The sequence below is a fragment of the Collinsella aerofaciens genome (genome assembly GCF_040910185.1).
Lineage (GTDB): Bacteria > Actinomycetota > Coriobacteriia > Coriobacteriales > Coriobacteriaceae > Collinsella > Collinsella aerofaciens_BF.
The window spans coordinates 99143-156813 of record NZ_JBDGBA010000002.1; the positions used below are offsets into that span (position 1 = coordinate 99143).

Sequence of the window (57671 nt, forward strand, 5' to 3'; positions counted from 1 at the left end):
ACGATACACGGCGCAATATGATACCGCAGGCATATGTTGAGCGCGTAGCGATTGGCTCATGGCGGCCGATGTCGGTGCCGCCGGCGTGGCGTTTGCGCTGCTTGCGTGCGGCGTTGGCGGTGCTGCGGAGCTGTCGTTTGAGCGAGGGGACGGGGGCGCCCGTGGACAACATACAAGAGGAGTTTGGCGGCGAGCCCGTCGCGGCGTTCTCGATGTCGCATCCGGCTGTGCCGGCACTCTATATTGTGCTGACGCTGGGGCTCACCATGTTCTCGATGCAGCCGGTGCTGATCGCGCTGTCGCTCGCGGGCGGGCTGGCATACGGCTTTGCGACCCGCGGGGCTGCTCGCACGCTGAGCGCGCTTCGCTGGCAGCTGCCGGTGATTTTGATTATCTCGCTGGTGAATCCGCTGTTTAGCGCCTCGGGCTCGACGGAGTTGTTCCGCATCGGTATGCGCGCAGTGTATTTGGAGAGCATGGTATACGGCCTGTGTATGGGCGGGCTGTTTGTGGCGAGCGTGCTGTGGTTTGAGGCTGCGGCGTCGATGCTCGAATACGACAAGGTGCTCGCGTTGCTGGGCAACGCCGCGCCGGTGCTCGCGCTCATGATCTCGATGTGTATGCGGCTTATCCCGCAGTTTTTGCGTCGCGGCCGCACGGTGCTGGCGGTACAGGATGCAATCGATGTTCCGGGGCGCGCTCCGGCCGACCCTGTGCGCTCGCGCTTGCGAGCATCGAGCGTGTTGATGGGCTGGAGCATGGAGGATTCGCTGGAGCGCGCCGACGCGATGCGCTCGCGCGGATGGGGTGCCGCGACGCGTCGTACGACGTATGCGCGGTATCGGCTGGGGCGCGGCGATGTTGCCGCACTGGTGGGGCTTGCGCTGTTTGGCGCTGCTGCGGTTACGGTGGCGTGGGCCGCGACGACGCAGTATTCGTTTTACCCTCAGCTTTCGGTGCCGGCGCCGTGGCCTGGCTATATTGTGTACGCGGCTTGGATGGTGCTGCCCTGTGTGCTGTACGCGATTGACGAGAAGAGGTTTGGCTGATGACCCGGTTAGATAGCTGCTCGGTAACGGGCGGGGCGTGCGGTTCCGATGCGCCTGCGATTGAGGTACGGGGCCTGAGCTTTACCTACCCCGGGGCTGAGGCGCCGGTACTCGACGGGCTCGACTGGTCTGTTCCCCAAGGTGCGTTTGCACTGCTGGTAGGTGGTACTGGGTCGGGAAAATCAACGCTGCTCTCGCTGCTCAAGCCCGAGATTTCGCCGACGGGCGCGTGCACTGGCGAGTTGCGCGTGCTGGGGGAGGGCGTCGCCGACATGGATGTCCGGACGTCCGCGGAGCGCGTGGGCTATGTGTTTCAGGATCCCGAGAACCAGATCGTGTGCGAGACCGTGTGGCACGAGATGGCGTTTGGCCTGGAAAACTTGGGGCTAGCGCGCGACGAGATACGCCGCCGCGTGGCCGAGACCAGCTATTTCTTTGGGCTGGAGGACTGGCTCCACCGCGATACCGATACGCTTTCGGGTGGGCGCAAGCAGCTGCTGTCGCTGGCAGCCGTGCTGGCGTTGCGCCCGCGCGTGCTGCTGCTCGACGAGCCCACGTCCCAACTCGATCCCATTGCCGAGAAAAATTTTCTGCATGCGCTGTTTCGCGTGAACCGCGAGCTGGGCTGTACGGTTGTTGTGGCGACGCACCAGCCGCGCCCGATGCTCGAGTATGCGACGTGCGCGTACCGGATTGAAGGCGGTCGCGTGTGCGAGGTGTCTGATGTCGCTTCCTTGGGGCATCGTGAAGGGCTGTTTTCTGGCGAGGTGCCAGGGTGGGGTGCCTCGCGGCGTGCAAAAAACGGAGTTTTCAGCAGTGTCAGTGGCCAGCTGGGTTCTTTGGACTCGCGCGGGGGCGCTCCGGGTGCAAAAAAAGGACTGAAATCGGACAAATCGGGTGAATTTGAGGTGCAAATACTGTCGCAGGACGACTCGAGGGTGCCATTGCGTACCGGTGGACGCAGAATACTCCCAAAAATGCACGCCGGGTCGGCTACCACCCTGTCGGAAGGCTGGTTTCGCTACGACCGTGTGTCCGGTTGGGTGCTGCGCGGGCTCGACGTGGCGTTTTCTGCCGGTGCGGTGCATGCGATTGTGGGCGGTAACGGCTGCGGCAAGTCGACGATACTCTCGGTGCTGGCCAAGACCGCCAAGCTGCAGCGTGGTCGTATGGTGCGCGGGGCGGCCTCGGCTGCGCTGCTGCCGCAGAACCCCAAGGCGTTGCTGGTTGCCGAGACGGTGAGCGACGAGCTGATGGAATGGGCTTCGACCTGCGGATATGACGAGGACGCGGCCCAGGAGCGCGCGGCGCAGCTGGGATTGGACGGCCTGGATGCGCGCCATCCGTACGATCTTTCGGGCGGCCAGCGTCAGCTGCTCGCGTTGGCAAAGCTGCTGTTGATTGGTCCGGAGCTGTTGCTGCTCGATGAGCCCACGAAGGGGCTGGACCTGACGAGCCGCCGCATCATCGCTCGCGCCCTATGCGAGCATGCGCAAGCCGGCGGCACCGTCATCATGGCCACGCACGACTTGGACTTCGCCGAGCAGGTTGCCGACGACATTGCCATGATGTTCGACGGCGAAATTGCCTGCATGGAGCCGCCGGCAGATTTCTTTGCCGACAACGTGTTTTATAGGGCGTGATGGAATGGCGGATTATCGCGGCTTGCGCCTACTTGCAAAACTGGAGATTCCGCTGTTGTTGGCGGTGCCGGTGGTAATGGCCGCAGCATTGCTGGCGGGCATTGAGCAGGCGGCGCTTGCCATGCTTGTTGTGGTGGCGCTCGTGCTTGCACTGTTCTTTGCGGGCTACGAGGCGTCGCGTCCGGGCCTGCGCCAAATTATGCCCACGCTGGTTCTGGCGGCACTGGCCGCGGCGGGCCGCATCTTGTTCGGCCCCATTCCCGACTTTAAACCCGTGAGCGCCATCGCTATTATCGCGGGAGCGACGTTGGGTCGACGCAACGGCTTCATGGTCGGCGCGTTGGCAGCGCTAACCAGCAATTTCTTTTTTGGACAGGGCATGTGGACGCCATGGCAGATGTATGCCTGGGGCCTGGTGGGCTACGTCGGCGGTGTGCTGGCGTACGCGGGTGCTTTTGATCGCGCCGATGGCACCGTGCGCATGCCGGCGCTGATGGCGTACGGTTTTGCGTCGGGCCTGCTCTATGGCGTTGTGATCAACGCCTACGACATTATCGGTTTTGTTCAACCGCTCACGTGGGCGGGTGCCATGGCACGTCTTGCCACGGCAGTGCCGTTCGATATCACACACGGCCTCGCGACCTGCGTGTTCTTGGCTGCCTTGTACAAGCCTTGGTGCCGTCGCATTAACCGTGTCGTCGTGAAATACGGGCTGTAAGGCATTTCGCGTTCCCTCACGAACTTGCGGTGGAATGGTTCTCGTTTTTGGCTATTTGCTGCCCAAACAGGAACTATTCCACCGCACCTTATAGGGGGAGAGGGGTCACATGATCTGTTTTCCTCTGTCCCCTAGAGGAATTACTTGGGGCTAGAGCTCTAGCGTGAGGGTGACGGGGCAGTGGTCGCTGCCAAAGATGTCGCCGCGGATGCCGGTGTCGCGAACGTTGGCGGCGATCGAATCGCTTACCAGAAAGTAATCGATGCGCCAGCCGGCGTTGTTCTTGCGGGCATTAAAGCGATAGCTCCACCAGCTGTAGACGCCCTCGACGTCGGGGTTTGCCGCGCGCCAGGTATCGGTAAAGCCGGCGTTGAGCAGCTCGGTAAACTTACCGCGTTCTTCGTCCGAAAAGCCGGCGTTGCCGCGGTTGGACTTGGGGTTCTTAAGGTCGATCTCCTCGTGCGCCACGTTAAAGTCGCCGCAGGTCACGACGGGTTTGCCACTCTCGCGCTCAAGCGCGCTCAAAAAGCCGCGATAGGCATCATCCCAGGCCATGCGCACGTCGATGCGGGCGAGTTCGTTTTGCGCGTTGGGAGTGTAGACATCCACAAACCAGAACTTGTCGAACTCCAACGCGCAGACGCGGCCCTCGGTCGCGGCTTGGGCGACGAGTTCGGCCGCCTCGCCCTCGCCGGCGTAGGGTAACAGCGCGTCAGCGTGCAGCACGCGCAGCGGTTCCTGGCGGCTAAAGACCGCAGTGCCCGAATAGCCTTTACGCTCGGCGTAGCTCCAGGTTTGGCGATAGCCGGGCAGGTCAATATCAACCTGGCCTTCTTGCAGCTTGGTCTCTTGCAACGCCAGGATATCGACGTCGAGTTCTTGCGCGATCTGGATAAAGCTCGGGTCCTTTTTGAGCACGGCGCGCAGGCCGTTAACGTTCCACGAGGCAAAGGTGTAAGTCTGAGGCATGGTGTCCTTTCGACGGGGTTGGCAGGCTTAAGATTAACGCAACAAGAGCGGGGCGGAGTCCGCGAGTGATAGTGCGAACGCCGCCGTCCCGGAGACACGGACGGAGGACATATATGACGCAGGAAATATCAAACCCCAAACAGGCGTCCGCCGCGCTGGCGGAGCTGTTCGAAACCCATAGTCACGTGGTCTTCTTTGGCGGCGCGGGTGTTTCCACGGCGAGTGGCATCCCCGATTTCCGCAGCGTGGACGGCCTGTATCACCAGCAGTTTGCCTATCCGCCCGAGACCATGCTCTCGCACAGCTTTTACGAGGCGCATCCTGCGGAGTTCTTCGACTTTTACCGCACCAAGATGATCGCGCTTAACGCTAAGCCCAACCGCTGCCACATCAAGCTGGCCGAGCTGGAGCGCGCCGGCAAGCTTGATGCCGTGGTGACGCAAAATATCGACGGCCTGCATCAGATGGCCGGCTCGCAACGCGTGTTCGAGCTGCACGGATCGGTCCATCGCAACATTTGCCAGTCGTGCGGCGCGGTCTATAGCGCCGAGTGGATTTGCTCGCGCGAGCACGAGGACGCCGCGGGTGCGCCTGTGTGTCCTGCGTGCGGCGGGCGCATCAAGCCCGATGTAGTGCTCTACGAGGAGCCGCTCGACGAGCACGTGCTGACCGGTGCCGTTGCCGCCATCGCCGCGGCCGATGCCCTCATTGTGGGCGGGACCTCGCTCGTGGTGTATCCGGCGGCAGGCCTTACGCGTTACTTTACCGGCGATACGCTGGCCATGTGCAACCTTGCTCCCACCGATCAGGATGCAAATGCCGACCTGCTGATTTCTTGCGACATCGCGGCCGCGTTTGCGTTCTAGCCCGCGCGCGCGGATACAATAGAAAGACTGAGTGCAAAGCGACCCCGCCGCCAGCTCCCCAAGCTCGGCGGCGTGGGCATTTTAGGAGGATGTTCATGGCGAACGACAGCAAGACATGGCGGTGCGGAAAGTATGAGCTCAGCTTTGACCGTCCGCGCATCATGGGCGTCCTCAACGTGACGCCCGATTCGTTTAGCGATGACGGGGAGCACTTCGACCCGGATGCCGCCATCGAGTACGGCCTGACGATGCTCGACGCCGGCGCCGACATCATCGACGTGGGCGGCGAGTCCACGCGCCCCGGTTTTACCCCGGTCAACCCCGACGAGGAGGCTCGCCGCGTGCTGCCCGTGGTGCGCGCGCTGGCCAAGGAGGGCGCCATCGTCTCGATCGACACGCGTCATGTGGCGGTTGCCAAGGCGGCCGTGCGCTGCGGCGCCTCGATCGTCAACGACGTGACCGGCTTCACCGATCCCAAGATGGTCGAGTTTGTTAAGACGAGCACCTGCGGCGTCATCGTGATGCATGCCGGCGAGGTCGCCGCGCCCACCCGCACGCACGCAACGGTGCAGCTCGATACCTCGGCAGCGGCGTTTGTTGCCGAGAAGGCGCGCGAGGCGGCTGCCGAGGCCGCGCGTGAGGCCGAGAAGCCGGCTCGCCGCCGTCGCGGCAAGTTGCTGGGCGAGCCTAAGCCGGAGGCCAAGCTTCCGGGCGGCGTGGTGCAGCCCTCGTTGCCGTTTGGCGAACCGGAGCCCACGTCCGAGCCTGCAAGCGAGCAGGAGACGCCGGCCGCCGAGCAGGTTGCTGCCGCCGAGACCGTCGCGCCCGCGCCCGAGGCCGCGCCCGCAGCCACCGAGGTCGCATCGGAGTCCAATGACCACCTGGCAGCCATGATGCGCCGCAGCGCCCGCCGCGAGGAAGCCTACGTGCCCACCTCGCAGCTCCGCCGCTTCACCCTGCCCGATTCGGCGCCCATCATGCGCCGCGTCATGGGCTTTCTGTCCGACCAGGCCCGCACGCTCATCCATGCCGGCGTGTCGCGCGACCGCATCTGCATTGATCCTGGCCCGGGCTTTGGTAAGTCGGCTAACGAGGACATCGTCATCCAGCGCGAGACTGCCAAGATGGCGTCACTGGGCTATCCGCTCATGTGCGCCGTGTCGCGCAAGCGCTTTGTGGGCGCCGTCTCGGGCGTGACCGAGGCCGCCGAGCGCGATGCCGCTACGTTTGGCGTGTGCCTGGGCGCCATCCAGGCCGGTGCCAACATCGTGCGCGTGCACGACGCCGCGGGTTTTGCGCAGTTCCTGAACGGCTACTGGGCGGTTGCCAAGCCACAGCCGCGCCGCGCGTTTGTGGCCGTGGGCTCCAACCTGGGGCATCGTTGCGACAACATCCGCGCCGCGCGCGACATGATCGCCGAGATTCCACTCACCTGCGTGTCCAACTCCTCCAAGATCTACGAGAGCGAGCCGGCCTACGAGACGCGCCAGGACGCGTTTGCCAACGCCGTCATCGAGATCAAGACCGAGCTGGCGCCGTTGGTGCTGCTTGACGAGCTCATGAAGATTGAGGCCGAGCTGGGGCGCGACCGCTCCAAGAAGGCCAAGGCCAACGGCCCGCGCACCATCGACCTGGACCTGCTGTGGATGGACGGCGAGACCCACGGCGGCAAAAAGCTGCGCCTGCCGCATCCGCTGATCGGCGAACGCGATTTTGTGCTGGTGCCGCTCGAGGACCTGATGCACGACCCGGCGCGGTTCTTCCGCTACAACGGCGTCGAGGTCAAGGAGCCCGAGGACCGCGTGGGCCATATCGTGGGCGAATTGGGGCGTATGTAGATGATCGAGATGAATGCTGTTGTCGCTGGCACCGAGCTCGACGCGGCGCGCGACGCGGGCCGCGAGGGCATGTCCGCGGGCTGGTGCGCGTGGAGCGCGGGCGATGCATCGCTGATGTTTTCGCTGGTCGTGCGCCCCGATGTGAACATGCATGCCTTCCACGGCCTGCCGTTTGTGGCGGCTATGGGCATGATGGACGCGCTTGTGGGCACGGCTTCGACGCCGGGGTTGGGCCTTGCCGGTAAGGTGGGTATCCAGTGGCCGAGCGATATCGTGTGCGGTGCGCCTGCGTTTGAGACGTCGCTCGCGCGTGTTGCCGTGAACGGCGGTGCCGGTGCTGCGGGCATGTTCGGTGCCGTGACGGTGGATATTGAGCGTTCGGCGCTGAGCGAGCTTGGTGTGGACGTGGCTGACGAAGCGCTGGTCGAGACGCTGGCCGCCGCCGTGCTGGCCCGCGTGGACGCCTGGGCGGTTGTTGCCAACACGCCGCAAGGCGCCGCAGGGCCGCTGGCTCCCGTGCTGGGCGAGTACTTCGACATGGTGCCGCTGCTGGGCCGCCAGGTTGCGGCGGTGTCTCCCAACGGCTTGCCGCTTGCGGTCGGTGTGTTTGCGGGCCTGGACATCTGGGGCCGCGCGACCATCAAGACCGATGCCGGCGAGCAGGAGTTTCCGCCCGAGGCCGTACGAATTCGCGGGCTGTAACGCGAGGCGCCCGCGCTCAAAGATAACGATGACAACGAAGCCCTCTTCGGCCTGTGCCGGGGAGGGTTTCGCCTGTCTGGGGAATGGGCTTGGCGAACGTTTGCGGGGACTGTGGCATCGGGCGTGCTTGACTTAAGCCCCTGCTCTATCCCAGCTCCTGCATGCGGCGGTAGATTTCGCAGATACCCTTGATGGTGAGCTGTCCGTCGACCACGTCGAAGGCATCGGTCGAATCGGCGACGATGCTGGCGAGACCGCCCGTGGCGATAACGGTGGCATCCTCGCGGCCCAGCTCGCGCTTCATGCGCGCGACCAGGCCCTCGGCCATGGCAGCGGCGCCCGTTACGGCGCCGACCTTGATGCACTCCTCGGTATCGCGGCCGATGGCGTGCTCGGGCGCCTCGAGCGGCACGCTGGCGAGCTTGGCGGCACGGGCGGCAAGCGCGTCCATGGAGATGCGAATGCCCGGCGCGATCGCTCCGCCAATGTAATAACCGTCCTCATCGATGACGTCGATATTGGTCGCGGTGCCAAAGTCCACCACGATTGCCGGCGCGCCGTAGAAAGTTTCGGCCGCAACGGCGTTAGCGACGCGATCGGCGCCTACGGCTTGGGGACGCGCCGCGCGCAGCTTGGTCACCGCGGCCGTCTGCGGCCCGATGACGATGGCGTCCGCGGCAATGCGGTCGGCCACGGCGTGCCATTCGCGCGAGAGCTGCGGCACCACGCCGGCAAAGGCGATCGCGTCGACCGCGCCGAGCGAGAGGTCGTACATCTTAAAGAAGCCCATCAGGCGCACGTGGATCTCGTCGGCGGTATAGGAGCGGTCGGTGGGCATGCGCCACGACTGCACCAGCTCGTCTCCGTCAAACAGGCCCATGGCCGTCTGCGTATTTCCCATATCGATAGCGAGCAGCATGTCTACTCCCAGTGTCGGCATAAAAGGACGCGCACCATTGTATACGTGCCGTCGACGGCGCTCGGCTGCGATTCGTTTACGGTGATAGGGGCTGAGGGGTTTAAATATGAAGGAATTATGCTCTACGAGATTTTCCTTGCCGCTTACCGAACTCCCGCGTAATATTCTTTCTTGCGCACATGAGGCGCCCAGACATTGCGGGGTGGAGCAGTCTGGTAGCTCGCCGGGCTCATAACCCGGAGGTCGTAGGTTCAAATCCTGCCCCCGCGACCAAGAACTTGCAGCTCGTCGGCCTAGCCGGCGAGCTTTTTTGTTATCCCGGGACTGTGTTTTCGGTCCAATTCTCGGCTTCTTAAACAAAATCTCGATCTGTAACATCTAGACCCGATTTGGGCGGCTAAGTGTTACAGATCGAGATGTTTCGGCAGGACGGTCTTCGTTTGTCTAAATCTGTAACACGAGGGACGGATTTTGCCGAGTTGTTGTTATAGATTGAGATTTTCTAGCAGGCGGGTTTGGTTTGTCTCGATCTGTAACAGGTAGGGGTCAAAAGTGGGTCTAGCTGTTACAGATTGAGATTGTTGAGGTTGGGTCGAGGGGAATATCTCGATCTGTAACAGTAAGACCCGGTTTTGTCGCGTAACTGTTACAGATTGAGACAAACCGACGGGCCGCCTCGCCCCATCCACCTGCCGCCACCTGATATTCGCCGATTTCCGTTGTGCCGCCGTGCTCCCATGCCATATCCTCTAGACAACTACGCGGCATCATCGCCGCCGCGCCTACAAGAGAGGAATGTCCATGACCACACCTGCATCCAAGCTGCTCCAGCCCATTACGGTTGGCCCCCTTGAGCTCAAGAACCGCATTATGTTTCCGCCGCTGACCACCGGCTACGAGGAGCGTGACGGCTCCATTGGCGAGCGCAGCCTGGCTTTTTACGAGCGCTTGGCCCGTGGCGGCGTGAGTTACATCGTCATCGGCGACGTTGCTCCCGTCATGACCGCAAGCCCCACGCCCAAGCTGGCGACCGACGCCCAAATCCCCACGTTTAAGGCCCTGGCCGATGCCGTCCACAAGCACGGCGCCAAGGTCGCGCTGCAGCTGTTCCACCCCGAGTACGACGTGCCCGGTGTCGGCCGCATGGTCATGGGATCCATGGCCGCCGCCAAGGCCGCGCAGGAGGCCAAGGCCGCCGGCGACGAGGAGACCTTTGCCGCCAAGATGGCCGAGTCCAACGAGATCCGCAACCAGGCCTACGCCAAGCTGCACCACGACATGCAGCACTTTGTGAACGAGGCGAGTGTGGAGCAGCTCACCCAGATCAAGGAGGCTATCGCCGCCTCGGCCGCTCGCGCGCAGCAGGCCGGGATCGATGCCATCGAGGTCCACGGCGACCGCCTGGTAGGTTCGCTGTGCTCGGCCATCCTCAACCAGCGCACCGACGAGTACGGCGGCTCGTTCGAGAACCGCGTTCGCTACGCGCTGGAGGTCGTCGCTGCCATTAAGGAAGCCGCGCCGCAGCTGATGGTGGAGTACAAGCTCCCCGTGATCATGGAGAACCCCGACGGCACGCCGCGCGGCAAGGGCGGCCTGCAGCCCGACGAGGCCTGCGAGTTTGCCAAACTACTCGAGGGCGCGGGCATCGACATGATCCAGGTTGCACAGGCCAACCACACCGGCAACATGGGCGACACCATTCCGCCCATGGGCGCCATGCCCTACAACTGGACGCTGCCCGTGGCCGAGCGCGTCAAGGCCCTGGTCTCCGTGCCGGTGGCAACCGTCGGCCGCGTTGTCTCGGTCGAGGCCGGCGAGAAGATTCTGGAAGACGGCGCGGCCGATATCATCGCCTACGGCCGCTCGCTCATGTGCGACCCCGACATCGCACTGAAGGCCGCCACGGGTGAGCCCATCCGCGAGTGCCTCAACTGCAACAAGGGCTGCGTCGATGCGATTCAAAACCGCAAGTACATCTCGTGCGTGCTCAATGCCGAGAACGGCGACGAGGCGACCATCGCCATTAAGCCGGGCGAGGGCGACAAGAAGATCGCCGTGGTGGGCGGCGGTATTGCTGGCCTGGAGGCCGCACGCGTGGCGGCCAAGCGCGGCTACGATGTGACCATCTACGAGGCGAGCGATCGTCTGGGCGGCCAGATTGTGCTGGCGGCCGCGCCCCCGCGCAAGGACGAGATCATGCGCTCGGTCGAGTATTACGAGAAGATTCTGCCCGGCCTGGGCGTGAAGGTTGAGCTCAACCACGTCGCTACCGCTGAGGACCTCAACGCCGCCGATGCCGCGATTGTGGCCGTGGGCGCGCACGACGTGGTCATCCCTGTTCCGGGTGCCGATTCGGACAAGGTCGTCTCGAGCTGGGACGTGCTGGCCGGCAAGGTGGAGCTTGCGGGCCGCGTCGCCGTCATTGGCGGTGGCCTGGTGGGCACCGAGACTGCTGAGTACCTGCTGCAGCACGGCTGCGAGGTGGCGATCGTGGAGATGCTCGACAAGATTGCCGCGGGCGAGTCCGAGACCATTCTGCCGCTGATTATGAGCGACTTTGCCGAGCACAACGTGGAGCAGCACGTGAAGACCCGCCTGACCGCCATTACCGACGAGGGCGTGGAGGCTGTTCGTACCACCGAGGACGGCGCCGAGGAGCCGGTGAAGATCGCCTGCGATTACGTGGTGATGGCCGTGGGCTCCAAGGCCAACGCGTTTGACCTTGATGGCGTGACGGTGCCCGTGACCTGCGTGGGCGACTGCTCGGGCGAGCGCACCGCCGATATTGCGAGCGCTATTCGCACGGCATATCACGCGGCCAACGAGCTGTAGTTAACTTCGCGGCCAGGCGGGGCGGTAGCACGGATCTGCCTCGCCCGACTGCGTCCCATCGGGTGTCAACCGGGGCGGGGTCTGCAAGCGCAGCAGGTCCCGTCCTTTTTGTTTTGCTCGGGTGGATGGCAATGCGCGGTAATCATGAGAAGTGAGGCGTCACTGCCCTGCAGGCCGCTCAAAATTATTGGGGGAGGGGTTAATAATTATTCCCTCTAGACCAAAGGACATAAAGAGATGCCAATTTTGTTGACAAGCGAATGACGATTAGCTGCGAGTCAGCTACCAGCGTAAATAATCGATAAAGAAATGTCGTAAATTGGTGCCAAATGTCCAGATAACGCCGCGTCTATTTTAATTAACTGTTTTGAGCAAACAGCAAAATGCTACTATCTAGCGTGCACGTAAGAAAGCAGATTAACGGTTAAGGCTAAGAGGTGGCAGGTATGTCGGAAGCAACTAGGACTCGCACGCATGCGCCCGAGGTTAGGCAGCGCGCCGTCGAGGTCCTCCAAGAGGGGGTCGGTCACCGCGCCCTCGCCGCAAAGCTTGGCATTCCCCAGGCCACGGCTCGTCAGTGGGCCCGCGCATACGCCGTGGGCGGTGCCGACGCCGTGCTCAACGCGGGCGCTCGCCATCACACCTATTCGTACGACGTAAAGCTCGCCGTGGTTAAGGACCGTCTGGAAAACGGCCTGACGGTTCGCGAGGCCATGATCAAGCACAAGATTCCCAGCGAGTCTTCGGTCAAGGCTTGGTGTCGTCAGTATCGCGATGGCGGCGCCGACGCGCTTATCGATAAGCCGCGCGGTCGCAAGCCGCGCGTTAAGCAGGCAGAGTAGCAAGAGGGTGCGCCCACAGGGGCGCATTTTTCTTGCTGCCCCTCCGCTCCAAAGCGGACAGACTCCTTACCCCGTATGCCTAAAACTCCCCAGTTGACCGAAAACCTGCCGCCGCTACTCCTCAATTGAGCTATAACGTTAAACAATTGCAGCGTTTTTGCATGGGGGAGTGATGGTATGACGCTACTGTATTTCCTTACCCTGTTTCCGCTGGTACCGGCGCTGGGCATGCTGCTCGCGCGCGGTGACCGTGCCCGCGATGCGGTGGGGCTCATAGGCTCCGGCATTATTATGGCGGTGACAGTTGTAGTCGCCGTCATGTTTTTTGGCACGGGTCCGCAGAGCTTTGAGATTGCCCCCGGCACCTCACATGTGCTCTCGATCATCAGCTCCGTCATCGACGTCATCCTGTGCGCCGTCATCCTGTACAACGCGTACAAATATAGGAACGCGCTCACCACGGTGCTCGGCATAGTCCAGCTGGTGGGTTCGCTCGCCTTTGCAGCCATGACGCTGCCCGCGGCCGAGGCCGTCACGGCAACGCCTCTCTACCTGGACTACATGAGTGTGATCATGGTCCTCGCCGTCGGTATCGTCGGCAGCCTAATTTGCATGTATGCCCTGGGCTACATGAAGGACTTCCAAGCGCACGATGAGCACGAGGCCGCGCTGCGCGGGCAGACCGCGCCCGACCGTCGCCCGCAGTTCCTGGCGCTCATGTTCCTGTTCCTCTCGGCCATGTTCGTCATCGTGACGAGCGACGACCTTGAGTGGCTGTTCTGCGGCTGGGAAATCACCACCGTGTGCTCGTTCCTCATGATTGGCTACACGCGCACGCCCGAGGCCATCAAGAACGCCTTCACCCAGATCATCCTCAACATGCTGGGCGGCATCGCGTTTTTGGCCGGACTCATGTACCTGCACGTTAACGGCATGCCGCTGACCATCTCGGGCATGATCGAGCTTTCCGGCGCCGGTACCGCGCAGTCCGCGCGGCTGGTGATGCCGGTCATCCTGCTGTCGCTCGCCGCACTCACCAAGGCCGCACAGATGCCGTTCCACACCTGGCTGTTGGGTGCCATGGTTGCCCCCACGCCCACGAGCGCCCTGCTGCACTCGTCAACCATGGTCAAAGCCGGTGTGTTCCTGATGGTCAAGCTGAGCCCGCTCTATGCCATCTATCCCGTGACCGGCTTTATGGTCACGAGTGTGGGTGCCATAACGTTTTTGCTCGCTGCCCTCATGGCCATCTCGCAGAGCAACGCCAAACGCGTGCTTGCGTACTCCACCATTTCCAACCTGGGCCTCATCAGTGCCTGCCTGGGTGTCGGCGCGCCCGAGGCCGTATGGGCTGCCATCTTCCTGATTCTGTTCCACACGGTGGCAAAGTCGCTGCTGTTCCTGTGCGTGGGCACGGCCGAACATCATATCGGCAGCCGCAATATCGAGGACATGGACGGTATGTTCAGCCGCATGCCGCACCTGACGCGCCTGATGATGCTGGGCATCATGGGTATGTTTGTGGCGCCGTTTGGCATGCTCGTGTCCAAGTGGGGCGCCCTGGTGGCGTTCGCGCAGACCGGCAACGTGCTCATGATCATGGTGCTTGCCTTTGGCTCGGCTGCGACGTTCTTCTTCTGGGGCAAGTGGCTTGCCAAGCTTTCGGGCGTCGACCCCACGGCTCAAAACGTTGAGGTCAATGTCCATAAGACCGAATGGATGGCCCTCAACACCATCGCCGCGCTGCTGATTCTGTGCTGCGTGGCGTTCCCGGTTATCTCGAGCGGTCTGGTGTCACCTTACTTGGCCATGGTGTTTGGCCGCGTGCCGTACGTTATCGGCAAGGACGCCATGTATCTGATGGTGGTTATCGTGGCGTTTATCGCCGTAGTGCTGCTGACTTCATTCCGCGTGAGCAACAAGCCGCACGTAAACGTATATCTTTCGGGCGTGGGAACCGACAAATATCGCCATTTCCGCGGTTCGATGGGTCGCGAGGTAAAGGCCGAAAAGCGCAATTGGTACTCGGAGGACGCCCTTGGCGAGAAGCGTATTGGCCCCGCGGGTAGCGTCGTGTGCTGCAGCATTATCTTGTTTGCGCTGCTGTGTTGCGCGTGGATTGGGCCCGAGAGACTTGCCATGAGCGCGCCCTCGGTGCTGCGCGGCAAGTATTTCGAAGGCTCGGGCGTCGTGGGCATATTTATTGGTACCGTGGCGTTTGCCTTGATTGCGCCGCTTGTGGGCGGCCTGATCGACGGCATCGACCGCAAGCTGTCCGCTCGCATGCAGGGCCGCGTGGGTCCGCGCCTGCTCCAGCCTTTCTACGATGTGGCCAAGCTGCTGCGCAAGGCCCCCGCCAGCGTAAACACCATGGACGATACCTATATGGCGTGCGCGCTCATCTTTACCGTGGTGGGCGGCGGCATCTTTGTGTCGGGTTCCAACACGCTGTTGTGCGCTTTTATGGTGACCCTCGCTGCGATCTTTGTGGTGTTGGCGTCCGCCTCGACGCAAAGCCCGTTTGCCCAGGTCGGCGCCGACCGTGAGCTGCTGCAGGTCATGAGTTACGAGCCCGCCGTTTTGCTGATGAGCGTGGGCCTGTACCTTGCCACCGACAGCTTCGATTCCATCGCCGTGACGGGGCAGTCGGCCCCCATCATCGTGTACAGCGCGCCCATTTTCCTCGCGCTGCTCGCGGTGCTCACCATCAAGCTGCGCAAGTCGCCGTTTGACCTTTCGTACTCGCATCACGCGCATCAGGAGATCGTCCAGGGCGTCGCCACCGAGATGAGCGGCGGCACGCTGGCCAAGATGACCCTTATGCACTGGTGCGAGACCGTGCTGTTTTTGATGTGGGTGGGCATGTTCTTTGTCTGGGACAACCCCGTGAGCTGGGTTGTAGCCCTGGTCGTGATGGCCGCGACGTATTTTGTCGAGGTCCTGATCGACAACACCTTCGCACGCAGCACCTGGCGCAGCTGCTTTAGGCTCGGATGGGGCGTGGCGCTGGTGTTTGGCCTGCTCAACCTTATGCCCATCCTCGTCGACGTGTTTATTTAGGAGGCGGCATCCATGGATCATAAAATGTCGCGCTCGCCGTGGGTTATTCATTACGACGGTTCGAGCTGCAACGGATGCGATATCGAGGTGCTGGCCTCGCTCACGCCGCTGTTCGATGCGGAGCGCTTTGGCGTGGTCAACACCGGCAACCCCAAGCATGCGGATATCTTTTTGGTGACGGGGTCGGTCAATGCCCAGAACCTGCCCGTCGTGCGCCAGATCTACAACCAGATGCTCGAGCCCAAGTGCGTGGTGGCGTGCGGCATCTGCGCGTGTTCGGGCGGCGTGTTCCGCGATGCCTACAACGTGATCGGCGGCGTGGACCGCGCGATTCCCGTGGACGTGTACGCGCCCGGGTGCGCCGTTCGCCCCGAGACGGTGATCGATGCCATCGTGGAGGCGTGCGGCATCCTGGATCAGAAGGAGGCCGTGATGCGTGCTGGCGGCGATCCGCTTACCGTGGGCGGCGCCGCTACCTGGGATGGTGGCGTTGAGCTGGGCGAGGGCGGGTTTGTGGCTGCGGGGGCCGGGGCTGACGATGCGCCTGCTGGGACGTCCGCCGCGTCCGTCGCTGACGACGCACCTGTTGAGACGCCCACCGCGTCCGTCGCTGCAAAGGAGGCCGAGTAATGCAAAAGGCTATCTATACAACCGTCGGGATCGATGAGCTCCTGTCGCATGTCCAGGCGCTCAAGGGCGTCGGCGCGCGCTTTGTGCAAATGCACGCCGAGCGCAACGTCGACGACGGCTCGTATCGCCTGCTCTATACGTTTATCAACGTTCGTGCTGCTCAGGAGCATATTGCGCAGGACGGCAGCTATGCGATCGAGAACCTGGTGGTTGAGGGCATCGACCAGTACCAGGAGATTCCGTCCATCAGCTCGTATTATCCGGCGGTGTTCCCGTTTGAGAACGAGGCGCACGACCTATTTGGTCTTGCCATTACCGACATGCAGATCGACTTTAAGGGCTTTTTCTACCAGGTCTCGACTGCCGAGCCCATGAGCGTTATCACGCCCGAGGTTAAGGTCGCGCGCGAGAAGGCCATGAAGGTCCGTGCCGCCGCCGAGGCCAAGGCGCGCAAGGCTGCGGCCGAAAAGGCCGCCGCTGCCGCGGCCGCTGCGGGGGAGAGCGCTGCGAGCGCCGGCGATGCCGCGGGCTCCGATGCTCAGCACGATGAGGCTGCTGCGAAGGCCGCGCTCAAGGCCGCCGAGATGGAGGCAAAGCTCGCCGCCATGGACCCCGAGAAAGCGGCCAAGGTCCGTGCGGCGCTTGCCGCCAAGGCCGCCCGCGACAAGCAGAAAAAGGAGGCGTAAGGTCCATGGCACATCGCTCCGTCATTCCGTTTGGCCCGCAGCACCCGGTGCTGCCCGAGCCGCTTCATCTGGACCTGGTGATCGAGGACGACCGCGTCATCGAGGCAATTCCGCAGATCGGCTTTGTGCACCGCGGACTCGAGAAGCTCACCGAAAAGCGCGATATGCACCAGTTTGGCTACATCGCCGAGCGCATCTGCGGCATTTGCGCCGTGGGCCATAGCTACGGCTACGCCAGCGCCTGCGAGCGCATGCTCGACATCGAGGTGCCCGGCCGCGTGCAGTATATCCGCACCATTTTGCACGAGCTTTCGCGCATCCACTCGCATCTGCTGTGGCTGGGCCTGCTCGCCGATGCCTTTGGCTTCGAGGCGCTGTTCTACCGTTCGTGGACGCTGCGCGAGCGGATTCTCAAGATCTTCGAGAGCACTTGCGGCGGCCGCGTGATTTTGTCGATCAATGAAATCGGCGGCCTTAAGCACGACATCGAGGACTCCGAGCTGGCGGGTATTGTCCAGACGCTCGATGCCATGCGTCCCGACTACGAGACCCTGGTGCATACGTTTTTGGACGACAACAGCTGCGGCGAGCGCCTGCATGGCGTGGGCGTGATCAGCAAGAAAGACGCGCTGGATCTGTCGATGGTCGGTCCGTTCGGTCGCGCCTCGGGCGTGGATTACGACGTGCGCATGTTTGGCGACGGCGCCTATGCGGACCTGGCTGCGTTTGAGCCCATCGTTGCTACCGACGGCGATTGCTATGCCCGCTGCCAGGTGCGTTGTGCCGAAGTCACGCAGGCCATGGACATTATCAAGGAGCTTGTCGGCAAGATTCCGCACGACGGTATCGGCGGACGTACCAAGCTCACGCCGGCCGACGGCGCGCGCGGCGAGGTTGTGATTGAGCAGCCGCGCGGCGAGGCGTACTACTATGTGCGCGGCAACGGCACCAAGAACCTGGACCGTTTTCGCGTGCGCACGCCGACGTCGCAAAACCTGGCGGGTCTGACGCATGCGCTGCAGGGCGTGCTCATTGCCAACGTGCCCATGATTATCCTGACCATCGACCCCTGCATTAGCTGCACGGAAAGGTAGGCGCGGCATGTGTTTACTGACATTTGCCAAGACGGCCTTGGGCTCTATGGTCAAGCGGCCGGTAACGGTGTGCTATCCGCAGGAGAAGCTCGCGGCACCCGAGCGCTTGCGCGGGCATATCGTCAACGACATGGACGTGTGCATCTGCTGCGGCATGTGTGCGCGCCGTTGCCCGGCGGGCGCGCTTGCGGTCAATCGCAAGGGCGGTACCTGGTCGATTGATCCGTACGCTTGCGTGGTGTGTGGCGAGTGCATCGAAAGTTGCCCCAAGCACTGTCTGACTATGGACACCGCCCGCACTCCGGTTGCGGCGGACAAGACTCCCACGGTAGAAGCCAAGCCGGAGTAGCGCTGGAATAGCGCTGGAATAGAGCTGGAATAGGGCCGGTGGGGCAAAAATGCCCCACCGGCCCCGCGCTATAGCGCGGGGCGGAGCCGCCGCAAACAAAACTATGCCGGATTACGGGGCTGGATAGCGAACCTCCGACCATATAGAAAATCGCAAAAACAAAACCGCAGGTAGATAGCCTGCCGTTTTTCAAAAAATGAGGGTATGGATGAGGGTCCCGACTTTAGCCCCGTAATCCGGCATAGTTTTGAAATAGCACCATATCCGTAGCAGCCCTTGATCTCCCGTGGACAGAGGGAAACGGATCATTTTTGCCTTGTGAGGGCTGCCGCGTGACCCGTCTGCCACGAAATAGGCCCATCTACTACGTTTGGGTGGCTACCCTCAACCACGGCGAAAAACGCGAAAAGAAAACCGCAGGTAGAACGCCTGCGATTTTGCATGAAACGCGATTGTGGTCGGGGGTACCGGACTAAACGTAGTAGATAGGCTCATTTCGTGGCGAGCGTCGTCGACTGCTCCCTCGGGGATGGAGGAAAACGGGCCCTTTTGCCCCGTCCATCTTGAGTCGCACCCGTTTTCCTGCGAAAACGCCGTGTCTCAACTTTGGTGAGACATTTGTCTCACGCCAAAAACCGAATCTGGAACATGTGTCACCTGCCCAAATTGTGTCTCATTTCGTAACTTTAGGCTGTTGCAAGGTCTGAGACCGCGAGAAGGGAGACGCGATGAGTAAGTGCACGAGGGGTCTCTTGGCGGTGATACTGGCCGTAGTGCTGGTGTTGCCGGCTGCAGCATTTGCCATGCTGCCCGAGGCCAACGCCAGGTCCAGCACCGGAATGGACGGACCGACAATGGCCGGAAAGGTTGTCGACCCCGATACCAGCGGTCGCTGGGAAATCTGGGCGGCAGGCCACGGTGGCAATAAGGTAACGACCCAAAACGTCGGCCGAATCTGGACCGACAAGACGGTCAAGGCAACCGAGGAAAACGAAGAGTCGGATTTTCTGACTACACTTTCGGCCATGTCCTCGACGTCTAATTCAACCGTGACGGTTACCACGCCGCTCGACATCGTGATGGTGCTGGATGCTTCTGGCTCAATGGATCGCGCTATGGGCGATACCGACAACACTAAGCGCATTACAGCTCTGAAGAACGCTGCCTATAGCTTTATCGATACTATTGCCAAGCAAAACGAGGGTATCGAGGGCGTGGATAGGCAACATAAGGTTGCTATCGTTAAGTTTTCGGGAGATACGACCAAAAAGGTCGGTAATGATACCTATCGCGCTGACGGCTACACCTACAACTACTCGCAGGTGATGTCGGGCCTGACCGATTGCTCCGGCCCCGGCGTGACTGATCTTAAGAAAACAATTAAGGCTATTAAGCCTGCCGGCGCCACGCGTGCCGACTATGGTCTAGAACTGGCCGAGGGCATCACTTCTGGTCGCGCGGACGCCAAGAAGATTGTTGTGTTCTTTACCGACGGCACGCCAACGAAAGTTGACAAGTTTGACCCTGGCGTCGCCAACGATGCTGTGACGGCTGCCAAGAATATGAAGGACAGCGAGGCTGCCGTCTATACCATCGGCATCTTTGACGGTGCGAACCCCAGCGCCAGTATCCAAGATTCGAATACAAGCCAAGAAAACAAGTTCATGCAGGCCGTTTCGAGCAACTATCCCAATGCCACGGCATGGAACGCTCACGGCACGCGTGCGGAAAACTCCGACTACTATAAGTCGGCGACCAATGCCGAAGAGCTCAAGAAGGTCTTCGATGACATCTCTCAGGCCATCACATCGGAGCCGCCTTATCCGACCGAAATCCATAAGGGCTACGACGAGACCAAGTCCGGCTACATCACGTTTACCGACGAGCTAGGCGACTTTATGCAGGTCGACGGATTTGCCGAAGTCGTCATCAACGGCACGCCGTTTACCAAGGCGAGCAAGACGGTCAACAAAGAGACCAATACCGACACCTACGAGTTCGCCGGCAAGGCAAAAGACCTGCTCATTACCGTGCAGCGCGCCGGCGATGACAATCCCCAGAAGGGCGATATCGTAACGGTCAATATTCCTGCGTCGTTGATTCCGCTGAGTCACTTTAAGACCGTAGACGGCAAGCTTTCGGTCGACAGCGTTAAGCCCATTCAGGTGAAGTATGCCTCGAGCGTGAAGAGGGACGCCCTCGATAACCTGTTTACGCCTGAGAAGGTCACGGGACTCAAGGACTACATCGAGAACAATACGACTGTCGTTGACGGCACCAAGACCGTGAGTTTCTACGCGAACAAGTGGAGCGGTGGTGCGTTGGGTGATACGGTCGCGACCTTTGAGCCGGCCGACACCAACCGCTACTACTACTTCCAGAAGCAGACTCCCATTTACACGGACAAGGGCTGCACGCAGCCTGCAAAGAATTCGCTGACAGATACCGGCACCTATTACTACAAGGATGAGTTTGAGGAGCAGGGCTCGAACGGCGAGGCCAAGCCCGCCACCGCCGTCATCGAGTTTATCGGCGGCGACGCTGCGAAGTTTGACGGCGCTATTGTTGCCGACAAGGACGGCAACCTTTCGTTTAGCGTGGGAACCGCGCGTCTGGCCTTTATCGACGAGCTCCACACTACCAAGGGCAGCGTGGGCGGCAACAACACTGGCACTGCGACCGACGTTCTCAACCCCAAGTGGAACAACGTGTCCGCCAAGGCGACCGCGACGCATGTCAATTCCTACCTGGGCAACAACGGCAAGATTAGCTTTGCGTACAACATGACGCCGGCAACGGTAGAAACCGAGGCCGGCTTTGGCCTGACCAAGGTGCTCGAGGGTCGCGACTGGACGAAGGGGGACACGTTTGAGTTTGGGCTGACGTCCGAGAACGGTGCCCCGATACCCGAGTCCGCGACAGCGCCCGTGACCGCGTCTGTGACCAAGGACGATCTGGACGACAATGGTAAGGCTGTTATCGACTTCGGCACGATCAAATACACCGAGCCTGGCACGTACGTCTACAGGGTCAGCGAAAAGAACGCCGGGACCACGGTTGACGGCATTGCCTACAGCAAGAACGTCGCGGAGGTCACCGTGACGGCAACGCCCAACAAGAGGGGCGAGCTCAGCGCCGCTGTGAAGGTGACTTGGAGCGAAGCCGACGAGACCGAGTTCAAGAACGCCTACACTGCGGAGCCTGTTGAGTCCAGCGCTACCGACAAGATTGACGTGACCAAGTCTCTGACCGGGCGCGACCTTACGGCCGGTGAGTTCAGCTTTGAGCTGCGCGAGATTAAGGGTGAGGACTCTGATCTTATCGAGACCGTTAAGAACGCCGCCGACGGCAAGGTGACGTTCAGTGCCATCAAGTACACCGAGATCGGCCGGCACACCTACATGCTGCATGAGGTTAAGGGCAACGCCGGCGGTATTGACTACGATGACGCGTTCTACACCATCGTGACGACCATCAGCGATAACGGCAAGGGCCAGCTGGTGGCCACGCACGAGCTGAAGGGCGCCGAGGACGTCAAGAGTATCGAGTTCAAGAACGCCTACACCACGAATGCTGCCGAGGCATCGCTTGCGGGCATCAAGAACCTGCAGGTCGCCGACGGCTTGACCCCGGCTGACATTGCCGGCAAGTTCACCTTTACCGTGACCGGTGAAGAGGGCGCACCCATGCCCGCGAATGCGAGCGTGACCAATGATGCCAAGGGCAAGGTCGACTTTGGCAAGATTACCTTTACGCTCGACGACCTTAACAAGGCTCTGGGCGAGAAGCCCGAGAAGCGCGAGCACACCTTTACCTATACCGTGACCGAGTCCGGCGAGGTCGCTGGCGTGACCAACGACGCCAAGCTGTCGCGCGAGGTTTCCTTCACCGTGACCGATGACGGCAAGGGCAATCTGAGCGTATCCTGCAAGCCGGACGGCGATGTGGCATTTACGTTCACCAATACCTATAACGTGACGCCTGTCGAGACGAGCGTCACCGACCAGATCACCGCGAACAAGGTCCTGACCGGGCGTGAGCTTGCTGCCGGCGAGTTCTCTTTTGAGCTGGTCGAGGGCGACGAGGTTGTCGCCAAGGGCACCAACGCTGCCGACGGCACGATCGCCATGGACAAGATCGCCTACGACAAGCTTGGTAAGCACACCTACACGCTGCGCGAGGCCAAGGGCGGAACCACCAGCAAGGGCGTCACCTACAGCGACGCCAAGTACACCATCGAGACCACCATCACGGACAACGGCGACGGCACCCTCAAGGCCGAGCATGTCCTGAAGGACGACGTCAAGGCTGCAACTTTCGAGAACGCTTACAGCGTGACCCCGCTCGACGCAGAGCTCGACTTTGACCTGAGCAAGGCCATCGACGGTCGCGACTGGACGGACTCCGACAAGTTCAGCTTTACCATCACCGCCCCCGAGGGCACCCCGCTGCCCGACCCCGCAACCGTGACCGTGAGCAAGAATGACGCGAAGGACGGCATCGCAGCCATCAAGTTCGGCAAGATCCACTACACGGCTGCTGGAACCTACAAGTACGAGATCCGCGAGAACGCGGGCAGCGCGGCAGGCATGACGTATGACGGACATGTCGCGACCGCCGAAGTGACCGTGACTGATAACGGCAAGGGCGTCCTGACCGCCAACGTCACCAAGAAGGAAAGCGGCCGCTTCACCAACACGTACCGCTCTGAGCTCGATTACGCCGCGGCCGGCGGCCTCAAGCTCAGCAAGACCCTCTCCGGACGTCCCATGACCGAGGGTCAGTTCACCTTTACCGTGACGCCTGCCGACGAGGCTTCGGCCATCGCGCTCGGCCTGCACGAGGGCGCCAACGTGTACAAGTCCCCTGCAACGGCAGAGGCAACGGTTGGTCTGATCGACATCCTGGCTGGCCATGAGGTCAAGTTTACGCAGGCTGACGCGGGCAAGACCTTTACATACACCGTTGCCGAGAAGAACGACGGCCAGCCCGGTTACACCTACGACGACGCCGAGCGCACCGTGACGATCGCTATCGCCGACGATGGCGCTGGTACGCTCAGCGCCACGACGACCGTTATTGGCAACCCCGACAAGGGAACGCCGGTAACCGAGTACAAGACTGGTGCCGCTACGGTCGAGAGCGCCGTGGTTCCGTTCGTCAACAGCTACCGTGCATCGACCGATAACCCGGGCGGCGAGCTTGCGCAGATTGTCGCCACCAAGACCCTGACCGGTCGTCCGCTGGCCGACGGCGAGTTCTACTTTGGCATCGCCTATGCGGGCGAGAAGGAAGCCATCGAGGGTACGTGCGTTACCAACGTTAACGGCCAGGTGAGCTTTGGCGCTCTGCATTACACGACCGAGATGCTCGCCGATCTGGTAAACGCCAAGCGCGCCATCCGCACCGACACGGATGCCAAGCTTGCGTGGACCATCAACTACACGGCGTTTGAGTACACGTCCCCGCTCGCAGCAAAGGGTATTACTGCCGCGAAGTCGAGCTTTAGCTTTAAGGTCATCGTCGTCGACAACGGCGACGGTACCCTGACGGCAAAGCCTGACTACGGTGGCGTCGAGCCCGTGTTCGAGAACGTCTACGGCGCCGACGCCGTTGACGCTGCGCTCGCCGGCACCAAGAAGCTCCAGGCTGCCGAGGGCCTGACCCCGGCCGACATCGCGGGCAAGTTCACCTTTGCCGTGACCGCCGATGAGGCGGATGCCCCGATGCCCGAGCGCACGACCGCAACCAACGACGCGGCTGGCAACGTGGACTTTGGCAAGATCCACTTTACGCTCGACGACCTCAACCGCGCCCTGGGCGTGACGACTGATGCTTCTGGCGATGCATCGAGCGACGCTGAATCCAACGCCGACGAGGCCGAGGTTGACGCTGACGCCAGCGGTGACGAGACCAAGGACGAGTCCAAGCCCGAGGCCCCCACCGCTCCGCGCTCGCACACCTTTACCTATACGGTGGCCGAGTCCGGTAGCGCCCCCGGTGTGACCAACGACGCCAACGCTACGCGCAAGGTTTCCTATACCGTGACTGACGACGGTGCCGGGCATCTGAGCGTCAAGCGCGAAGGCGACGACGGTGCGGACTTCACGTTCACCAACACCTACGTCGTGGCGCCCACCGACTCTTCCGTGACCGATCAGGTCAAGACGGTCAAGCGTCTGACCGGACGCGACCTTGCAGATGGCGAGTTCACGTTTGAGCTGCTCGAGGACGGCGTGGTTGTCGCCAGCGGCACCAACGACGCCAACGGCAACGTTGCACTGAGCCCGATCCGCTACGAGTCGCCCGGCACGCACACGTACACGCTGCGCGAGGCTTGCCCCAACGCGCTCGGCCTGTACAAGGGCGTTACCTATGACGGCACGACCTACACCGTCGTGACCACCGTCTCCGACAATGGCGACGGCACGCTGACCGCGACGCACAAGCTCGAGGGAACTACCGAGTCGGCTGGCTTTACCAACAAGTATCACGCCATGCCCACGCAGGTCTCCATCGGCGCCATTAAGGTGCTCGAGGGACGCGAGCTCAAGAAGGACGAGTTTAGCTTTAAGCTCGTTGGCGAGGACATCGAGTCTACGGTTACCAACGATGCCGACGGCAAGATCAACTTCGACAAGCTCGAGTACGACGAGCCCGGTACGTACGTCTACACCGTCAGCGAGGTCAAGGGTGACGAGGCCGGTATGACCTACGACAAGTCCGTCTTTACCGCGACCGTTAACGTGGTCGACGACGGCGAGGGCAACCTCAAGGCGAACGTTGCCTTTACCAAGGGCGACAAGAGCGTCGAGGGTATCGTGTTCAACAACACGTACAAGAAGCCCGAGACGCCCGTGCCGACGCCCGACCCCGGCACGCCCAAGACCGTGACGAACATCGTCAAGACGGTCAAGGGTTTCCTGCCCACCACGGGCGACCAACAGGCTGCCGCTCTGCTTATGGCATTTGTCATCGCCATGGCCGGCGTCGGAGCCCTAGTCTGGGGTATCCGTAAGCGCTAGGCACGTCGACAGCGCCCGGGGCCAAAAGGCCCCGGGCGGCCGGCAGGGCTAAATTCCGACCTACTCCTACCCCCAGCCGCCACGGAGGCATCTCCCTCCTCCGTGGCGGCACTTTTGTGTGCCGGGGGCGCCACGAAACCGGCCCATCTACTACGTTTAGCCCCTTACCCCCAACCATGCCAAAAAAAACGCGAAGACAAAACCGACGCTCCTATAAGTTGTCAAGAGGCAGTTTGCGGGAGCGTTCTCTCCAATTCGCACAGGAGCTCGTAATACCTCCTCTCCAGTTTCGTCGACCGCCGTTTCCCCCGTTCCAAGTGCCCGAGTGTGGCTGCGGACAGGCCGAGCTCCGCGGCGGCTTTCTTCTGAGTCACCCGCATCGCCTTGCGCATCTTCGCGAGCTCGGGGCCTTCCGGCGCGGCGCCGTCGGGGTTCGGGTCCATGAGCACGTGGTACACCTCCCGCGCTATGTAGCGCTTCAGGCAGCGGACCGCCTCCCGCCGGGACTTCCCCTCGGAGGTCCGCCTCGCCACGTACCTCCTCGTCCTCTCGTCGTACGCCATGCGCTTGATCGCGATCTCGTAGAGCGCCCAGTTCGCCTGCCGGTTGCCGCCGCGGTTGAGCCTGTGCCGGTCCGTCTTCCCGCTCGACGCGGGGATCGGGGAGGCGCCGCACATCATCGAGAACGCCGCCTCGCCCTTCAGCCTGCCGGGGTTGTCGCCGGCGGCCACGACCAGGGCGGCGGCGGTCGTGGTGCCGCAGCCCTCGACGCCGAGCAGCGCGGGCGCGTTCGCCTCCAGCAGCGCGCGGATGCGCTCGTCGAGGGACTCGACCTGGCTGCGGGCCTCCTTCCAGACCGCCGCGACGGACCGCAGCGAGGCCAGCACGCTCTCCTCGAGCGCGTCGCCCGCCTTCCTCCCGCGCGCGAGCAGCGGCATGAGGTCCTTCGGCCGCTCGCGGCCCCTGAACCGCTCCCTCAGGGCGCTCGGGGCCGTCGTGAGCATCGACTTCGCGCAGGCCACGCAGGACGTGGACGTCGCGACGGCCAGCCTGCGCGCGACGTAGAGCTGGCGCACCGCCTCGACCCAGCCGTCCTGCGACTTCGGCACGGAGCAGCCCCTCCCGGACGCCGCCTTGCGCGCCGCGCGCTCGGCGTCCAGCGGGTCGCTCTTCCCCTCGCCGGGCCTCACCTTGTCCCTCTAATATGAGAAAGCCATTGTCAATAGGCGTGTTTGTTCGAGCCCGGTTTTAAACCGGGCTTTTTCGTTTCCCGTCGGGAGGGCCCGCGCACGCTGCACGTTTAGTCGACGCTTGCCTGGCAAGCTAATATCCGCGGGCTCTTGCGGGCGCGCTGCCGGCGGTCAGCCCGGTATGTCCGCGCACCCCACCGCATTTCGATTCTCCGTCCGGCGCGCTCGTCCGAAACCAGTCTTGTTCACGGGCGCGGCCCTTGGGCTGCCCAAAAAGGGCTCGTGAACGCGCGCCGGCGATGCGTCGAGGCGCGGGCCCTCCCGGCGGGAGGCTTGTTGTCCGACGGGGTCAGCCGAGGGTCCCCTCCGCCCGGCGCCCGATCTCCCAGACCCAGCAGGCGAGCTCGCGCGCGACGGCGGCGTTTGCCTTGCACGAGCTCTTGCCCGCCGCCGCCAGCGCCTCGCGGCGGCGGCAGAGCCTGGCGGTGCAGTCGTCGGCGCGCGCCCGGATCGCCGCGGGGACGTCCGCGCCGGGCGCCGGGGCCTTCGGGCGGGGCGTGCACGTCAGGTAGTGCCACGCCGACTCCACCAGTGCCGTCCTGGCGAGCCGGTTGCCCGTCTTGGTTATCCCGCCGCGCCGCTCGGTCTCGCCGCTCGAGCGCTCCGACGGGACCAGCCCGCACCAGCTCGCGAAGGCCGGGGCCGTCCGGAACCTCGTGAAGGAGCCCGCCTCGGCTGCGAGCCTGAAGGCCGTCAGGGTGTCGATTCCCTTGATGCAGGAGAGCGCCTCGACGGCCGGGCGCCACCGGTCGGTCCGGGCGAGGGCGAGCACCTTCTTCTCGAGCTGCCGGCGGTCCGACTCCGCGCACCTCGCGGCCGTGACGTAGTACTCGAGCACGTCGCGCTGGGGCCCCTCGAGCCTGATCCCGGATATCCACCTCCAGTGGGCGCGCGTCCAGGATCCCTTCCTCGCCCCGTCGGCGTTGCGCTCGTCCCAGACGTGGCCCAGCCTGATCAGGAACATGTTGAGGCGCTGCCTGGCGCGGCGGTACTCCGCCGTGGCGTCGTCGAGGGCGCGGTCGAGGTCCCGGGCGGCCTCGACGGCCGCATCGGGCAGCGGGACCTCCACGATGTTGTGGGTGGCGAGCATGCGGGCGATGAACTCGGCGTCGCGCCGGTCGTTCTTGCGGCGCGCGTCCGCCGCCGGCCTCTGCATCTTGGAGACGGCTGCCACGGCGCAGTCGAGGCCGAGCGCGCGCAGCTCGCGCGCCATGTGGAAGCCGGTGGGGCCGCTCTCGTAGCAGGCCCTGGGCTCCTCGAACCCGAGGGCCCACTCCGCGATCTCGGCGGCGTCCGTCCCGAAGTCACGGTGCACCACCTCGCCGGTGAAGGGGTTGAACGCCGCGGCGGCGACCGATCGCGCGTGGACGTCCAGGCCGATGGAGGTAACATGGGGCATGGGAAGCCTCCTCCCCGCAGGTGCGGTAAGGGCTACCGCACGGGCCGATACTCAAAGCCCATTGTGGCATCCCGAGCCCGCGGAAAGAAGCTGCGCCGCGGGGGAGGCGACCCCAATGGCTTTCTCATATCGTCTTGGGCCTGAGCACCTCGACGACGTTGTACCCGAGCTCCACGAGCCTCCTCGTCAGCCCGGCCCCGTACGATGCCGTGCCCTCGACGCCGACGACCATGCAGCTCCCCGGGTCGCCTATCGCCTCCGCCAGCCTGTCGTAGCCCTCGGGGTCGGCCCCGAAGCTCCCGCTCCAGATCTTCCTCCCGAGGCCGTCGAGCAGGCACAGGACATGCACGTCCTTGTGCGTGTCGACGCCCGCGATGACCGTTTCGCCTTCCATTTTCGCTCCCCTCGGTCTGCCGCCTGCTCCGCGCCCGGGTCTCCCAGACATTGCACTGACGGGAGCGCTACAATCCAATTGGCTTGTCCGATTGTCCGCGCTCATGCTCCTATTAGGTCATGGCAGGACTCCGGGACGCGGATGCCGGGGCGAGACAGGTCGGATTTGAGGACGGCCGAAGAGGCGTCAGCAGGTCAGTGGGTCATCGTCCCGGCATTCAGCATCAGGGTAGCGCTGCGACGCGGAAATCGCGCGCCGTTGCCGCGCCCCGCAGTGCCCGCTTCCCCCGAGAACAATTATCAGTGCAGGTAGACGAGCCGTCATTTTGCAGAAAACGCGGGTATGGATGGGGGTCCTGAGTTTGGCCCCGTAAACCGGCATAGTTTTGAAATGGCCTTAAATCGGTAGCAGCCATTTTGCTATGCCGGAACGGTCGGTCTTCGGGCAACTACCCTCGCAGGTAGGCGATAGCGATCTGCGTGCGGTTGCGCAGGCCCATCTTTGCCAGGATTGAGCTGATGTGGTTGCGCACGGTGCCTTCGCCCATGTAGGCGGTGGCGGCGATCTCTTTGTTGTCGAGGCCGCGGGCGATGAGTTCGGCGACTTCGAACTCGCGGTCGGTCAGGCTGGCGAAGGCTGCGGGCCGGCGGGGCGTGCCCGCCTCGACGTCCGTTCCGTCAAAATCGATGTCCTCGATCGCCTTGCCCTCGAGCACGCGTTTGCCGTCCATGACCTGCGCCAACGCCGGCGGAATGGCAGCGACATCGGTCTTGATCAGGTAGCCGCGGGCGCCCAGCTTGAGCGCCGACACAATGTACTCGTCATCCGAGAACGTCGTCAGAAACACCACGCGCGCCGCAGGGTCGTGCTCAAGGATCTCGCGCGCGGCCGAAAGGCCGTCGCGTCCCGGCATCTGGATGTCGAGCAGCGCAATATCGGGTGCGTGCTCGGCGTAGAGCGCCACCGCATCGTTGCCGTTGGCACCGGTGCCCACCACTTCGATCTGCGGCTGGGCGCCCAAGATAATCTTGAGCGAATCGACCACCAAGCGGTCGTCGTCGACAACGATGAGCCTCATCGGCCCTCATCTCCTTGCTGTTTGGGAACGGTGGCAAACACACGCCAGCCGCCGGCGCCGGCACGCGGGCCGGCGGTGAAGGTGCCGCCAAGCGCCTCGATGCGCTCGCGCATGGAGGCGAGCCCCATGCCCTCTGCGGTGCCGCGGCCGCTTGCTTGGACCTCACCCACGCCATCGTCGGTAACAATGAGCTGGTAAAACGACGGATGCTCCATGCACCGTACGGTGACGGTCTGGGCGCAAGCGTGGCGCATGGTATTGGAGAGCGCTTCGCGCAGGACCGCTGCAAAGCAGTTGGCGACGTTTGCGGGCGCATGTTCGGCCATAACTTCAAGCTCAATCTGCGGGCCGCCGTCCGAGCGTGTGCCTTCGACAATGCGTTCGAGCTGCACGGAAAGGTCGACGGCGTTGTCGTTGAGCGCGTGGACGCTGGTGCGCACAAGCTGGAGCGCCTCGTCAACCGTGCGTTTAACGTCGGCGAAATCGGCGGCGACGCCAGGCTCGTCGGCGTGGACCACGCGTAGGGCTTCGGCCTGCAGTGAGGCGCGCGTGAGCTGGTGCCCGACGTTATCGTGGATCTCGCGCGCGATGCGGGCGCGTTCGGCGAGCGTCGCGAGCTCGACTTCGTAGTCCTGGCGATCGGCAAGATCGCGGTTGCGCGCCTCGAGCGCGAGGGCTCGTTCCTGCAGCTCGTCGCGGGTGCGGCGCATGCGCCGCTGCTCGCGCTCCAACTGGGCGGTGCGTAGCGATAGCAAGGTGGCGGCAACCGAAAGGATGGCGGTTAACAGCAGCGTTCGGGTGGTGAGCACGCCACCACGAAGGTCCGCGACAAGCGCGCAGACAAACACGGCGCCAATCGCCAGCGCGGGCCAGATTCGTTCACGGCGAACGCGTCGCGCGATGTCATAGAGAGCGAGAGGCGCAAACGGCACAAACGGCGGCACGAAGACAGCCGCGATGATGCAGGCGTAGCTCGCGGCCTCGCTCACACGGCGGGCGCGGTTTCCCTGTACGACCTCGGCCAGCGAGGTGGCAATAACGCCAAGGCAAAACGCCGCGACCAGGCGAGCGTCCACAGCAAGACCCATGGCGGCCGCAATACAGCACGCCAGCACGATCGATTTGTCGAAAAGCCTGTTCATACGGGTATTGTACGCGAAGCCGCGCGTGGTGGAGGGACCGCCTGCGCAACCGTGACATTCCTCCCACGCGGCAAAGCGGGGGCATCGGCAGGTCGTGCGACCAAGCTCCGCACTCGTGACAAAGCTCACTGGTGCGCGCCGCCCGCTCCTGCGATGATGCAATCGTACCGGGCCGCAATCAACAGGAGGGCCGCCTCATGACAGACATCGTCCACGTCGAAAACCTCGTCAAGCGCTATGACGACCTTATCGCGCTCGACCACTTTAGCCTGAGCATCGCCCCCGGCGAGATCTTTGGCCTGCTGGGCCCCAACGGCTCGGGCAAGACCACGTCCATCAACTGCATTCTGCAGCTGCTCGCCTACGACAAAGGCACCATCGAGCTGTTCGGCGAGCCCATGACGCCCACCCGCTACGACCTCAAGCGCCGCATCGGCGTGGTGCCGCAGCGGGTGGCGGTATTCGACGAGCTCACCGTGCGCGAGAACATCGACTATTTCTGCAGCCTTTACGTCAACGATCGAAAGCGTCGCCGCGCACTGGTCGACGAGGCCATCGACTTTGTCGGGCTGGGCGACTTTACCAAGTTTCGCCCCGGTAAGCTTTCGGGCGGCCTGGCGCGTCGCCTCAACATTGCCTGCGGCATCGCGCACAAACCCGAGCTCATCTTTTTTGACGAGCCCACGGTGGCGGTCGACCCGCAGAGCCGCAACGCCATCCTGGAGGGCATCTGCCGTCTGCGCGATGAAGGCGCCACGGTGGTGTATACCAGCCATTACATGGAGGAAGTCGAGCAAATCTGCAGCCGCATCATGATCATGGACGGCGGCCGCGTGCTGGCGCAGGGCACCAACGACGAGCTCAAGCGCATGATTCAGATGGGCGAGCGTGTGACCGTCGAGGTGGGCGCCGTCGAGGCCGCCACGGTCGAGCGGCTGCGCGCCCTCGAGCACGTGCTTTCGGTTGAGTTGTCCGGCGGCGAGCTCGTCTGCACCTGCGAGGCGAGCCCGCACAACCTGGTGGACATCCTCGACACGCTGCGCGCTGCCGACGTTGCGCTCGGCCGCGTGTGGAGCGAACCACCGACCCTCAACGACGTGTTCCTCGAGATCACCGGCCGCGAGCTGCGCGACTAGGGGGCGGCCATGTTCAACACCATTATCATTACGGTCAAGACGCTGCTGCGCCGGCCGAGCACGTGGGTTTGGGGCGCTCTCTTTCCCATCGCGCTTTCCACGATGTTCATGTTTATGTTTGCGAATCTCAGCTCCGACGGCAAGATCGACCCGGTGCCGGTTGCCGTCGTGGCGGACGAGGCTTGGGACGCTTCGACCTTTAAGGGCGTGGCGACGTCGCTTGCCAAGGAAGGCGACGATCAGCTGCTCGAGATCCACGAGCTCGACGACGCAGCCGATGCGAACCGTGCGCTCAAGGCCGGTGAGGTCGCGGGCATCTATACGGTCGACGACGCGGGCACGCCCGAACTCACGCTGCTATCGAGCTACGACAGCTCGCGTGCGTCGTCGGTGCTCACCGATCGCAGCATCCTGGAGACGGTGGCAAGCTCGTATACGCAAAATGCCGAGCTCATGTCCCAGATTGCCCAGGACAACCCGGCGGCACTCGCCGACCCGGAGGCGATTGCACGCGCCCTGTCGCTCGAGGGCGGCACCCGCCGCGTAAGCCTGACACGCAGCACACCCGATGGCACGGTCATCTACTATTACGCGCTCTTTGGCCTGGTGGCGATGATGTCTGCCGAGTTTGCTGCTTTGAGCGTTGTCGATCTGCAGCCCAATCTGTCGGGCCTCGGCGCGCGTCGCTGCGTGGGCGGTCTTTCCAAGACGGCGTCGCTGGCTGGCATCTTTGTCGGCTCGTGGCTGGTCTCCTTCGCCTCGATGACGATCGCGATCGGCTACGTGCGCCTGGTCGTGGGCGTCGACTTTGGCGGGCGTGAGGGACTGTGTTTGGTGGGCGGCGCCGCCTCCGCGCTTGCCGCCACGGGCTTGGGACTCTTTGTGGGCACGCTTCCCGTTAAGGGTGGCAAGGCATCCAAGTCGGGCATCCTCACGGGTTTCGCTACCACGTGCGCCCTGTTCGCCGGGCTTTACGGCGAGCCGGCGATGGCACTTGCCGACGACGTCGCCCGCGCCTGCCCGGCCGAGTGCTGGCTCAACCCTGTCAAGCTCATCTGCGACATGTTCAGCCGCCTATATTTCTTTGAGGACCTGGGTCCCTTTGTCATCCGTGCGGGCGCGCTGGTCCTCATGACGCTGGTGTTTGTTGCCGCTGCCACGCTGATTTTTGGAAGGAGCCGCTATGAACACCTTTAAGACTGCGCTGCGCATGGCGCTCGCGCATCCGTTCTACCTGCTCATCTATACGGTGTTCATATCGCTCATGGGCGTATTCATCGCAGCCTCGGTGAGCTGGAACTCGTCGCAGCTCACCGAGTACAAGCCCTACGACGCCAATGTGATTGTGGTCGACCGCGACGGCAGCGATCTTTCGCGTGCGCTCACCAAGCACTTGGGCTCGCGCTTTGACCTGGTCACGGGTGTTGGCGACGACACGTACGACCTTGCGGACGCGCTCTCCAAGAGCAATAGCGCCAAGGGCAGCGCCGACTGCGTGCTCTTTATCCCGGAGGGGTTTGAGGACGACCTCGTTGCAGCCGCCCGCGTGGGGGAGTCCCTGCCCAAGCTCGATGTGACCTACGGTGCCGGCACCATGGCGGCGGCGCTTTCGTCTGCCGAGGCCTCGCGCTGGATCTCGCTCGCGGGTGCTGCGGCGGCGCTTGAGCCCGCTGCTTCTAACGGCGACGTTGCCAAGGCCGCTGAACATGCGGCCGCGAAGCGCGCCAAGGTCGAGATCGAGCAGGTCAAGGTCGACTCGACGGCTGCCGCCACGCTCGAGTCGTATTTCAACTTTGGCGCGTACGCGATTATCTCGTCGGTCATCGTATCGGTGGGGTTGGTGTTCTCGAGCATGAACGAGCCCGAGCGCGTGCGTCGTATGGATGCCGGCCCAATCTCCGAGCGCCAGCGTTCACTTGCCGTGTTCGCGGCTGCCGCGGTGCTCACCGTCTGCATCTGGCTCGTGTCGAGCATGATGGGCGTCGTGGGCTTTGCCGGTGCGGTTGCCGAGGTCGGCGTGGGTCGTGTGTGCCTGGCGCTGGCGGCAACGTTTGCCCTGGCGTGCACGCCGCTGGCCGTTGGCTTTACGCTGTCGAGCCTGAGCGCGCGCGAGGAGCTGCTCAACGGTGTGGGCAACCTGCTCGGCATGCTCATGACGTTTTTGCGCGGCGCCTGGATGCCGCTGTCGCTCATGGGCTCGGCCGTGCAGACGGTGGCGCACTTTGTGCCGACGTATTGGGTGAACGACGCGATCGGCAAGGCGCTCGCTGCGGACCTGACGTCCACCGTGCTGGGCGACATCGCCTGCGATCTGGGCGTCACGGTGCTCTTTGCCGCGGCCATCGCCGCCGTAGGCCTAGCCCTCGCGCACAACAAATCCCACGCCTAGCCACCTAGTCATTGGGGACGTTCTTAAACGACTGGTCGCTGGGGACAGTCTTTGCCGACTCGCCGGCTCGCCGGCCGGGCTGGCAAGGACTGTCCCTGGCGGTACTCATTGGGGACAGACTTAAATGAGTGGTTTCAGTCATTTAAGTCTGTCCCCAATGAGTACCCAATGACTGGTTTGGAAAAAATCGCGCCTGTCGCTTAAAAATAGTTCGCCTGGGTTTACTATTAGCCTAGAAAAGTAGCAGAAGGCTAACAACGGGGGATAGCATGGCGACAAAGCAGCGTATGTCCAGGTCAAAGGGCTCAAGAAACACTATGGCGACGGTGATGCGCGCCTGACGGTACTCGATGGCATCGACACGTCCATCAACCGCGGCGAGATCTGCGTCATGCTGGGGCCCTCGGGCTCGGGCAAGTCGACCTTTCTCAACCTGATCGGCGGCCTGGAGGATGCCGACGGCGGCTCCATCATGGTGGACGGCTGCGATCTCACCGTGCTCAAGCCTGCCGATCTGGGCGAGTACCGCCGCCGCGAGCTGGGCTTTGTCTTCCAGTTCTACAACCTGGTGCCCGACCTTACCATCAAGGAAAACATTGAGGTCACGGCGCACCTGTCCAAAAAACCGCTCGACGTCGACGATCTGCTGCGTTCGCTGGGCCTCTACGAGCACCGCAACAAGTTTCCGCGCCAGGTCTCAGGCGGCCAGCAGCAGCGCTGCGCCATCGGCCGTGCGCTCGTCAAAAATCCGGGCCTGCTGCTGTGCGATGAGCCCACGGGCGCGCTCGACTACAAGACATCCAAGGAAATCTTGCGGCTCATGGAGGATGTCAACCGCACCTACGGCTGCACCATCATCATTGTCACCCACAATGCGGCCATCGCGCGCATGGCCAATCGCGTGCTGCGCCTGCGCGACGGGCGCATCGTCGAGGATGAGCTCAACGAGTCACCCGTCGCGGCCGCCGAGCTCGATTGGTAGGCGGCGCCATGACACCTCTCGCAAAACGTCTCCCGCGCGAGCTGCGCCGCAATATCGGCAAGTACCTGGGCATCTTTTTGCTTATGTGCGGAAGCATCGCCCTCACGTCGGGCTTTTTGCTCGCGGCGCATTCCATCGGCTGCCTCATTGACGACATGCGCGATGCATACACGATCGAGGACGGCCGCGTGACTACCTCCTTCGAGGCCACCAAAGATCAGCTCAAGGCTGCCGAAGACGCGGCTGAGGACGTCGGCGGCGTTACGTTCTACAAGAACTTCTCTATCGACGCCATCATCAAAAAGGCGGCTGGCGACGACGGCACCAAGCGCACCCTGCGCACCTACGCGCATCGCACCAAGGTCGACATTGCGTCCTACTGCGAAGGCAAGCAGCCAAAGGCGGACAACGAGGTGGCTATCGACCGCGTCTTTGCCACCAATAACGACCTCGCCATCGGCGATAGGGTCGAGCTCGAGGGGCGCACCTACACCATCTGCGGCATCATGACGCAGCCCGATAGCCAGGCGTTGTTCCTCGACAATTCGGACTTTACGGTGAACACCATCACGTATGGTGTCGCCGAGGTCACCGACGCCGGTTTTGCCGCGCTCGAGGATGCCGGCGGCGCGCCCGCCTATACGTACTCCTTTACCTTTAACGACCGTGACCTCTCCACCGCGGACCGCATTGATGCGGAGCAGGATATGGTCGAGGCGCTGACCGACGCCGATGCGCGCGTGGACGATCTGATCGATGCCGATTCCAACCAGGGCATTGGCTATGCGCGCGACGACGTGGACGGCGACTCCATGATGTGGATGACGTTGCTCAACATTATCATCGTGATCATGGCGTTTGTCTTTGTGGTGCTCACCGACGCCACCATCGAGGAGGAGAGCGCCATTATCGGCACGCTGCTCGCCAGCGGCTATCGCCGTCGCGAGATCGTGCTGCACTACCTGGCACTTCCTGCCATCGTGGGCGTGCTCGCGGCACTTTTGGGCACCGCGCTCGGCGTTGCGTTCTTTACCGAGCCCATGCGCGGTCTCTACTACGGCTCGTACAGTCTGCCGCCCTTCCAGGTGTACTGGAGTTGGGGGATCTTTGTGTGAAGTGCGCCGTGGTCCCCGCCGCCGCGCTCATCCTTATCACGCTGGTGGGTCTGCTCCGCAAAATGGGCAAGACGCCGCTGCAGTTCCTTCGTCACGAGGCGAGTGGCAAGTCGGGTACCAAGCGCGGTCTGCAGCTGCCGGAACGCATGGGCTTTGTCTCCCGCTTCCGCCTGCGCGTCTTCCTGCGCAACCTGGGCAACTTCGCCACGCTCTTCGTGGGCATCGCGTTTGGGTCGCTGCTTTTGCTCTTTGGTCTGGCGATCCTGCCCACGATGACGCACTATGCGGACAACCTCGAGACGAGCCTGGTCGCCGAGCATCAGTACACACTCAAGGCGCCGCTGGAGCTCGAGGGCACTACCGAGGAGCGCGAGCAGTGGTCGGCACTCGAGCGCTTGCAGTCGGTTGACGGCGCGCTGCTTTCTGCCGCCCAGGATGCCGATGACGAGCTTGACGGCGCGGCCGATGCGGCGCAGACGGCAGCCGATGCCGCGACCGCATCTCCGTCTGCCGAGAGCCTGACCGCAGCGCAGGATGCGCTTGCCAAGGTCCAGGACAAGAAGGATGCGCTCTACGCGCGCCTTGACGATCTTGCCGATGCCCTTGGCTGCGACCGCGACGAGGCTATCGACCTGATCGACAAGGCCTCTAAGATCGACACTGACAACGACGATATCCACCCGGTCAATACGACCGACAACGGCGCGGGCGCAATCGCGCAGGCCGAGAAATATGCCGTTTACCAGCTGCAGTACGACCGTGGCGACGGTAATGGCGAGGAGACGATTTCTGTCTACGGCATCTCGTCCGATTCGCGCTACTGGAAGGGCCTCAACATCGGCGATGGCCGCGTCGTCTTTGGCGGCGGTCTGCTCGATAAGTTTGGCTGGAGCGAGGGCCAGAAGGTCACGCTCAGCGACAAGTACGAGGGCGAGCATTATTCCTTTGAGTACGCGGGCAAGGACTGTGCCTGGGGCTCCAAGTCGGACATGAACATCTATATGAGCATCGATGACTTTAACGAGCTGTTCGACAACGATGCCGCCTACTTTAACGGCTATGTGAGCAACGAGAAGCTCGACCTCGATGCTCGTTACTTTGCCGGTGACACCACGCCCGACGACATGCGCGCCGTGGGCGACCAGTTCATCGGCATGATGAGCAAAATGATCGGAATGATGATCGGGCTCGCGGTGTTTATCTTCCTGCTGTTTATGTACCTGCTGACCAAAGCGGTGATCGACCACAGCGCCCGTTCGATCAGCTACATGAAAGTCTTTGGCTATCGCGATAGTGAGATCTCGCATCTGTACATCCGCTCGATCACGCTGTGCGTGGCGGCGTCGCTCGTGCTGAGCCTGCCGGTCATTATTGGCTCGCTCACGGCCATCTTCCGCTCGATGCTGCTCGCCTACAACGGCAATATCGAGATCTACGTGCCCGCTTGGTCCATGGCTGCATGCGTCGGCATTGGCTTTGCGACCTACCTGGTCGTGGCGCTGCTACACACGCGCTCTATCAAGCGCGTCGGCCTGGCCGAAGCCCTCAAGGTGCAAGAGTAGCAATTGGGGACGTTCTTAAACGACTAGTCATCGGGGACAGTCTTTGTCGGATTGCCGGCTCGTCGGCCGGGCTGGCAGGGACTGTCCCTGACGGCACTCATTTAAGTCTGTCCCCAATGAGTGGCCGTGCTTGACTTCAACCCCACTTCACCGGGTACCATCCTCTATGTCTGTAACGCCATATAGACCGAGGGGATAGATCTATGACCGCAACCGCACCCGCAGCACCGGCAAAGGTGTACTTCACCAACCTGCGCACGCATGCTCGCGAGAGCCAGCTCGACAAACTTAAGCGCCTCATTCGCCGCGCCGGCATTGAGCAGATCGACTTCGAGAACAAGTTTGTCGCCATCAAGATTCACTTTGGCGAGCTGGGCAACCTGAGCTTTTTGCGCCCCAACTACGCCCGCGCCGTCGCAGACGTCGTGAAGGAGCTGGGCGGCAAGCCCTTCCTCACCGACTGCAACACGCTCTACGTCGGTAGCCGCAAAAACGCGCTCGAGCACATCGATACCGCCTACCAGAACGGCTTTACCCCGTATGCCACGGGTTGCCAGATCATCATCGCCGACGGCCTCAAAGGTACCGACGAGGCGCTCGTCCCGGTCGAGGGTGGCGAGTACGTGCGCGAGGCCAAGATCGGTCAGGCGCTCATGGATGCCGATATCGTGATCAGCCTCACCCACTTTAAGGGTCATGAGCAGGCCGGCTTTGGCGGTGCCATGAAGAACCTGGGCATGGGAGGCGGCAGCCGTGCCGGCAAGATGGAGCAGCATGCCGCCGGCAAGCCGAACGTCGCGACCGAGCACTGCGTTGGCTGCCATGCCTGCGAAAAGATCTGCGCGCACAACGCTATCTCGTTCGATGGCACCCGCGAGCGCGAGCTTGCCGGCGGCGCTACTCGCACGGTGCACGTGGCCGCTATCGACCACGATCGCTGCGTGGGCTGCGGCCGCTGCATCGGCGTGTGCAACCAGGATTGCATCAAGCCCGGCTATGAGGCCGCGGCCGACGTGCTCAACTGCAAGATCGCCGAGTACACCAAGGCCGTCGTCGACGGCCGCCCGAGCTTTCACATCTCGCTTGCCATGGATATCAGCCCCAACTGCGATTGCCATCCCGAAAACGATACGCCTATCGTCAACGATATCGGCATGTTCGCGAGCTTCGACCCGGTCGCCATTGACCAGGCCTGCGCCGATGCCGTCATGGCATCCGAGCCGCTGCCCAACACCGAGCTCACCGATAGCGCGGCCAAGATGGAGCACAACCACGAGCATCTGGAGGGCGAGCAGGCCAAGGATCCCTTCTGCATCACGCATCCCGACACCGACTGGCGCGTGTGCATCGCGCACGCCGAGAAGATTGGCCTGGGCACGAGCGAGTATGAGCTCATCGAGGTCAAGTAGCGCCTAGCTATTGGACAAAATAAGCGCCTTTGTAGCGTTAGTTGAGCAAAAGCCGCCCGTGAGCACAGCGCTCACGGGCGGCTTTTTGGAAGTGCGGCGAAAAATCGAATCCCGCCGACCACAAACCGTTTTTTGGAAACAAAACCCCAGACGTTGCTTTTTGCCTAAAAATACTCGTCGAGGAAGTTGTCGACCGTATTCCAGTAGAGCTCGGGGTCGACCTGCGCGCTCTTGGCGTGGGTGGCACCATGGATGGTGAGCTTTTGCTTGACCTTGCTGGCGCATGCGTCGTAGTTTTGGTCGAGCATGTCGTACGGCACAAAGGTGTCCTGGTCGCCGTGGATAAACAGCATGGGAACCGTCGCGTGTTTGAGTTGCTCCACACTGCTCGCCTTATGAAAGTCGTAGCCCGCGCGCACGTTGCACACCAAGTTTGCTACATCGAGCAAGGGAAAGCTGGGCAGGCCGAACACGTCCTTGAGCTGCAGAGAAAACTCGTCCCAAACACTCGTATAGCCGCAGTCCTCGATAATGCACTTCACGTTTGCGGGCAGAGATTCCCCCGCGACGTTCATGGCGGTTGCCGCACCCATCGACTCGCCAAAGACAAGAATGCGCGCCTCGGGGTCGGCTGCAACGATCCGTCCAATCCATGCAACGACATCGAGGCGCTCGGGCCAGCCCATGCCGATATAGTCGCCGCCGGAGCGCTCGTGGGCGCGGGCGGCGGGTGCGAGTACGTTCATGCCGCGGTCGTGGAATCGCTTGACGTATCGAGCCATGCCGATGGGCTCGTTGGTATATCCATGCAGGCAGACGGCGTAGTCGTGTGCGCTCTCCGACGCAGCAAAATACCAGGCGGCAAGCTCGGTCCCGTCGTCCGCGGTGAGGTTGCTGCTCTCGCGATTCTCTTTAAACCATGCCCGCGCCTCGGTATCCTCGGCATCCGGCTGCTCACCTTCTTTGTCGTTCTTGCTATCCTGCATCATCTTCATGGTGTATGGCGCGCGGGGATTCAGCGCGAAGTCAAACAAAAAGTTGCCGGCAAATCCGAGCAGCGCAACGACAACCACCAGTGCAACGATGCCGGCTATCTTGAGCTTTCGATGGGAACGTGCGTTTTGAGCCATGCGGTATTCTCCTATAAGATGTTAATACATCAACATTTAATGCAAGCGCATTATGGACGTTCGCCGTTGATGCGTCAACAGGCAAAGAATGGGTAAACAAAGAGTCACGTATGGTGCAAATTTCGCACGTACCTAGACGCTTTGATATAGTGTTGAGAACTCTTTACGTTGGAGGATGTAACCGGCATGTCCGATTCGAGCGACAGTTCTAAGCCGCGACCCAAGACCGCGGCCGTTCCACACTACACAGTGGGCGAGGAGATCATGAACTCCGTCACCCATGGTGTCGGCTGCCTGCTGGGTATCGCGGGCCTGGTGCTCCTGATCGTATTCGCCGCCCTGCGCGGCGGAGGCCCGGCCCATATGGCCGCGGCGATTGTCTATGGTGTCAGCATTATCCTCGAATACCTAGCCTCCACGCTCTACCACGCGATTCAGCCCGCGCGCGCCAAGCGCGTGTTTCGCATCATCGACCACAGCTGCATCTACCTGCTCATAGCCGGCAGCTATACGCCGTTTTGCCTCATCACGCTCGCAAACGACGGCGGCGCTGTGCTGTTCTTTGCCGTATGGGCCATCGCCATCATCGGCATCGCCCTCGAGTGCTTCCTACGCGAGCGCCAGCCGCATTGGGTAAGCGGCCTGGTCTACCTGCTGATGGGCTGGCTCGTTGTCTTTAAGCTGCCCGAACTTGTTGCGCTGCTCAACCCCGTGGCACTTGCCCTGCTCGCCGTCGGCGGCGTGTGCTACACCGCGGGCGTGCCGTTCTATATCGCCAAAAACGTGCGCTATCTGCACAGCGTGTTTCACCTGTGGGTGCTCGCCGGCAGCATCTTCCAGTTCATGGCGGTGATCCTCTTCGTAATCTAGCGACCACGCCTGCGCGCCCGCGTTCTCGTTTGGGCGCCGGTGCAATTGCCGTATCCGCCATCAACGTTTTAACCTGACGTCCCGAATCTTGGAGGTTCGAGAAACTCCCGATGGACATAACCATCTCCCTTATCACCACCCTCGTTTTGACCCTCATCAACGGCTACTTCTCTATGTCCGAGATGGCGCTCACCACGGCCAAGCGCGCCGTGTTGGAGCACGAGGCCGAGGAAGGCGACAAGCGCGCCGAGCGTGCCATTAAGCTGGCTGCCGACTCCGACCAGCTGCTCGCCACCATCCAGGTTGCCATTACGCTCGTGGGCTTCGCCTCGTCCGCCGTCGCCTCGACGAGTCTGTCCGACCCGCTCGCCACGTGGCTCATGAGCTTTGGCATCGCGCCGCTCTCCGCCATCGCGCGCGGCCTGGCGCCGGTCATCATCACCGTCGCGGTCGCCTTCGTGTCCATCGTGATCGGCGAGCTCGTCCCCAAGCGCATCGGCCTGGCCAATGCCGAGGGCGTGTCCAAGCAGGTCGTGGGACCGTTGTCGTTTTTCCAAAAGATCGCCCGTCCGCTCGTGTGGCTGACCGGCGCCTGCTCCGATGGCCTGGCCCGCATCCTGCGCATCAAGAGCGCCGACGACCGCCAAAACGTCTCGGAAGAAGAGATCAAGTACATGGTCTCGGAGCAGGACGACCTGCTCGACGAGGAAAAGCGTATGATCCACGAGATCTTTGACTTGGGCGATACCGTTGCCCGCGAGGTCATGGTGCCGCGCGTGGACACCACCATGTGCGAGGACGACGAGACGGTCGCCGACGTGCTGTCCACCATGCGCCAGACCGGCTTCAGCCGCATCCCCGTCTATCACGAGGATCCCGACAACGTCGCCGGCATTGCGCACATCAAGGACCTGATCCAACCCGCGCTCGACGGCAAGGGTGACCAGCCCATCGCCGGCTTTTTGCGCGACGCCACCTTTGTGCCCGACACCAAGGACATCCTGCCGCTACTGTCCGAGATGCAGACCTCGCACGACCAGATCGTGGTGGTCGTGGACGAGTACGGCGGCACGGCCGGCATTATCACCATCGAGGATATCGTCGAGGAGATCGTCGGCGAGATCGAGGACGAGTTCGACCCCGACAACAAGTATCTCACGCGCCTTTCGCGCCGCGAGTGGCTCGTTGATGGGCGTTTTTCGTGCGATGACGCGATTGAGCTTGGTTGGCCGCTCGAGGAAAGCGATGATTATGAGACCATCGCCGGCTGGATTTTGGAGCTTTGCGACTCGGTGCCCGACATCGGAGAGGTGTTTGAGGTCGCGGGGTACAAGTTTAAAGTTCAGTCGATGCGTGGCCAGCGCATCTCGCTCATTCGCGTGATCGCTCCGGCCGAAACCGATAAGAAGGATTCCGAGTCTTCGGCAGAGAAGCCGGCGGCGTCGGGTGCGGGCTCTGTGGATCCGCACGATGGCGACGAGTAGGGCAAGGAAGAGTAGGGGAGAGTTATGGCAGGCCTGTTCAACATCCTTAAGGTCACCGTCAGCGAGGACAAGATCTGCGCGCATGTGCTGGTGAACCCCGGCATGCCGCTCATGACCTCGGAGGATATCGAGGCCACGGCGCGCGTGTATTACCTGGTGCCGGCGATTGCCAAGCACCTGTGCCTGGGTGATTCCGGTCGCGAGTTCCAGGACTGCATGGGCCAGACCGAGCTCTGCCACCTGCTGGAGCACGTGACGGTTGAGCTCATGAACGAGACCGGTCTTGCCGGTAGCATCTCGTGCGGCCGCACGCGCGTAAGCGAGCACGACGAGCGCGTCTTTGAGGTTGAGCTTTCGTGCCCCGACGACGCGCTGGCCATCGGTGCGCTGTCTTCGGCCACCTTTATGATGGACTGGGCCTATCTGCACGCCGACCAGCCTGCCCCTGACGTGGAAGGCACGGTCGCGGGCCTGCGCAACCTGGTGCTGGGCATGCGCGCCGAGGCCGAGGGCAAGGATCCTCACGAGGCCGTCGCCGCTGCGAACGGCGAAGATGCTGCCGAGGACGAGGGCGCTGACGAGGGCGATGCGCCGGCCGACACCGAGCCCGTTGCCGATGCGACCGCCGAGCCCGTTCCCACCGAGCCCCAGGGCGTCCCCAACTTTGACGACGAGCCCCAGGTGGCGATTGATACCGAGGGCGCGGTTGCCGAGAACCACGAGGCCTCCGCTGCCGTCTTTGGCGGTGCGGCGACGGTTCCGGCAGGGCCTGCGCATGAGGGCGGCCTGCCGCTCGTGGACGGCGCCGGCGAGGACCCGGGTGCCACGGTGGCCATGCCGGCTATGCCTCAGGAGTAGGCCTACACGTTTATCACCATCACGTACCTGCGCTTTTGCCGTACGCAGATGAGCGGAGCGGCAAGTGATGCGCTGCGGGTATAATGGACAGCATTCAAACGGTGGGCACCGACGTGCCCGCAGGAGAGGAATGATCATGGGTAAGACTTTCAGCTTTGTCTCCGGCGCACTTTTTGGTGCCGCTGCCGGCGCTATTGTCGGCGTTGCTCTGGCCCCGCGCTCGGGCGCCGAGACCCGCGCCATGGCTGCCGATATCGCCAACGACGCCTGGGACAATATGCGCGACACCTACGAGCACAGCGCCGAGGAGGCCCGTGCTGCGGTGAATGACTTTGGCCCGATGGTCGACGCCAAGACCGACGACCTGCGCGCCAAGGTCGACCTGGCCCGCGAGCGCATGGACCAGCTGCGCGAGCAGCTCAACGACGCCATTTCGGGCGGCAACGTGACGCCTGCCGCCGACGTCGTGGTCGAGAACGCCGTCGAGGCTGATACCGAGGCTGCGGAGCCCTCGACCGAGGCATAATGCGCGCCGGGGATTTTGTCGGCGCCAAGATCTATCGCAAGCCTACCGAGGACAAGCGCACCAAAAAGGACGGCACACCGCGCAGCCCTAAAAAGCTCGGAAAGATTCACTTTCCGGTCTTTACCCCGGGCGGTACGCGCGTGGTCGGCTTTATGGTCCGCCAGTCCGATATCGCGGGCATGATCGAGCGTCCCGACCGATTCGTAGCGCTCGACGCCATTGGTGTCTACGAGGGCGCCATTGCGGTCGATGACGTCAAGGACACGTACGATTCCGCCGCCGCTAAGCGCCTCGACATCAACTTGGACGATTGCATCATCTGGGTCGGTATGGACGTGCGCACGGAATCGGGCGACGTCGTGGGCTATTGCTCGGACGTTGAGTTCAAGCCACGCTCGGGCATCGTGCAGGCATTCTATGTGACCGCTGGTGCTGCTTCGAGTGTTTTGGTCGGTGACACGCAGGTGCCGCCGACGATGCTGCGCGGCTACGAGAACGGCGCGATGGTCGTCTCGGACGAGGTCAAGTCGCTCGGGTATTCGGGCGGTGCGGCTGCCAAGGCCGCCGAGGCCAGCGTCGTGGTGGGCGACAAGGTCAAAAAGGGCGCCAAGGTGCTCGACGACAAGGGATCGGTTGCCGTGGACAAGGGCAGTCGCGCACTGGGCAAGCAGCTCGGCAAGACGCGTGGCATGTTCAAGGCCTTTAAGGACGAATACCAAAAGGCGAGCGGAGGCTCGTCAAAAGCTACAAAATAGCGACGTACCAAATGATGGGAGGCAAGCCGGAGACCTGTTGCTCCGGCTTGCTGTGTTTATGGGGGAGGGCACATGCGCCAAAACGGATCCAACTTAAACGGGCGTTCGGGTGCGCGTCCGACGGCGCGCCGCGATCTGGGGCAGCTGCCCAGCGGTCAGCGCAAGCGTCACCGTAAGCCCGGCGCGATGTATCTCAACCATAGCCGCGGCTTTAGCGACCGCAGCGCTCGCATCGGCAACAGCCGTACACCCCGTCGTTCGTCTCGCTTGCCATACGCGCTCATTGCCGTGGGCTGTGCGCTCGTGCTGTTTATCGCTGCCGTCGTGGGCTACGTCAACCGCAGCGTGGACGTGGAGCTCAACGGCCAGAAGACCGCGGTGCGCGTGGGCTCTACGCTGCAGAATCTCATCGACGACCAGGAGTTGACTGACACCTACGACGCAGGCGACCTGCTAGCCGTCGATGACAGCGTGCTCAAGCGCCATGGGGGCGAAAAGCTGTCGGTGAAGGTCGACGGCAAGCGCGTGAAGCAGGGCAAATGGGATAGCCGCGAACTCGAGGGCGGCGAGAAGGTGACGGTCAAGGATGGCCGTAACACCTACGAGAAGCACGAGGTTCAGGCTACGGTTATCGAGCCCAAGCTCAAGGTCGAGGGCACGGGCGCTATCGAGTGTGTGCAGACGTGGGGTGTCCGGGGCCGCTCCGAGGTGTGGGTTGGTGAGCAGTCGGGCAAGACGCAGGACCGCGGCGAGGTTGTGCCCGCCACCGATTGCGTTGTTGCGTGCGCCAGCGTGGCGCCCAAGGGCAACAAAAAGTACGTGGCGCTGACGTTTGACGAGGGTCCGAGCGGCGCCACCAAACAGACCTTGCAGGTGCTCAAGGAAAAGGGCGTCACCGCGACGTTCTTCCTTTCGGGCGATGCGGCCGAGGCCTCGCCTGCCACGGCCAAGGCGATTGTCGACGCCGGGTGCGAGATCGGATCCAACAGCTACAGCGACGATTCGCTCAAGGGTCAGGACCGTGAGGCGGTGCGCGAACAGATCACGAAAGGCACCGATGCGATTAAGTCGGCGACCGGCGTGAAGACGATGCTGCTGCGTGCTCCCTACGCTGCCTTTGACGAGCAAAACTGGATTGATGCGATGGACCTGGTCTCCGCCGTGGTCTCGTGGAATATTGACTCGGGCGACTGGCTGCTCAACGGTGCCGACGAGCAGGTCTCGACGGTGCTCGATTCGGTGACGCCGGGCAATATCGTGCTGCTCACCGATAGAGACGAATGCGCCGAGCAGATGCTCGAGGCGCTGCCGCAGATTATCGACGGCCTCATTGCCGACGGCTACAAGATCGTGACGCTCAGCGACCTGGTCAAGACGGACACGTCGCTGAGCAAAAAGCTCACCTCGCTGACGAAGGTCACCATGCCCAAGGACGCCGTGTTCCCCCAGCTTGCCGAGGACGAAGATACCACAGAGTAGTCATTGGGTAGTCATTTAAGAACGTCCCCAATGACTATGTCACGGATGCGTCAGCGTTTGGTATGCCTGCAATGTGCAGCGCATAAATTCGATGCCGCAGGGCGATGCTGATGCTATAGTTACTGCGGTTAATGAGGGTCAAGAGAAAGGTTACAGGTGAAATCCAAACCTCGACCATACAGTCGATGACCCCATGCAGGTGCTTTTTGCGCATGCACGGGGTGTAAGCGTCGAGCGGCGTGCCGCCCGCGCATGCGTATACATATCCAGAAGCCCCCGGACGTCGCACATGCGGCCGCGTCCGGAGGAATAATGATGGGGAGCACCATTGAATTATCTGAGTGAGATGCTCAAATTGCCGGTCTTGGACGTCGATGGAGAAAAGCTCGGCGTGGTGAACGATTTTGGTATTGCTACCGGCGAAGTTTTTCCGCACGTGACGTCGCTCGCGTTCCGCGGTCCCGGCAAGACGCCGTTTATGATCAGCTGGCGCAAATGGGTCGACCGTATCGACGAGACGGGTGTACACCTTAAGACGTCGGCCACCGAAATCCGTTTTTCGTACCTGCAGCCGACCGAACTCTTGCTTGCCCGCGACGTGCTCAACAAGCAGATTGTCGACACGCAGGGCATGAAAGTCGTGCGCGTAAACGACATCAAGTTTTCCATGTCGGGCGAAAATCAGCTGCGCCTGCTGGGCGCCGAAGTGGGCGCCCGCGGTCTGCTACGCGCGATCAGCCCCGCACTCGAGCATATCGTCGAAGGCTTTATGAAGCACCTGGGCAAGCCGCTCAGTGAGGACATCATCGCTTGGTCCTACATGGACCTGCTCGATCGCTCGACCAAGAACATTCAACTCTCGGTGTCGCATAAGACGCTCGGCGAGCTGCACCCTGCCGACATCGCCGACATTATCGAGCAGCTCGACCCGCGCCTGCGTGCGCAGGTGTTTGCACAGCTCGATACTGCCCAGGCCGCCGAGGCCATCTCGGAGTTCGATGACGACGAGCTTATGACCGAGATGCTCGAGGGCCTGTCCGACACGGACGCATCGTCGATGCTGGCCATGATGGACCCGGACGACGCCGCCGACCTGATCGACGAGCTCGATTACGAGAAGGCCGAGAAGCTCCTGCGCCTGATGGGCGTCAAGGAGGAGAAGGCGATTCGTAACCTGCTGGGCTATGAGGACAACACCGCCGGCCGCATCATGACCTCGGAGTTTGTCTCGCTGCCCGCCACGGCGACGGTCGGCGATGCCATCGAGGCGATTCGCAAACTCGATGAGGACTTCGAGAGTGTCTATTACGTCTATACCGAGGATCCGAGCGGCATGCTCACCGGCGTGCTCTCGCTGCGCACGTTGATCGTGGCCGACCGCGATGCCACGCTGGGCCAGCTCGCCTATCGCGACCTGGTCTACGTGTCGCCCGACGAGGACCAGGAAGACGTGACGGACGAGATGACCAAGTACGACCTGGTTGCCATCCCTGTCTGCGACGAGAACCGTCATATCCTGGGCATCGTGACCTTCGACGACGCCATGGACGTTATCGCCGAGGAGCATCAGGAGGACCTGCAGATCGCCGGTGTCGGCTCGGGCGATAGCGCGTCGGACGACTCGACGAACGTGCTCAGCTGGTTTGTGCATCGCCAGTACTGGGTTGTCGTGTGGGGCATTGCCTCGTGCATCATGGCAACGGTGCTGGGGACGGCGCTCGGCTCCGCGCATCTGGTGGTGTTCCCCATGTGCGCCATGCCGCTCGTGCTGCTTGCTGCCTCGCGCATGGTGTCGTTCGTCAAGAACTACTTCTTGGAGTATGACGGTCACGACGACGAGCCCAAGCCGTATCTGGGGTTCTTCTTCCAGAGCACGGGCATGGGCCTGATTCTGTCACTCGTGACCTACCTGTGCGCCCAGCTGGTGCGCACCGCCGCGTTCCCCGATGCGCTCATGTTTGAGGAGCAACTCTTTACCGGGTCCTTTAATATCGCTGCCATCATTTGCCTGGTTGGCAACATGAGCGCCGTGATTTACCTGATGGTGCTGTTCTGGCGTGACGAGCATGACCTCAACACGTCGGGCACCGCCATGAACGTTATTGCCGTCATGATCTCGTGCGTAGCGTACTGCGCCGCTGCGGTGCTGCTCACCATGTCGGTCATTGGCTAGGTGGTCGCGTGCAAAATACCAAGCAAAAGTCGGGCACCAAGCAAAAGTTGACCATCGCGGCCATCTTTGGCGCTATGGGCCCCGGTCTGCTGGCGGCGCTTTCGGGCAATGACGCCGGCGGCATTGCAACGTATTCCAGTGCGGGCGCCAGCTATGGCTACAAGATGCTCTGGATGCTTCCCGTCATGACTGTGCTGCTCATCGTGACGCAGGAGACCGCGGCGCGCTGCGGCTGCGTCACGGGCAAGGGCCTGGCATCGCTCATCCGCGAGCGCTTTGGCGTGCGCAAGAGTGTACTTGCTATGGCGGCGCTGTTGATCGCCAACACGGCTGTGACCATTTCGGAGTTTGCGGGTATCGCCAGCGGCCTTGCTCTCTTTGGCGTGCCGGCGAGCATCTCGGTGCCGTTGGTGGCGCTGCTGGTGTGGATGCTTACCATGTCGGGTAGTTTCCAGCGCATCGAGAAGATTCTGCTGCTGGTAAGCTGCGTCTTCGTGACCTATATTGTCGCCGCGTTTATGGCTGGCCCCAACTGGGGTGAGGTCGCGGTCGACCTGGTCGTGCCTAACATTCAAAATGACCCCAGCTACGTGTCGCTCGTGGTCGCAACGATCGGTACCACCATCGCGCCGTGGATGATTTTCTTGGCGCAGAACAACGTGGTCGACAAGAACGCGGGCGAGGACGATATCGTGCTGCAGCGCATCGATACCGTGAGCGGCTCGCTTGCCGCCGATGTCATTGCCGGCTTTATTATCATCACGACCGGTACGGTGTTGTTCCCGGCGGGCATTCAGATTAGCGATGCTGCCGATGCTGCCCGTGCGCTGGAGCCTATTGCGGGTCAGTGGTCCACGGTACTGTTTGCCTCGGGCCTGGTCGCGGCGAGCTTCTTGGCTGCCTGCGTGCTGCCGGGCGTTACGTCGAGCGCTATCTGCGAGGCATTTGGCTGGGAGCGCGGTGCCGACCGCAGCTGGGACGAGGCCCCGGTCTATCGCGGCATCATTACGGCCATCATCGGTATCTCTGCCGTGCTGGTGCTTATGCCCGGCGTCGATCTGTTCCAGATTATGATGACCTCGCAGGTCATCAATGGCGTGCTACTGCCCGTGGTTCTGGTGTTCCAGGTGGTTATTGCCGCTGACCGTCACATTATGGGCACTAACCGCAACGGCCGCGTGTGGAATGTGCTCACTTGGGCGACTATCGGTGTGATTACGGTGCTCACGGTCGTCATGTTTGTTCTGCAGGCGATGGGTTACAGCGCTTAGCGCCTCTTTTGGACTCCAAACAGGCCGCAGCGGTGGGCTGCGGGCTGTTTTTGTCTGCTATAGGGTGTTAGTTATATAGCAGTGGGCAAAAAATGCCAAATATGAGTACTGTTGCTAAGTGAATAGCATTTACATTCAAGAAGATAATAAACATAACCTATAGTATGTTCATTAAAATTGGCTCCAATACGCCTTAAACCAGTCAGGTTGGCTGCTTTAGGGGGTTGTAGGGTTCGCTCGGACGTCATTTTGGGTGGTTTTGCCTGCTACTAAAATGGTAACAGTACTCATATTTGCCCTTTTTTGCCCACAGACCTTTGAGGGTGCGGCGAAAAGGGCTTGTTTTGATTGTTTGGGGCAGGCGCGAGGCGCGGAAACGATGTCTGGAGCGACGGAGCGGCCTGGAATTCATCCGTAGAGGTCTTCATTGGCTGCGCCAGGAGTGTCCCTAGGTACCGGTACATAAGGAACGTCCCTAACTGCCGGAGGGGGCGTCTGCCGTGGCAGACGCCCCCTCCGGATGTGGGAAGTTTGCGCTGCAGGTTACTTGTCGGTGCCCAACTTGTGCGGCTTGAAGGCAAGCGCATTGATGAGTGCGTCGGTGGCAGACTTGACGGCTGCCGGCTGCGGATCGTTGACGTGATCCTCGGGATGCACGGGCAGGTCCTTCTTGACTGCGTCGTGGATCAAGTTGAGGTACTCAGTCACGCCAGTGGTCGATAGGTGCGTGCCATCGCCATCGAACAGGTCGTTGCGGTTGGCGCTGTATCCGTACCAGTCGATAACGCGCACGTTCTTGTAGCGCGTGGCGGCGTTGGCGATGGCCTGGTTGGTAGAGCCAACCCACGGCTGCGGGCTGCGCGTGTTCACAAACACCACAATACGCTTATCTCCCGCATCGGCCATGATGGCGTCGATCTGGTCGTCGGTTACCAAGCCGTTGGTGCCCAGGGCAAAGACCACGATCTTGCCGGCAAGGTTCTGCTGGATATAGCCCTCAAATGTCGCGCGCCCCGCATCAAACTGGCGGCCCTTTTCGGCATCGATATGGCTGTGCGGGAACACGCCGTCAAAGGTGTCTACGGCACGCAGCGACACGGAGTCGCCGATCATAAGCAGATCGTAGGAGCCATCGGGGAAGCCGTCGTTGTCCTTGTCGGTGTCGTCGGCCGCCTGCTGGTCGGTGGGCGCGGTGTTCTTGGCTTCCTTGTTCAGAACTTCGGCGCCCTCGCCGCTCAGCGCAGACGTCTCGGGCACAAAGATCAGGCCGCCCAGTGCAACGACCAACACGACAGCGTAGGCTGCGCAGACAGGGATGTGCGTGCGTGCCCAGTTGGCGGGCGTGGTGGTGCCATCGCGGAATTCGGCGACGGTGCGCCCAAAGGCGCCCTTCCTAAACGGAGTCTCGATAAAGCGATAGCAGCACTCTGCCACGGCGACCACCAACAACACCTGCAAAATGTACTGCCACCACGGCGTATCGTTGATGTTGGCGACCGGGTTCATGAGGAGCAGCAGCGGATAGTGCCACAGGTAGATGCTGTAGGAGCGCTTGCCAACCCACACGAGTGGCTCGGCGGATAGCGCGCGGGCAACCATTCCCTGGGGCTGCACGCAGGCCGCGATGACCATGAGTGTGAGGATCGAGCACAGCAGCGTGCCTCCGCGATACTGGAAGGCGGTGTAGCCGTTGGTGAGCGCGACCATGGCGGCAAGGCCAACCAGACCCACGACGCCCAACACATCGATGGATGCGGGCGAGGACCAAAAACGCACGAGGGCGCTCGGCTGTGCCGGGGCGGTCTCGGCTGCTTCGTCGGCCTTCTCGCCAGGCTTGCCCTCGGCGTTCTTGCCGTGCTTGGCGGCGCCAGCTAGGCGATTGAGCCCCAAACGACGAGCGAGACGCACCGGCGCCAGGTCGCGATCGGGGATAAAGGCCATCCAGGCACCCAGCAGCAGCGAGAACACACGGGTGTCGGTGCCGTAGTACACGCGGCTGGGGTCGGCGGCGGGGTTATAGAGCACCATCATGGCGAGGGCAGATACCGCGGCAAGGCCCAGAACCACGCGGCGCGTGTTGGGTTTGCTCACATGCATGGATACCATGGCAAACAGCAGTGGCGGCCAAATCAGGTAGAACTGTTCCTCGATGGCAAGCGACCAAAAGTGCGTGAGCGGCGAGGGGTCGCCCAGAGCATTGAAGTACGAGACGTTTTGGGCAATCTGCCACCAGTTGTTGAAGAACAACAGCGACGGCAGGATGTCGGGGCGCATCTTGGTGAGCATCACGTGGTTGAAGACGGTGCACAGAGCACAGGTCACCACCACGACGGTCACCACGGCGGGGACCAGGCGACGGATGCGGCGGATCCAGAAGCTCTTGAGGTCGATGCGGCCGGTCTTAGCGACTTCGTTGAGCAGCAAGCGCGTGATCAGATAGCCCGAAAGCACAAAGAAGATCGTGACGCCGAGCAGGCCGCCCTGAGCCCACGTGAGGTTAAGGTGATAGAGCACCACCGCGACGACGGCGAGCGTACGCAGGCCGTCGAGTGCAGGGATGTAGCGGGACTTGGGGCGAGCAGGCGTCTGCTCCGCGGCGGGAGTGTTGGCGCGGCCCGCGTTGTTGGCAGAAGCGCGATGGGGGCTCGTGGTGCGTCGCGGCTCGTTGGCACGGCGTTCGCTCTTCACGCGTTCGTGCGGCGCCGGCTCGTTGCCCGTGCGGCGTCGACCGCGCGAGCCCGATTGCGAGAATTGTTCCATAAAACATCATCCAATGACGAGAATAATCAGCACGTATTCATTGTAGCTGCCTGCTCCTGTGAATGCTTGCTGCTGGCGCAAGCTCAAGCGCGCGTCCACATCAAAGTGAACTAAAGTTATAGGGGGTGCGAGAGTGCACAATCGATGGTCGACGGTGGGCACAAAGCCTAAAGACGAGGAGGTTTCCATGGCGGATCACAGCATCGTTGTGGTGTTCGGCAGCATGAACATGGACCTTTCGGTGGCGTGCGAGCGCATGCCGCGCGCGGGCGAGACTGTCGGCGGCAGCGGTTTTATCACCAACGCCGGTGGCAAGGGCGCTAACCAGGCCGTCGCCGCCGCGCGCATGGGTGCGCGCACGTGCATGATCGGCGCGGTTGGGCGCGATACGTTTGGCGATGCGCTGGTGGCGGGACTTCAGGATGCCGGCGTGGGCGTTGAGTTTGTGGCGCGTCGCGATGACGTGGAGACCGGTACCGCGACCATCATTCGCTGCGAGAGCGATAACCGCATCGTGCTGTCACCGGGTGCCAACCATGCGCTTGCGGGTGAGGACGTTGCCTGCGCGCTGAGACGTCTGGTGGCCGATGGGCTCGACGGAGACGCCGGCGAGATTGCCCCGGCTGCCGGAAGCGTCTTTATCGCCCAGGGTGAATGTGACCTTGCAGCGACGGCCGATGCGCTTGTTTGCGCTCACGAGCTGGGGTTCTATGCGGTCTTTAATCCGGCGCCTGCTTGTGAGTTGCCTGCGGAGGTCTGGCCTGCGGTCGACTTGGTCTGCCCCAACGAGACCGAGTGCCAGGTGCTGACGGGCATTCTGCCCACGGATGATGCGAGTTGCGTCGCCGCGCTCAATGCGCTGCTCGACAAGGGCGCCGGAGCTGCGGTCATCACGCTGGGTGGTGCCGGCTCGGTTACGCTCGGTGATGACGGCGAGCTGCTGCGCATGCCGGCGCTTTCGAGCACGGTAGTCGATACCACGGCCGCCGGCGATACGTTTATCGGCGCGTTGGCGGCGGCTCGCCTAGAGGGCCTGCCGCTCTTTGAGTGCATGGCCGCGGGTGCTCGCGCCTCGGCAGTGACGGTGTCGCGCCTGGGCGCTCAGCAATCGATTCCCACGCGCGCCGAAGTTGAACATTGGTTTGGTTAAACGATAAAGACGGAGAAGCGGAGTAGAACAATGGCAATCAAGAAGCTGATCCTTGATCTGGATATGGGAGTGGACGATGCGATGGCGCTGGCCTATGCCATCGCGAGCCCCGAGGTGGAGCTCGTGGGCATCACCACGTGCTTTGGCAACGTGCGCGTCGAGCAATCGGCGCACAATTGCCTGGCGGTGCTCGATCTGCTGGGTCGCCCCGAGGTTCCGGTGTACCTGGGTGCCGACCGTCCTCTGCAGGCGACTGAGCCCTATACGCCGCCGGCGTCCACCGCGCTCATTCACGGCAAGAACGGCATCGGCGGCGCGAGCGTGCCCGCGTCGCCCTACGAGCCGGTGGGGGCGACCTCGGCCGACGGTAACGCTGCGGTCGATTATCTGATCGATGCCGCGCGCACCTATGGTCCCGATCTGATTTACGTGGCGACCGGCCCGCTCTCCAACCTGGCGCTCGCCCTGGAGCGCGATGCGGCGGCAATGATGTCCATCGGCCGCGTGGTCGTGATGGGCGGCGCCCTTACCGTGCCCGGTAACGTGAGCGCGGGCGCCGAGGCCAACATGGCGAGCGACCCCGAGGCAGCCGACGCGGTGCTGCGCTCGGGCCGTAAGCTCACCATGGTGGGTCTGGACGTGACGCATCGCGTGGTGCTCACACGCCGCGACATTGCCGGCTGGACGGGCTCGGGCACCATGGCGGGCTGCGCATTTGCGAGCATGGTCGAGCACTACATTGGCTCGTACGAGATGAACGCACCCTACCTGGGTGGTTGTGCGCTGCACGATCCGCTGGCCGTTGCCGTGGCGATCGACCCCACGCTCGTAGGTGCGCTCGGCTGCAACCTGCGTGTTGATCTGCTGGGCGAGTATCGCGGTCGCACCATCTGCGATGAGCGCCGCCTGTCCGATCCGGACAAGAGCGCACTCGTGGCGCTGACCGTCGACGCCCCGCGCTTCCTGTCCGAGTTCAAGGCGCGCATGGCCCGCGTCCTGGGCTAAGTTGTCTTTTTGGGACGGGCTTTTTTGACTGGTATGATTGGTGCGACCATTCGAACCAGATAAAAGAGCCCCGTCCCAATTTGACTATCGAGAGGATTTGCCATGGAGCGCATCGCCAGCTTTTCCGTTGATCATCTGCTGCTTGAGCCCGGCGTGTATGTGAGCCGCATCGACCGCGATCCGGCGACCGGTGCCGCCGTCACCACGTTTGACCTGCGCCTGACCACGCCCAACAAGGAGCCGGTCATGAACACGGCCGAGTGCCACACCATCGAGCACCTGGGCGCGACGTTCCTTCGCAATCATGCCGAGTGGTCGAGCCGCATTGTCTACTTTGGCCCCATGGGCTGCCGCACGGGCTTTTACCTGGTTGTCTTTGGCGAGCTGACGAGCGAGAAGGTCTTGCCGCTCGTCCGCGAGCTGTTTGAGTTTGTCGCCGACTTTGAGGGCGATGTCCCCGGTGCCGCTCCCGAGGAGTGCGGTAACTACCTGGACCAGAACCTTCCTATGGCCAACTGGCTTGCGCGCCGCTACCTCGACCGCGACCTGGCCGATATCGACGAGAAGCACCTGCACTATCAGCAGGCGTAAGAGCTTTATCGCCCAAAACGAGCGCATTGGGCGCCTTCGCTTATGCGGGGGCGCCTTTTTGTTGATTGGTCAGGACGAGCGTTCAAAATCGCTCATGTTTGTTCTAGAATGTTCGTATAGTCACATTTACGAACAGGAGCGAACATGCATATCTACTCTGTCAACGATCCCGAGTTCAAATCCTATGGCAACGTTTGGGATGACGTTTCGTCCGAGCTCACGTCGCCCGTGCTCGAGGCGCTCTCTGCCACGCCCATTCCCGAGGGCAGCAAGTACGTAGCAAGTGCGCCGGAGCTCGAGGGCGTCAAGGATGCCGATAAACTGGGCTTTCTCATGTTTGGCGGCCGTCCCTTCCAGCTCGGCTGGTGCAACGGCCACAACACGCGTCTCAACTGCCTGGAGTACCACCGCGCCAGCGAGTTTAACCTGGGCGCCCGCGATTTTATTCTGCTCGTGGCGCATCGCTGGGAGATCGAGGACGGCAAGCTCGACACCGCGTGCGTCAAGGCGTTCCGCGTGCCGGCGGGTACGGTTGTCGAGGTCTTCAACACCACGCTCCACTATACGCCCTGCATGGTCGACGAAGGCGGCTTCCAGGTGATGGTGGCGCTGCCGGCGGGCACCAACGGCCCGCGCCCCGAGGCCGCAGCCGACATGCCTGCCACCGGTGACAGCTACTGCTACTGGAAGGCCGACAAGTGGGTCCTCTGCCACGCCGACAGCCCCAAGGCTGCCGAGGGCGGCTACGTAGGTCTCATCGGCAAAAACCTCGATATCGCCTGCGACTAGAATCTTCTGTCTCGATCTGTAACATCTAGCGGGCTAAATCGTCTCTACCTGTTACAGATCGAGACAAACCGGGCCCAAGCCGCCACAAAGGTGCCTGTCCCCTTTGTGGTGGCTGCCTAGAGTTGGCTGCGCAGATAGTCAGCCATATATGGAACGGCGAAACGCACGTAACCGCGGCGCGCCTGTTCGATTACGCCGGCGTCGATGAGGCGCCGGCGATACTTTTGCGCATAGTCGGGTGTGACTGACATACGTTTCGCTACATCGGAAATGCGCGAAACGGCGTCTTCGTCATCAGTCATTGCGTCGAGAAACGCGACGTCTTGGTCCGATAGCGCGGCGAGCGTCGTTTCGCAAACATCGTTTTCGAAATCGGCTTTTGACGCTTCGATAGCTCCGTCGACTTGCTCTGGCGTTACGTGTTCTCCTGTCTTGCAGCGATTGCCGATGTTATAGCCGATGAGCTGCAGCATATAGGGCGAGCCTTGGGTTGCGCGAGCGGCACGGAGGCGAAGATCGCCTGGAATATCAAGGTCGAGCTCTTCGAAAGCCCGCTGATAATAGGCATCGACATCTCCGACTGAAAGCGGTTCGAGCGTGACCTTGCGAGCGCGGTTGAGAAATGTCAGCACGCGGTCATTGAGCGTTGCACAGACGGCTCCCGGGAGACCTGCCATAACAAGCGCGACGTTGAGTCCCTCACCGACCAGCTCTTGATAGGCGGTGACGAGCTGTCTAATCTCAGGTGAATTAGCTTGGAGCTCATCGATAAGGATGAGGATGCCGTGCCCCTGCTCGGTCAGCTTGCGCGCCAGCTGCGTGAGTTTGAACTGGAAACTCTTGGTCTCCTGCACATCGCGTGTGAACTCGAGACCGGCTGAGAAGCCGAAGACGCTCAAGCTACCGCCAGAAAGTTTGGGGAGATGACGCTTGCTGACATAAGGCTCGCCTGCTTCTTGGATTTTTTCAACAATGCGCTCAAGCATATCTTCGGAGGCTACGGTGGGTGTGGCGACAACAAAACCAAGCTTGCGTGCGCGGTCGGCAAGTTCCCACAGAAGAACCGTCTTGCCGCTGCCTCGCTGGCCGAGCATGAGCATGGCTCGGTCTCGATTGCCCGGCTCCTGCTCAAGACCGGAGATGAATGTCGAAATCACGTTCCCGCGACCCACCAGATAGGACGGGCGATTTCCAAATGAGGGGGAGAAGATGGTTTCAGTCATAAGTCTCCTTTCCTTTTTTTCCTATTTTTTCCTTTCTTTCCTATTCAGTCAAATGAATTGCTGAGCGAAGGCGGTTACGTAGGCCTCGTCGGCAAAACCTCGACATCACCTGCGACTAGAATCTTCTGTCTCGATCTGTAACATCTAGCGGGCTAAATCGTCTCTACCTGTTACAGATCGAGGCAAACCGCCCCCAACCACCACAAAGGTGCCTGCCCCCTTTGTGGTGGATTGGGCGGGCGGGTATCAAAAAGTGTCAGACGGGGCGGCTGCCGAGCGCCCGTGCGCGAAAAGAAGTATCGGCCTACGTCGTTGCCGTTGAGCGACACGTTGTTTGCAGGGATACTGAGCCTATGACAACAGCGTGCGAAAGGATTGATGCATGGCTTTCCGTAATGACTTTCTGTGGGGCGGCGCGACGGCTGCTAACCAGTGCGAGGGCGCCTACAACGTGGACGGCCGCGGCCTTGCCAACGTGGACGTGGCTCCGCACGGCCCCGAGCGCTATGCGGTGGTCTCCGGCCAGCGT

Annotated in this window: 44 protein-coding genes and 1 tRNA gene (1 of these 45 cut by a window edge); 35 read left to right on the plus strand and 10 right to left on the minus strand. The window is 62.2% G+C overall.

Annotated features, from left to right (window positions below; all coding sequences use genetic code 11):
- The first annotated feature begins 161 nt into the window (after positions 1–161).
- The 3 genes from AB5Z54_RS01685 to AB5Z54_RS01695 are packed head-to-tail and all read left to right on the plus strand — an operon-like array spanning position 162 to position 3410.
- Positions 162–1049: an energy-coupling factor transporter transmembrane component T gene (locus tag AB5Z54_RS01685; protein ID WP_368159850.1), complete on the plus strand. Its 888-nt coding sequence runs from the start codon at positions 162–164 to the stop codon at positions 1047–1049.
- Positions 1049–2692 (plus strand): ABC transporter ATP-binding protein, encoded by a 1644-nt coding sequence (locus tag AB5Z54_RS01690; RefSeq protein WP_368159853.1) that lies wholly within the window; start codon positions 1049–1051, stop codon positions 2690–2692. The genes AB5Z54_RS01685 and AB5Z54_RS01690 overlap by 1 nt, the downstream gene beginning before the upstream one ends.
- A 4-nt stretch (positions 2693–2696) precedes the next feature.
- Positions 2697–3410: a DUF6580 family putative transport protein gene (locus AB5Z54_RS01695; RefSeq protein ID WP_368159854.1), complete on the plus strand. Its 714-nt coding sequence runs from the start codon at positions 2697–2699 to the stop codon at positions 3408–3410.
- 150 nt (positions 3411–3560) lie between these two features.
- Here the strand turns inward: AB5Z54_RS01695 and AB5Z54_RS01700 are convergent, their stop codons facing one another.
- A complete protein-coding gene (locus AB5Z54_RS01700; protein ID WP_368159857.1) occupies positions 3561–4379 on the minus strand; it encodes an exodeoxyribonuclease III in 819 nt (272 codons plus the stop codon).
- A gap of 113 nt (positions 4380–4492) precedes the next feature.
- Between AB5Z54_RS01700 and AB5Z54_RS01705 the strand changes: the two genes are divergently transcribed.
- From AB5Z54_RS01705 to AB5Z54_RS01715, 3 genes are all read left to right on the plus strand, one after another.
- Positions 4493–5245, plus strand: coding sequence for an NAD-dependent protein deacylase (locus AB5Z54_RS01705; protein ID WP_368159859.1), 753 nt, complete (start codon positions 4493–4495; stop codon positions 5243–5245).
- Between the two features lie 95 nt (positions 5246–5340).
- Positions 5341–7083 carry a dihydropteroate synthase gene (gene folP / locus AB5Z54_RS01710; protein ID WP_368159861.1) on the plus strand — a complete coding sequence of 581 codons (1743 nt, stop codon included), beginning with the start codon at positions 5341–5343 and terminating at the stop codon, positions 7081–7083.
- The gene (locus tag AB5Z54_RS01715) at positions 7084–7785 is read left to right on the plus strand and encodes a hypothetical protein (RefSeq protein ID WP_349100035.1); all 702 of its coding nucleotides are present in this window, start codon (positions 7084–7086) and stop codon (positions 7783–7785) included.
- Positions 7786–7930: 145 nt separating this feature from the next.
- Here AB5Z54_RS01715 and AB5Z54_RS01720 read toward each other — a convergent pair whose 3' ends face one another.
- Positions 7931–8704, minus strand: coding sequence for a type III pantothenate kinase (locus AB5Z54_RS01720; RefSeq protein WP_171025266.1), 774 nt, complete (start codon positions 8702–8704; stop codon positions 7931–7933).
- Positions 8705–8900: 196 nt separating this feature from the next.
- Here AB5Z54_RS01720 and AB5Z54_RS01725 point away from each other — a divergent pair.
- The 9 genes from AB5Z54_RS01725 to AB5Z54_RS01765 all read left to right on the plus strand — a co-directional run bounded on the left by AB5Z54_RS01725 (position 8901) and on the right by AB5Z54_RS01765 (position 25222).
- Positions 8901–8977: transfer RNA gene (locus tag AB5Z54_RS01725), tRNA-Met, on the plus strand.
- 528 nt (positions 8978–9505) lie between these two features.
- Positions 9506–11536 (plus strand): bilirubin reductase, long form, encoded by a 2031-nt coding sequence (gene bilR / locus AB5Z54_RS01730; RefSeq protein WP_368159864.1) that lies wholly within the window; start codon positions 9506–9508, stop codon positions 11534–11536.
- A gap of 446 nt (positions 11537–11982) precedes the next feature.
- Positions 11983–12378 carry a helix-turn-helix domain-containing protein gene (locus AB5Z54_RS01735; RefSeq protein WP_368159866.1) on the plus strand — a complete coding sequence of 132 codons (396 nt, stop codon included), beginning with the start codon at positions 11983–11985 and terminating at the stop codon, positions 12376–12378.
- 177 nt (positions 12379–12555) lie between these two features.
- Positions 12556–15438, plus strand: coding sequence for a proton-conducting transporter transmembrane domain-containing protein (locus AB5Z54_RS01740; RefSeq protein WP_368159868.1), 2883 nt, complete (start codon positions 12556–12558; stop codon positions 15436–15438).
- A 12-nt stretch (positions 15439–15450) separates the two neighbouring features.
- On the plus strand, positions 15451–16068 hold the full coding sequence (locus AB5Z54_RS01745; protein WP_368159870.1) for an NADH-quinone oxidoreductase subunit B family protein: 618 nt from the start codon (positions 15451–15453) through the stop codon (positions 16066–16068).
- Positions 16068–16754, plus strand: a complete 687-nt coding sequence (locus AB5Z54_RS01750; RefSeq protein WP_368159872.1) for an NADH-quinone oxidoreductase subunit C — start codon at positions 16068–16070, stop codon at positions 16752–16754. The genes AB5Z54_RS01745 and AB5Z54_RS01750 overlap by 1 nt, the downstream gene beginning before the upstream one ends.
- A gap of 5 nt (positions 16755–16759) precedes the next feature.
- Entirely contained in the window at positions 16760–17848 is a 1089-nt protein-coding gene (locus tag AB5Z54_RS01755) for a hydrogenase large subunit (RefSeq protein WP_368159874.1), read from the plus strand.
- Between the two features lie 7 nt (positions 17849–17855).
- The gene (locus AB5Z54_RS01760; RefSeq protein ID WP_368159876.1) at positions 17856–18197 is read left to right on the plus strand and encodes a 4Fe-4S dicluster domain-containing protein; all 342 of its coding nucleotides are present in this window, start codon (positions 17856–17858) and stop codon (positions 18195–18197) included.
- 728 nt (positions 18198–18925) lie between these two features.
- Positions 18926–25222, plus strand: coding sequence for a Spy0128 family protein (locus tag AB5Z54_RS01765; protein WP_368159879.1), 6297 nt, complete (start codon positions 18926–18928; stop codon positions 25220–25222).
- A 221-nt stretch (positions 25223–25443) separates the two neighbouring features.
- Here AB5Z54_RS01765 and AB5Z54_RS01770 read toward each other — a convergent pair whose 3' ends face one another.
- The 5 genes from AB5Z54_RS01770 to AB5Z54_RS01790 all read right to left on the minus strand — a co-directional run bounded on the left by AB5Z54_RS01770 (position 25444) and on the right by AB5Z54_RS01790 (position 30485).
- Positions 25444–26412 carry a transposase gene (locus tag AB5Z54_RS01770; protein ID WP_368159881.1) on the minus strand — a complete coding sequence of 323 codons (969 nt, stop codon included), beginning with the start codon at positions 26410–26412 and terminating at the stop codon, positions 25444–25446.
- Positions 26413–26761: 349 nt separating this feature from the next.
- On the minus strand, positions 26762–27871 hold the full coding sequence (locus AB5Z54_RS01775; RefSeq protein WP_161162656.1) for an IS110 family RNA-guided transposase: 1110 nt from the start codon (positions 27869–27871) through the stop codon (positions 26762–26764).
- A gap of 124 nt (positions 27872–27995) precedes the next feature.
- Entirely contained in the window at positions 27996–28265 is a 270-nt protein-coding gene (locus tag AB5Z54_RS01780) for an IS110 family transposase (protein WP_368159883.1), read from the minus strand.
- 448 nt (positions 28266–28713) lie between these two features.
- Positions 28714–29343 carry a response regulator gene (locus AB5Z54_RS01785; RefSeq protein ID WP_349127747.1) on the minus strand — a complete coding sequence of 210 codons (630 nt, stop codon included), beginning with the start codon at positions 29341–29343 and terminating at the stop codon, positions 28714–28716.
- Positions 29340–30485 (minus strand): sensor histidine kinase, encoded by a 1146-nt coding sequence (locus AB5Z54_RS01790; RefSeq protein ID WP_161144988.1) that lies wholly within the window; start codon positions 30483–30485, stop codon positions 29340–29342. Before AB5Z54_RS01790 ends, AB5Z54_RS01785 begins: the two co-directional genes overlap by 4 nt.
- Before the next feature lie 197 nt (positions 30486–30682).
- Between AB5Z54_RS01790 and AB5Z54_RS01795 the strand changes: the two genes are divergently transcribed.
- The 7 genes from AB5Z54_RS01795 (at position 30683) to AB5Z54_RS01825 (ending at position 39078) form a co-directional block, all read left to right on the plus strand.
- Complete coding sequence (locus AB5Z54_RS01795) at positions 30683–31621, plus strand: ABC transporter ATP-binding protein (RefSeq protein WP_368159886.1); 939 nt, start codon at positions 30683–30685, stop codon at positions 31619–31621.
- Positions 31622–31630: 9 nt separating this feature from the next.
- Positions 31631–32818: an ABC transporter permease gene (locus AB5Z54_RS01800; protein ID WP_368159889.1), complete on the plus strand. Its 1188-nt coding sequence runs from the start codon at positions 31631–31633 to the stop codon at positions 32816–32818.
- Positions 32805–34010 carry an ABC transporter permease gene (locus tag AB5Z54_RS01805; protein WP_368159891.1) on the plus strand — a complete coding sequence of 402 codons (1206 nt, stop codon included), beginning with the start codon at positions 32805–32807 and terminating at the stop codon, positions 34008–34010. Before AB5Z54_RS01800 ends, AB5Z54_RS01805 begins: the two co-directional genes overlap by 14 nt.
- Positions 34011–34401: 391 nt before the next feature.
- Positions 34402–34992, plus strand: coding sequence for an ABC transporter ATP-binding protein (locus AB5Z54_RS01810; protein WP_368159894.1), 591 nt, complete (start codon positions 34402–34404; stop codon positions 34990–34992).
- 8 nt (positions 34993–35000) lie between these two features.
- Positions 35001–36107, plus strand: a complete 1107-nt coding sequence (locus AB5Z54_RS01815; RefSeq protein WP_368159897.1) for an ABC transporter permease — start codon at positions 35001–35003, stop codon at positions 36105–36107.
- Positions 36104–37669: an ABC transporter permease gene (locus tag AB5Z54_RS01820; RefSeq protein ID WP_368159899.1), complete on the plus strand. Its 1566-nt coding sequence runs from the start codon at positions 36104–36106 to the stop codon at positions 37667–37669. Before AB5Z54_RS01815 ends, AB5Z54_RS01820 begins: the two co-directional genes overlap by 4 nt.
- Before the next feature lie 203 nt (positions 37670–37872).
- Positions 37873–39078, plus strand: a complete 1206-nt coding sequence (locus AB5Z54_RS01825; RefSeq protein ID WP_368159901.1) for a DUF362 domain-containing protein — start codon at positions 37873–37875, stop codon at positions 39076–39078.
- 164 nt (positions 39079–39242) lie between these two features.
- On the opposite strand, the gene AB5Z54_RS01830 is transcribed toward AB5Z54_RS01825, so the two are convergent.
- Complete coding sequence (locus AB5Z54_RS01830; RefSeq protein WP_368159904.1) at positions 39243–40208, minus strand: alpha/beta hydrolase; 966 nt, start codon at positions 40206–40208, stop codon at positions 39243–39245.
- A gap of 186 nt (positions 40209–40394) precedes the next feature.
- On the opposite strand from AB5Z54_RS01830, the gene trhA reads away from it, so the two are divergent.
- From trhA to AB5Z54_RS01870, 8 genes are all read left to right on the plus strand, one after another.
- Positions 40395–41078, plus strand: a complete 684-nt coding sequence (trhA, locus tag AB5Z54_RS01835; protein ID WP_172676303.1) for a PAQR family membrane homeostasis protein TrhA — start codon at positions 40395–40397, stop codon at positions 41076–41078.
- Between the two features lie 110 nt (positions 41079–41188).
- The gene (locus AB5Z54_RS01840; RefSeq protein ID WP_006235739.1) at positions 41189–42562 is read left to right on the plus strand and encodes a hemolysin family protein; all 1374 of its coding nucleotides are present in this window, start codon (positions 41189–41191) and stop codon (positions 42560–42562) included.
- A gap of 24 nt (positions 42563–42586) precedes the next feature.
- Positions 42587–43420: a cyanophycin synthetase family protein gene (locus tag AB5Z54_RS01845; protein ID WP_368159906.1), complete on the plus strand. Its 834-nt coding sequence runs from the start codon at positions 42587–42589 to the stop codon at positions 43418–43420.
- 136 nt (positions 43421–43556) lie between these two features.
- Complete coding sequence (locus tag AB5Z54_RS01850) at positions 43557–43946, plus strand: YtxH domain-containing protein (RefSeq protein ID WP_035136593.1); 390 nt, start codon at positions 43557–43559, stop codon at positions 43944–43946.
- On the plus strand, positions 43946–44701 hold the full coding sequence (locus AB5Z54_RS01855) for a PRC-barrel domain-containing protein (protein WP_117848356.1): 756 nt from the start codon (positions 43946–43948) through the stop codon (positions 44699–44701). Before AB5Z54_RS01850 ends, AB5Z54_RS01855 begins: the two co-directional genes overlap by 1 nt.
- 72 nt (positions 44702–44773) lie before the next feature.
- Positions 44774–46180, plus strand: a complete 1407-nt coding sequence (locus AB5Z54_RS01860) for a polysaccharide deacetylase family protein (RefSeq protein WP_368159909.1) — start codon at positions 44774–44776, stop codon at positions 46178–46180.
- A 328-nt stretch (positions 46181–46508) separates the two neighbouring features.
- Complete coding sequence (locus tag AB5Z54_RS01865; RefSeq protein ID WP_368159911.1) at positions 46509–48353, plus strand: magnesium transporter; 1845 nt, start codon at positions 46509–46511, stop codon at positions 48351–48353.
- Between the two features lie 74 nt (positions 48354–48427).
- A complete protein-coding gene (locus tag AB5Z54_RS01870) occupies positions 48428–49624 on the plus strand; it encodes an Nramp family divalent metal transporter (protein ID WP_117637211.1) in 1197 nt (398 codons plus the stop codon).
- Positions 49625–50167: 543 nt separating this feature from the next.
- On the opposite strand, the gene AB5Z54_RS01875 is transcribed toward AB5Z54_RS01870, so the two are convergent.
- A complete protein-coding gene (locus AB5Z54_RS01875; protein ID WP_148332913.1) occupies positions 50168–52384 on the minus strand; it encodes an acyltransferase family protein in 2217 nt (738 codons plus the stop codon).
- Between the two features lie 187 nt (positions 52385–52571).
- On the opposite strand from AB5Z54_RS01875, the gene AB5Z54_RS01880 reads away from it, so the two are divergent.
- The 4 genes from AB5Z54_RS01880 to AB5Z54_RS01895 all read left to right on the plus strand — a co-directional run bounded on the left by AB5Z54_RS01880 (position 52572) and on the right by AB5Z54_RS01895 (position 55919).
- Positions 52572–53534: a ribokinase gene (locus AB5Z54_RS01880; RefSeq protein WP_368159914.1), complete on the plus strand. Its 963-nt coding sequence runs from the start codon at positions 52572–52574 to the stop codon at positions 53532–53534.
- A 30-nt stretch (positions 53535–53564) separates the two neighbouring features.
- Positions 53565–54539 carry a nucleoside hydrolase gene (locus tag AB5Z54_RS01885; RefSeq protein ID WP_368159917.1) on the plus strand — a complete coding sequence of 325 codons (975 nt, stop codon included), beginning with the start codon at positions 53565–53567 and terminating at the stop codon, positions 54537–54539.
- Positions 54540–54641: 102 nt separating this feature from the next.
- Entirely contained in the window at positions 54642–55130 is a 489-nt protein-coding gene (locus AB5Z54_RS01890; RefSeq protein ID WP_368159919.1) for an S-ribosylhomocysteine lyase, read from the plus strand.
- Between the two features lie 144 nt (positions 55131–55274).
- Positions 55275–55919, plus strand: coding sequence for a DUF4867 family protein (locus AB5Z54_RS01895; RefSeq protein ID WP_368151887.1), 645 nt, complete (start codon positions 55275–55277; stop codon positions 55917–55919).
- A gap of 116 nt (positions 55920–56035) precedes the next feature.
- Here AB5Z54_RS01895 and AB5Z54_RS01900 read toward each other — a convergent pair whose 3' ends face one another.
- The gene (locus tag AB5Z54_RS01900; RefSeq protein WP_117848350.1) at positions 56036–57142 is read right to left on the minus strand and encodes an ATP-binding protein; all 1107 of its coding nucleotides are present in this window, start codon (positions 57140–57142) and stop codon (positions 56036–56038) included.
- Positions 57143–57524: 382 nt separating this feature from the next.
- Here AB5Z54_RS01900 and AB5Z54_RS01905 point away from each other — a divergent pair, with 382 nt between their 5' ends.
- A protein-coding gene (locus AB5Z54_RS01905) for a 6-phospho-beta-glucosidase (protein ID WP_368159922.1) crosses the window boundary here: on the plus strand, positions 57525–57671 show its 5' portion. It continues 1284 nt past the right edge of the window; the window shows 147 of its 1431 coding nt (coding positions 1–147); it begins with the start codon at positions 57525–57527; its stop codon lies beyond the right edge, outside the window.

What these genes read in the sequence shown, in the direction of transcription:
- AB5Z54_RS01690 (WP_368159853.1), top strand. Translation starts at nt 1,049, where the DNA reads ATGACCCGGTTAGATAGCTGCTCGGTAACGGGCGGGGCGTGCGGTTCC.
- AB5Z54_RS01695 (WP_368159854.1), top strand. Translation starts at nt 2,697, where the DNA reads ATGGCGGATTATCGCGGCTTGCGCCTACTTGCAAAACTGGAGATTCCG.
- AB5Z54_RS01700 (WP_368159857.1), bottom strand. Translation starts at nt 4,379, where the DNA reads ATGCCTCAGACTTACACCTTTGCCTCGTGGAACGTTAACGGCCTGCGC.
- AB5Z54_RS01705 (WP_368159859.1), top strand. Translation starts at nt 4,493, where the DNA reads ATGACGCAGGAAATATCAAACCCCAAACAGGCGTCCGCCGCGCTGGCG.
- folP (WP_368159861.1), top strand. Translation starts at nt 5,341, where the DNA reads ATGGCGAACGACAGCAAGACATGGCGGTGCGGAAAGTATGAGCTCAGC.
- AB5Z54_RS01715 (WP_349100035.1), top strand. Translation starts at nt 7,084, where the DNA reads ATGATCGAGATGAATGCTGTTGTCGCTGGCACCGAGCTCGACGCGGCG.
- AB5Z54_RS01720 (WP_171025266.1), bottom strand. Translation starts at nt 8,704, where the DNA reads ATGCTGCTCGCTATCGATATGGGAAATACGCAGACGGCCATGGGCCTG.
- bilR (WP_368159864.1), top strand. Translation starts at nt 9,506, where the DNA reads ATGACCACACCTGCATCCAAGCTGCTCCAGCCCATTACGGTTGGCCCC.
- AB5Z54_RS01735 (WP_368159866.1), top strand. Translation starts at nt 11,983, where the DNA reads ATGTCGGAAGCAACTAGGACTCGCACGCATGCGCCCGAGGTTAGGCAG.
- AB5Z54_RS01740 (WP_368159868.1), top strand. Translation starts at nt 12,556, where the DNA reads ATGACGCTACTGTATTTCCTTACCCTGTTTCCGCTGGTACCGGCGCTG.
- AB5Z54_RS01745 (WP_368159870.1), top strand. Translation starts at nt 15,451, where the DNA reads ATGGATCATAAAATGTCGCGCTCGCCGTGGGTTATTCATTACGACGGT.
- AB5Z54_RS01750 (WP_368159872.1), top strand. Translation starts at nt 16,068, where the DNA reads ATGCAAAAGGCTATCTATACAACCGTCGGGATCGATGAGCTCCTGTCG.
- AB5Z54_RS01755 (WP_368159874.1), top strand. Translation starts at nt 16,760, where the DNA reads ATGGCACATCGCTCCGTCATTCCGTTTGGCCCGCAGCACCCGGTGCTG.
- AB5Z54_RS01760 (WP_368159876.1), top strand. Translation starts at nt 17,856, where the DNA reads ATGTGTTTACTGACATTTGCCAAGACGGCCTTGGGCTCTATGGTCAAG.
- AB5Z54_RS01765 (WP_368159879.1), top strand. Translation starts at nt 18,926, where the DNA reads ATGAGTAAGTGCACGAGGGGTCTCTTGGCGGTGATACTGGCCGTAGTG.
- AB5Z54_RS01775 (WP_161162656.1), bottom strand. Translation starts at nt 27,871, where the DNA reads ATGCCCCATGTTACCTCCATCGGCCTGGACGTCCACGCGCGATCGGTC.
- AB5Z54_RS01780 (WP_368159883.1), bottom strand. Translation starts at nt 28,265, where the DNA reads ATGGAAGGCGAAACGGTCATCGCGGGCGTCGACACGCACAAGGACGTG.
- AB5Z54_RS01785 (WP_349127747.1), bottom strand. Translation starts at nt 29,343, where the DNA reads ATGAGGCTCATCGTTGTCGACGACGACCGCTTGGTGGTCGATTCGCTC.
- AB5Z54_RS01790 (WP_161144988.1), bottom strand. Translation starts at nt 30,485, where the DNA reads ATGAACAGGCTTTTCGACAAATCGATCGTGCTGGCGTGCTGTATTGCG.
- AB5Z54_RS01795 (WP_368159886.1), top strand. Translation starts at nt 30,683, where the DNA reads ATGACAGACATCGTCCACGTCGAAAACCTCGTCAAGCGCTATGACGAC.
- AB5Z54_RS01800 (WP_368159889.1), top strand. Translation starts at nt 31,631, where the DNA reads ATGTTCAACACCATTATCATTACGGTCAAGACGCTGCTGCGCCGGCCG.
- AB5Z54_RS01805 (WP_368159891.1), top strand. Translation starts at nt 32,805, where the DNA reads ATGAACACCTTTAAGACTGCGCTGCGCATGGCGCTCGCGCATCCGTTC.
- AB5Z54_RS01810 (WP_368159894.1), top strand. Translation starts at nt 34,402, where the DNA reads ATGCTGGGGCCCTCGGGCTCGGGCAAGTCGACCTTTCTCAACCTGATC.
- AB5Z54_RS01815 (WP_368159897.1), top strand. Translation starts at nt 35,001, where the DNA reads ATGACACCTCTCGCAAAACGTCTCCCGCGCGAGCTGCGCCGCAATATC.
- AB5Z54_RS01825 (WP_368159901.1), top strand. Translation starts at nt 37,873, where the DNA reads ATGACCGCAACCGCACCCGCAGCACCGGCAAAGGTGTACTTCACCAAC.
- AB5Z54_RS01830 (WP_368159904.1), bottom strand. Translation starts at nt 40,208, where the DNA reads ATGGCTCAAAACGCACGTTCCCATCGAAAGCTCAAGATAGCCGGCATC.
- trhA (WP_172676303.1), top strand. Translation starts at nt 40,395, where the DNA reads ATGTCCGATTCGAGCGACAGTTCTAAGCCGCGACCCAAGACCGCGGCC.
- AB5Z54_RS01840 (WP_006235739.1), top strand. Translation starts at nt 41,189, where the DNA reads ATGGACATAACCATCTCCCTTATCACCACCCTCGTTTTGACCCTCATC.
- AB5Z54_RS01845 (WP_368159906.1), top strand. Translation starts at nt 42,587, where the DNA reads ATGGCAGGCCTGTTCAACATCCTTAAGGTCACCGTCAGCGAGGACAAG.
- AB5Z54_RS01850 (WP_035136593.1), top strand. Translation starts at nt 43,557, where the DNA reads ATGGGTAAGACTTTCAGCTTTGTCTCCGGCGCACTTTTTGGTGCCGCT.
- AB5Z54_RS01855 (WP_117848356.1), top strand. Translation starts at nt 43,946, where the DNA reads ATGCGCGCCGGGGATTTTGTCGGCGCCAAGATCTATCGCAAGCCTACC.
- AB5Z54_RS01860 (WP_368159909.1), top strand. Translation starts at nt 44,774, where the DNA reads ATGCGCCAAAACGGATCCAACTTAAACGGGCGTTCGGGTGCGCGTCCG.
- AB5Z54_RS01870 (WP_117637211.1), top strand. Translation starts at nt 48,428, where the DNA reads ATGGGCCCCGGTCTGCTGGCGGCGCTTTCGGGCAATGACGCCGGCGGC.
- AB5Z54_RS01875 (WP_148332913.1), bottom strand. Translation starts at nt 52,384, where the DNA reads ATGGAACAATTCTCGCAATCGGGCTCGCGCGGTCGACGCCGCACGGGC.
- AB5Z54_RS01880 (WP_368159914.1), top strand. Translation starts at nt 52,572, where the DNA reads ATGGCGGATCACAGCATCGTTGTGGTGTTCGGCAGCATGAACATGGAC.
- AB5Z54_RS01885 (WP_368159917.1), top strand. Translation starts at nt 53,565, where the DNA reads ATGGCAATCAAGAAGCTGATCCTTGATCTGGATATGGGAGTGGACGAT.
- AB5Z54_RS01890 (WP_368159919.1), top strand. Translation starts at nt 54,642, where the DNA reads ATGGAGCGCATCGCCAGCTTTTCCGTTGATCATCTGCTGCTTGAGCCC.
- AB5Z54_RS01895 (WP_368151887.1), top strand. Translation starts at nt 55,275, where the DNA reads ATGCATATCTACTCTGTCAACGATCCCGAGTTCAAATCCTATGGCAAC.
- AB5Z54_RS01900 (WP_117848350.1), bottom strand. Translation starts at nt 57,142, where the DNA reads ATGACTGAAACCATCTTCTCCCCCTCATTTGGAAATCGCCCGTCCTAT.